This window comes from Arthrobacter sp. efr-133-TYG-118, from assembly GCF_030209755.1.
Taxonomy (GTDB): domain Bacteria; phylum Actinomycetota; class Actinomycetes; order Actinomycetales; family Micrococcaceae; genus Arthrobacter.
The window spans coordinates 1-57,671 of sequence record NZ_JARVRH010000019.1; the positions used below are offsets into that span (position 1 = coordinate 1).

The 57,671-nt window shown below is 64.2% G+C and carries 46 protein-coding genes, 1 pseudogene and 1 riboswitch (1 of these 48 running past the window's edge); of the genes and pseudogenes, 24 read left to right on the forward strand and 23 right to left on the reverse strand.

Annotated elements, in window-relative coordinates; translation table 11 throughout:
* Positions 1-111 precede the first annotated feature (111 nt).
* The 3 genes from QRN59_RS15730 to QRN59_RS15740 all read right to left on the reverse strand — a co-directional run bounded on the left by QRN59_RS15730 (position 112) and on the right by QRN59_RS15740 (position 5,692).
* Positions 112-1,788, reverse strand: coding sequence for a thiamine pyrophosphate-binding protein (locus QRN59_RS15730; protein ID WP_284983431.1), 1,677 nt, complete (start codon positions 1,786-1,788; stop codon positions 112-114).
* Positions 1,785-2,849 carry an agmatinase gene (gene speB, locus QRN59_RS15735; RefSeq protein ID WP_284983432.1) on the reverse strand — a complete coding sequence of 355 codons (1,065 nt, stop codon included), beginning with the start codon at positions 2,847-2,849 and terminating at the stop codon, positions 1,785-1,787. Before speB ends, QRN59_RS15730 begins: the two co-directional genes overlap by 4 nt.
* Positions 2,850-3,031: 182 nt before the next feature.
* A complete protein-coding gene (locus tag QRN59_RS15740; protein ID WP_284983433.1) occupies positions 3,032-5,692 on the reverse strand; it encodes an exo-alpha-sialidase in 2,661 nt (886 codons plus the stop codon).
* Positions 5,693-5,973: 281 nt separating this feature from the next.
* Between QRN59_RS15740 and QRN59_RS15745 the strand changes: the two genes are divergently transcribed.
* Positions 5,974-7,962, forward strand: a complete 1,989-nt coding sequence (locus QRN59_RS15745) for an APC family permease (RefSeq protein WP_284983434.1) — start codon at positions 5,974-5,976, stop codon at positions 7,960-7,962.
* A gap of 90 nt (positions 7,963-8,052) precedes the next feature.
* Here QRN59_RS15745 and QRN59_RS15750 read toward each other — a convergent pair whose 3' ends face one another.
* The 3 genes from QRN59_RS15750 to QRN59_RS15760 form a co-directional block, all read right to left on the reverse strand.
* Positions 8,053-8,394, reverse strand: coding sequence for a P-II family nitrogen regulator (locus tag QRN59_RS15750; RefSeq protein ID WP_284983435.1), 342 nt, complete (start codon positions 8,392-8,394; stop codon positions 8,053-8,055).
* Positions 8,391-9,806 (reverse strand): ammonium transporter, encoded by a 1,416-nt coding sequence (locus tag QRN59_RS15755; RefSeq protein ID WP_284983436.1) that lies wholly within the window; start codon positions 9,804-9,806, stop codon positions 8,391-8,393. The genes QRN59_RS15750 and QRN59_RS15755 overlap by 4 nt, the downstream gene beginning before the upstream one ends.
* 268 nt (positions 9,807-10,074) lie before the next feature.
* The gene (locus QRN59_RS15760; protein WP_059388136.1) at positions 10,075-10,650 is read right to left on the reverse strand and encodes a helix-turn-helix domain-containing protein; all 576 of its coding nucleotides are present in this window, start codon (positions 10,648-10,650) and stop codon (positions 10,075-10,077) included.
* A gap of 305 nt (positions 10,651-10,955) precedes the next feature.
* Between QRN59_RS15760 and QRN59_RS15765 the strand changes: the two genes are divergently transcribed.
* Both QRN59_RS15765 and QRN59_RS15770 read left to right on the forward strand, forming a co-directional pair.
* The gene (locus QRN59_RS15765) at positions 10,956-12,488 is read left to right on the forward strand and encodes a sodium:solute symporter family protein (protein WP_284983437.1); all 1,533 of its coding nucleotides are present in this window, start codon (positions 10,956-10,958) and stop codon (positions 12,486-12,488) included.
* An 83-nt stretch (positions 12,489-12,571) separates the two neighbouring features.
* A riboswitch (SAM riboswitch) is annotated at positions 12,572-12,691 on the forward strand.
* A gap of 13 nt (positions 12,692-12,704) precedes the next feature.
* Positions 12,705-13,025, forward strand: coding sequence for a hypothetical protein (locus tag QRN59_RS15770; RefSeq protein WP_284983438.1), 321 nt, complete (start codon positions 12,705-12,707; stop codon positions 13,023-13,025).
* Positions 13,026-13,091: 66 nt separating this feature from the next.
* Here the strand turns inward: QRN59_RS15770 and QRN59_RS15775 are convergent, their stop codons facing one another.
* On the reverse strand, positions 13,092-13,280 hold the full coding sequence (locus QRN59_RS15775) for a hypothetical protein (RefSeq protein ID WP_284983439.1): 189 nt from the start codon (positions 13,278-13,280) through the stop codon (positions 13,092-13,094).
* Positions 13,281-13,546: 266 nt separating this feature from the next.
* Here QRN59_RS15775 and QRN59_RS15780 point away from each other — a divergent pair, with 266 nt between their 5' ends.
* Both QRN59_RS15780 and QRN59_RS15785 read left to right on the forward strand, forming a co-directional pair.
* A complete protein-coding gene (locus QRN59_RS15780; RefSeq protein WP_284983440.1) occupies positions 13,547-14,710 on the forward strand; it encodes a VIT1/CCC1 transporter family protein in 1,164 nt (387 codons plus the stop codon).
* A gap of 46 nt (positions 14,711-14,756) precedes the next feature.
* On the forward strand, positions 14,757-15,677 hold the full coding sequence (locus QRN59_RS15785) for a matrixin family metalloprotease (RefSeq protein ID WP_502871065.1): 921 nt from the start codon (positions 14,757-14,759) through the stop codon (positions 15,675-15,677).
* 292 nt (positions 15,678-15,969) lie between these two features.
* On the opposite strand, the gene QRN59_RS15790 is transcribed toward QRN59_RS15785, so the two are convergent.
* Together QRN59_RS15790 and QRN59_RS15795 are read right to left on the reverse strand one after the other, a co-directional pair.
* Complete coding sequence (locus QRN59_RS15790) at positions 15,970-16,947, reverse strand: polysaccharide deacetylase family protein (RefSeq protein ID WP_284983441.1); 978 nt, start codon at positions 16,945-16,947, stop codon at positions 15,970-15,972.
* 11 nt (positions 16,948-16,958) lie between these two features.
* A complete protein-coding gene (locus QRN59_RS15795) occupies positions 16,959-18,506 on the reverse strand; it encodes a purine-cytosine permease family protein (protein WP_284983442.1) in 1,548 nt (515 codons plus the stop codon).
* 108 nt (positions 18,507-18,614) lie between these two features.
* On the opposite strand from QRN59_RS15795, the gene QRN59_RS15800 reads away from it, so the two are divergent.
* A complete protein-coding gene (locus tag QRN59_RS15800; RefSeq protein WP_284983443.1) occupies positions 18,615-20,120 on the forward strand; it encodes a PucR family transcriptional regulator in 1,506 nt (501 codons plus the stop codon).
* Positions 20,121-20,131: 11 nt separating this feature from the next.
* Here QRN59_RS15800 and QRN59_RS15805 read toward each other — a convergent pair whose 3' ends face one another.
* Positions 20,132-21,625, reverse strand: a complete 1,494-nt coding sequence (locus QRN59_RS15805; RefSeq protein WP_284983444.1) for an S-layer homology domain-containing protein — start codon at positions 21,623-21,625, stop codon at positions 20,132-20,134.
* A 217-nt stretch (positions 21,626-21,842) separates the two neighbouring features.
* On the opposite strand from QRN59_RS15805, the gene QRN59_RS15810 reads away from it, so the two are divergent.
* Positions 21,843-22,409, forward strand: coding sequence for a dihydrofolate reductase family protein (locus tag QRN59_RS15810; protein WP_284983445.1), 567 nt, complete (start codon positions 21,843-21,845; stop codon positions 22,407-22,409).
* Positions 22,410-22,440: 31 nt separating this feature from the next.
* Here the strand turns inward: QRN59_RS15810 and purU are convergent, their stop codons facing one another.
* From purU to glyA, 7 genes and pseudogenes are all read right to left on the reverse strand, one after another.
* Entirely contained in the window at positions 22,441-23,349 is a 909-nt protein-coding gene (purU, locus tag QRN59_RS15815) for a formyltetrahydrofolate deformylase (protein ID WP_284983446.1), read from the reverse strand.
* Between the two features lie 2 nt (positions 23,350-23,351).
* Positions 23,352-24,743, reverse strand: coding sequence for an L-serine ammonia-lyase (locus QRN59_RS15820; RefSeq protein ID WP_284983447.1), 1,392 nt, complete (start codon positions 24,741-24,743; stop codon positions 23,352-23,354).
* Positions 24,743-25,378: a sarcosine oxidase subunit gamma gene (locus QRN59_RS15825; RefSeq protein WP_284983448.1), complete on the reverse strand. Its 636-nt coding sequence runs from the start codon at positions 25,376-25,378 to the stop codon at positions 24,743-24,745. The genes QRN59_RS15820 and QRN59_RS15825 overlap by 1 nt, the downstream gene beginning before the upstream one ends.
* A complete protein-coding gene (locus tag QRN59_RS15830; RefSeq protein WP_284983449.1) occupies positions 25,371-28,316 on the reverse strand; it encodes an FAD-dependent oxidoreductase in 2,946 nt (981 codons plus the stop codon). Before QRN59_RS15830 ends, QRN59_RS15825 begins: the two co-directional genes overlap by 8 nt.
* Before the next feature lie 23 nt (positions 28,317-28,339).
* Positions 28,340-28,627: pseudogene (locus QRN59_RS15835) on the reverse strand (sarcosine oxidase subunit delta); the annotation flags it as partial.
* 24 nt (positions 28,628-28,651) lie between these two features.
* Positions 28,652-29,872 carry a sarcosine oxidase subunit beta family protein gene (locus tag QRN59_RS15840; RefSeq protein WP_284983451.1) on the reverse strand — a complete coding sequence of 407 codons (1,221 nt, stop codon included), beginning with the start codon at positions 29,870-29,872 and terminating at the stop codon, positions 28,652-28,654.
* A complete protein-coding gene (gene glyA / locus QRN59_RS15845) occupies positions 29,869-31,224 on the reverse strand; it encodes a serine hydroxymethyltransferase (protein WP_284983452.1) in 1,356 nt (451 codons plus the stop codon). Before glyA ends, QRN59_RS15840 begins: the two co-directional genes overlap by 4 nt.
* 153 nt (positions 31,225-31,377) lie before the next feature.
* On the opposite strand from glyA, the gene QRN59_RS15850 reads away from it, so the two are divergent.
* Positions 31,378-32,049, forward strand: a complete 672-nt coding sequence (locus QRN59_RS15850) for a GntR family transcriptional regulator (protein WP_284983453.1) — start codon at positions 31,378-31,380, stop codon at positions 32,047-32,049.
* Positions 32,050-32,320: 271 nt separating this feature from the next.
* Here QRN59_RS15850 and QRN59_RS15855 read toward each other — a convergent pair whose 3' ends face one another.
* The gene (locus tag QRN59_RS15855; RefSeq protein WP_284983454.1) at positions 32,321-33,058 is read right to left on the reverse strand and encodes a VOC family protein; all 738 of its coding nucleotides are present in this window, start codon (positions 33,056-33,058) and stop codon (positions 32,321-32,323) included.
* A 119-nt stretch (positions 33,059-33,177) separates the two neighbouring features.
* On the opposite strand from QRN59_RS15855, the gene QRN59_RS15860 reads away from it, so the two are divergent.
* Complete coding sequence (locus QRN59_RS15860; RefSeq protein ID WP_502871066.1) at positions 33,178-34,008, forward strand: IclR family transcriptional regulator; 831 nt, start codon at positions 33,178-33,180, stop codon at positions 34,006-34,008.
* A gap of 12 nt (positions 34,009-34,020) precedes the next feature.
* On the opposite strand, the gene QRN59_RS15865 is transcribed toward QRN59_RS15860, so the two are convergent.
* The 4 genes from QRN59_RS15865 to QRN59_RS15880 form a co-directional block, all read right to left on the reverse strand.
* Positions 34,021-34,647 (reverse strand): MBL fold metallo-hydrolase, encoded by a 627-nt coding sequence (locus QRN59_RS15865; RefSeq protein ID WP_284983456.1) that lies wholly within the window; start codon positions 34,645-34,647, stop codon positions 34,021-34,023.
* Positions 34,644-35,732: an S-(hydroxymethyl)mycothiol dehydrogenase gene (locus QRN59_RS15870; RefSeq protein ID WP_284983457.1), complete on the reverse strand. Its 1,089-nt coding sequence runs from the start codon at positions 35,730-35,732 to the stop codon at positions 34,644-34,646. The genes QRN59_RS15865 and QRN59_RS15870 overlap by 4 nt, the downstream gene beginning before the upstream one ends.
* A gap of 61 nt (positions 35,733-35,793) precedes the next feature.
* The gene (locus QRN59_RS15875; RefSeq protein WP_284983458.1) at positions 35,794-36,930 is read right to left on the reverse strand and encodes an aromatic ring-hydroxylating oxygenase subunit alpha; all 1,137 of its coding nucleotides are present in this window, start codon (positions 36,928-36,930) and stop codon (positions 35,794-35,796) included.
* Between the two features lie 44 nt (positions 36,931-36,974).
* Positions 36,975-38,171, reverse strand: coding sequence for an NAD(P)/FAD-dependent oxidoreductase (locus tag QRN59_RS15880; protein ID WP_284983459.1), 1,197 nt, complete (start codon positions 38,169-38,171; stop codon positions 36,975-36,977).
* A 232-nt stretch (positions 38,172-38,403) separates the two neighbouring features.
* Here QRN59_RS15880 and QRN59_RS15885 point away from each other — a divergent pair, with 232 nt between their 5' ends.
* From QRN59_RS15885 to QRN59_RS15930, 10 genes are all read left to right on the forward strand, one after another.
* Positions 38,404-38,754, forward strand: coding sequence for a bifunctional 3-phenylpropionate/cinnamic acid dioxygenase ferredoxin subunit (locus QRN59_RS15885; protein WP_284983496.1), 351 nt, complete (start codon positions 38,404-38,406; stop codon positions 38,752-38,754).
* A gap of 45 nt (positions 38,755-38,799) precedes the next feature.
* Complete coding sequence (locus QRN59_RS15890; RefSeq protein ID WP_284983460.1) at positions 38,800-41,307, forward strand: GcvT family protein; 2,508 nt, start codon at positions 38,800-38,802, stop codon at positions 41,305-41,307.
* Positions 41,308-41,363: 56 nt separating this feature from the next.
* A complete protein-coding gene (gene betA / locus QRN59_RS15895) occupies positions 41,364-43,112 on the forward strand; it encodes a choline dehydrogenase (RefSeq protein ID WP_284983461.1) in 1,749 nt (582 codons plus the stop codon).
* Positions 43,109-44,629, forward strand: coding sequence for an aldehyde dehydrogenase family protein (locus tag QRN59_RS15900; protein WP_284983462.1), 1,521 nt, complete (start codon positions 43,109-43,111; stop codon positions 44,627-44,629). Before betA ends, QRN59_RS15900 begins: the two co-directional genes overlap by 4 nt.
* On the forward strand, positions 44,626-45,660 hold the full coding sequence (locus QRN59_RS15905; RefSeq protein ID WP_284983463.1) for a quaternary amine ABC transporter ATP-binding protein: 1,035 nt from the start codon (positions 44,626-44,628) through the stop codon (positions 45,658-45,660). The genes QRN59_RS15900 and QRN59_RS15905 overlap by 4 nt, the downstream gene beginning before the upstream one ends.
* On the forward strand, positions 45,657-47,693 hold the full coding sequence (locus QRN59_RS15910; RefSeq protein WP_284983464.1) for an ABC transporter permease: 2,037 nt from the start codon (positions 45,657-45,659) through the stop codon (positions 47,691-47,693). The genes QRN59_RS15905 and QRN59_RS15910 overlap by 4 nt, the downstream gene beginning before the upstream one ends.
* A 39-nt stretch (positions 47,694-47,732) precedes the next feature.
* Positions 47,733-48,707: an ABC transporter substrate-binding protein gene (locus QRN59_RS15915; RefSeq protein ID WP_284983466.1), complete on the forward strand. Its 975-nt coding sequence runs from the start codon at positions 47,733-47,735 to the stop codon at positions 48,705-48,707.
* A gap of 304 nt (positions 48,708-49,011) precedes the next feature.
* Entirely contained in the window at positions 49,012-50,418 is a 1,407-nt protein-coding gene (locus tag QRN59_RS15920; protein ID WP_284983467.1) for an MFS transporter, read from the forward strand.
* A 31-nt stretch (positions 50,419-50,449) separates the two neighbouring features.
* Complete coding sequence (locus tag QRN59_RS15925) at positions 50,450-51,706, forward strand: aminopeptidase P family protein (RefSeq protein WP_284983468.1); 1,257 nt, start codon at positions 50,450-50,452, stop codon at positions 51,704-51,706.
* Positions 51,707-51,827: 121 nt separating this feature from the next.
* On the forward strand, positions 51,828-52,679 hold the full coding sequence (locus tag QRN59_RS15930; protein WP_284983469.1) for an IclR family transcriptional regulator: 852 nt from the start codon (positions 51,828-51,830) through the stop codon (positions 52,677-52,679).
* Between the two features lie 336 nt (positions 52,680-53,015).
* Here QRN59_RS15930 and QRN59_RS15935 read toward each other — a convergent pair whose 3' ends face one another.
* Positions 53,016-54,149: an LOG family protein gene (locus tag QRN59_RS15935; protein WP_284983470.1), complete on the reverse strand. Its 1,134-nt coding sequence runs from the start codon at positions 54,147-54,149 to the stop codon at positions 53,016-53,018.
* A gap of 63 nt (positions 54,150-54,212) precedes the next feature.
* Between QRN59_RS15935 and QRN59_RS15940 the strand changes: the two genes are divergently transcribed.
* From QRN59_RS15940 to iolB, 5 genes are all read left to right on the forward strand, one after another.
* Positions 54,213-54,992, forward strand: coding sequence for a gamma-glutamyl-gamma-aminobutyrate hydrolase family protein (locus QRN59_RS15940; protein ID WP_284983471.1), 780 nt, complete (start codon positions 54,213-54,215; stop codon positions 54,990-54,992).
* 127 nt (positions 54,993-55,119) lie between these two features.
* The gene (locus QRN59_RS15945; RefSeq protein WP_284983472.1) at positions 55,120-55,515 is read left to right on the forward strand and encodes a cupredoxin domain-containing protein; all 396 of its coding nucleotides are present in this window, start codon (positions 55,120-55,122) and stop codon (positions 55,513-55,515) included.
* Between the two features lie 10 nt (positions 55,516-55,525).
* Complete coding sequence (locus QRN59_RS15950) at positions 55,526-55,978, forward strand: hypothetical protein (RefSeq protein WP_284983473.1); 453 nt, start codon at positions 55,526-55,528, stop codon at positions 55,976-55,978.
* A gap of 254 nt (positions 55,979-56,232) precedes the next feature.
* Complete coding sequence (locus tag QRN59_RS15955; RefSeq protein WP_234753199.1) at positions 56,233-56,973, forward strand: GntR family transcriptional regulator; 741 nt, start codon at positions 56,233-56,235, stop codon at positions 56,971-56,973.
* A 17-nt stretch (positions 56,974-56,990) separates the two neighbouring features.
* Positions 56,991-57,671 carry the 5' portion of a 5-deoxy-glucuronate isomerase gene (gene iolB, locus QRN59_RS15960; protein ID WP_284983474.1) on the forward strand. 213 nt of this gene lie beyond the right edge of the window, so 681 of the gene's 894 nt are visible here — the first part of the coding sequence; the start codon lies at positions 56,991-56,993; its stop codon lies beyond the right edge, outside the window.

Here is a 57,671-nt window from a genome sequence, read left to right on the forward strand (position 1 = left end):
CAGCTGCTGCAGGCAGCCTAAACCCCCTGCGTTGCTACGACCAGTTGACTTTGCCTCGAAAAAGGGGTCACTATCTGCCAGCTCGCGCTGGGGTGTGAAGCGTCTGGAGTGTCAGTCGCCCAGGTGCGTTGGGCCGAACATCTTCAGGAGGGTTTCAACCACGACGACGTTGGGGCCGTCCGCGGCGAAGCTTTCCTTGAGCGCGTCCCCGACGTCGCCCGGGTCCACCCTGCGGGCCGGGACGCCGAAGGCCTCGGCGAGCTTGACGAAGTCCGGGCGGGCGAGCTCGGTGGCCGTGGCCTTGCCGAAGGCGCCCACCATGTATTCGCGCAGGATGCCGTAGCCGCCGTCGTCCACGATTAGCCACGTGACCGGGACGTTGTGCTGCTTGGCGGTGGCGAGCTCGGAGATCGAGTACATGGAGGAGCCATCGCCCGAAACTGCGAGCACGCGGCTGGGTTTGCCGACGGTTTCCAGCCCCACGGCACCGCCGATGGCCGCCGGGAAGCCGTAGCCGAGGCCGCCGGCACCCTGGGCCGAGTGGAACTGGCCTTCTCGGGCGTCCCAGCAGCTCCATCCCCAGTACGCGGAGATCGTCATGTCCCAGAAGGTCTGCATGTCCGCCGGAACGGCTTCGCGGATGTCGGCCATGAACTTCAGTTCCTTGCCGAGGTCCTGCGCTTCAAGGCGGGCCCTGACCTTGGCCAGGGACTCCTTGACGAGGTCCTCGGGGGTGGTACCGTGCCAGTCCGGGCCGGTTCCGCCGGGGTTGCGCACTGCAGACAGTGCCTCATCCAAGGCGGAGTCGAGGGCGGCAAGGGCCTGTCCGGCGTCGGCGCGGATGCCCAGGCCGGGCCGGTTGGACTCGAGGACCCGGGGTTCGGCGTCGATCTGGATGATGCGCCCGCGCGGTTCGAAGGTGAAGTAGTTGGACGTCACCTCGCCCAGGGAGGAACCGATGACGATGAGCACGTCGGCGTCCTCGAGGACATCGGTCATGTGGCGGTCCTCGATCCAGGACTGCAGGGACAGCTCGTGGGTCCACGGGAATGCCCCGTTGCCGCCGGGAGTGCAGATCACCGGGGCACGGAGTTTCTCGGCGATCGACAGGAGCGATTTCTCGGCGCGGCCGCGGCGGGTGCCGCCGCCGGCGATGATCGCCGGACGTTCCGCCGTCGAGAGCCATTTGACGGCTTCGCGGATCAGCTCCACGCGCGGCGGGTTGTCGGCCACCTCGGCGAGGGCGTCCTCCACCGGCGGGACCATGATGGGGTCCAGGAGCACGTTCTGCGGAATTTCGATCCACACCGGGCCCTGGGGCGAGGAAATTGCCTCGGTCCAGGCATCCTGGATGGCCGAGGGAATCCCGGACGCGTGCTGGATGAGGCGCTGGCTCTTGGTGACGTTCGCGGCCGAGGCCTTCTGGTCATCGAGCTGGTGCAGCATGCCCTTCCGGCGCGCCCCCAAACCCTCCAAGGGGATCTGGCTCGCCACGACCACCATCGGCACGCCGGTGGCGTACGCTTCCTGCAGGCCGGCCAAGGACGTCAACGCGCCGGGACCGGTGGACAGGAACAGCACCCCGACCTCGCCCGTGGCACGGGAATACCCGTCCGCTGCGAAAGCCGAGTTGTTCTCCACGCGGGAGGACACGAAGTGCAGATTGCCGCGGCCCATGGCGTCGAACAGGCCCAGGGCATGCTGGCCCGGGATCCCGAACACGGTCTTCGCGCCGAGCGCCTCTAGGGTCTCGACGACGAGGTCCCCGCCGTTGCGCTGGTCCGTCACTTCGTGACCACCGCGGCGAAACCTGCCGGGCGCCGGGATTCCTGGCCAAGGGCCTGGGCAGCGTAGCCGTTCGGGGCGCCGTGGCGGTTGCCTTCGACGGCGTTGTCCGCCATGAGGGTGACGAGTTCGTAGGCAACGTGGCTGGCCGCGACGCCGGTGATTTCAGCGTGGTCGTAGGCCGGGGCGACCTCGACAATGTCTGCGCCCACGAGGTTCATGCCTCGGAAGCCGCGGATGATTTCGAGGAGTTCGCGGCTGGTGATGCCGCCGGCTTCGGGCGTGCCGGTACCCGGGGCGTGGGCCGGATCCAGGACGTCGATGTCCACGGAAATGTACAGCGGGCGGTTGCCGATGCGGTCCCGGATCTTGGCCACGGTTTCCAGGACGCCCTGGTAGTAGACGTCCGCCGAGGTGACGATGCCGAAGCCGAAGCGGTGGTCGTCGTCGAGGTCCTTCTTGCCGTAAAGAGGGCCGCGGGTACCGACGTGGCTGATGGCCTCGGTGTCCAGGATGCCTTCTTCGACGGCACGGCGGAACGGGGTGCCGTGTGTGTACTCGGCACCGAAGTAGGTGTCCCAGGTGTCGAGGTGGGCGTCGAAGTGCAGCATGGCTACGGGCTCGCCGGCGCGTTCGGCAGCGGCGCGGAGCAGCGGCAGGGCGATGGTGTGGTCGCCACCAAGCGTCACGAGCTTGCTTCCGTTTGCGGTCAGATCCAGCGCGTTCTGCTGGATGGTCTCGATCGCCTCGTTGATGTTGAACGGGTTCACAGCCATGTCGCCGGCGTCGGCAACCTGAATGTTCTCAAAGGGGCTGACGTCCCAGGCCGGGTTGTACGGGCGCAGCAAACGGCTGGCTTCACGCACGTGGTTGGCCCCGAAACGGGCGCCGGGCCGGTAGGAAACTCCGGAGTCGAAGGGGACACCGACCACCGTGACATCGGCCTTGGACACCTGGTCAAGTCGGGGCAAGCGGGCGTAGGTGGCAGCACCGGCATAGCGCGGGATTCGGGCCGAATCAATAGGACCAAGGTTGCCGTTGGCCTCAATACGAAGCTCTTCCAAAATGCGCCACTCCTTTGTGAATAGGTGGATCGGACAGTGACTGTGACACCAATCATACACTCAAAGTTGCCTTATATGCATCACTTGTTTACGCCTACAAAAGGCGTGCGAGTCCGCATAACAAGACCGGGCCGGGCTCCCCAGCGCCCGGCCCAGCCTGTCACCTCATGCCCCCTCCCGGGCTATTTGCTCCCGGAGGGCGTCACCTGGAAGTCTCCGAATGACACTTGACGGCCTTGCGCATCCAGCACAACGAGGCTGTCCATGCCGTTTTTCACGTCGTTGGGCAGCACGAAGGAAAGGGTGTTTTGCCGGGTCGGGAAGAACCAACCCAGACGGTAGCTGCGCTTGTTCAAGTAGACGTAGTACCACTGGCCGTACTCCACGTTGTGGACCGTCACGGTCTGTCCGGTGCGGTATTTGTCCGCGCCGAGTCCCAAGTCCAGCGGCGGATTCGTCCCGATCAGCTCCTGGGAAGCCAGGGAGGGGTCCCAGCTTGGCTTTGCAGGCTTGACCTTCAGCGCAACCCCCTGCCTGGCCAACTGAAGGGACGCAATCTTTGCGCCGTTGTTCGCAGTGACCGGGATGGTCGTCGCCGGGAGCTGCTTGGCCGCGATGTCGGCGTCGCTCAGCGTGTAGGTGGAGGTGAGGTTGACCGACTCGCCCACGGCAAGGGTTGGCTTGGACAATCCAACGGCCGCAGCCGAAAGATCCGTCAACGCCACATTGCCGGTGTTGGTCACCGTGTAGTCGAAGGTCACCGTATCGCCGGGTCCGGCAAACCCATCCCCGTCAACGTCATTGAAGCTCGACACCACCGATCCGTTCACCTGGGGATTGCGGACCAGCAGGTCCACCTCGTCACCGGTGACGGTGTAGTTCTGGGTGGCAGACCCACTCCCCGTGACCTGCCAGACGGTGCTGGGAACGAAGAATCCCTGCGCCGCTTCGTCCGCCGTCACCGTGTGCTGCGGCGTGCCGCACAGGTAATTGCCCCACACGCCAAGGGCGCTGAACCGGCAGTTGCCCGAACCCGGCGGCAGGAACGGCTGGAAGTTGCCGGACTGCGGGACAACGGATTCCGTGATGTTGCCCGTGCTGTACACACGGAATTTGTAGGGCACGGTGCTGCCTGCGGCGTACGGGTGGGTTGCCAGGTCCCTGCCGGAGTCATTGCGGGCGCCGAAAATGTAGGCGCCCACCACGTTGCCGGCGAACCCACCCGTGACCGTCACAGACACCGGTGCGGTAATCGATGACCCGCCGACGTTCAACCTGGCGGTCAGCGGTACGGCACCTGCTTTAGCGTACGACGGCGCCGTGACAGTCAGCTGCACAGTAGCCGTGGCGCCCGGAGCGAGGGAGGCGAGCTGCGCCGTCGTCGACGTCCAATCCTGCATGGCGTCGAGGCCGACGGTCGACGCGGGAAGCGGCGAACTGTCATTGTTGGTGACGGTCACGCTGAGCTGGGTGCTGCCACCGTTCGTGACGGTGGCTGCGCCGGGGACAACGACGGCGGCAACCGGGTTCAGCCAGGCCGTGTCGAATTTCCCGAAGGTGATGGTGTTGTTGTCGCCTTCGTACAGGATCCCGAAAGTACCGTCCGACAGTGCGCTCAAGGTGGAGTAGGACATGCTTCCGGGCTTAAAAACGCGCGAAGAGCCCCACGTCTTGCCGTCGTCGGCCGAGTAGCGGATGGTGCCGTCCACCCGTGCGCCGCCGGCTGTTGGGGTGGGCGAGTTGGAGAACAGCAGCTTCTTGGCATCCGCCGATCCCGCAGCCGCGTCCGGATACATCCTCGTGATGGAGCCGTTGTTGCGCGGATCCGGGAGCTGCGTGTCGGCAACCGGCGTGCTGTAGGTGACACCGCCATCGGAGGAGTACGCCACTTTGCGGTAGTGCGGATTGGTGCCGGTGCTGTCCCTTGAGTTCAACATCACTCGGCCGTCGGAGAGTTCCACCGTCTTGTTCTCATCCATGCCTGTTCCGGTAGGCGTACCCATGCTCCACGTCTTGCCGTGGTCATCGGAGTAGACGCTGTAGGCCTGGATCTGGCGGCTCCCGTCGGGCTGGACAATGGTTCCGGCAAACTGCTGGATGAGCCTTCCGGCGTGCGCTCCATACTTGAGCTGAGTGCCCTCGCCGGACGAAGCGAACATGCTGACCACGCCGCCAACATTGGGGACGCCGTTGATGGTGCTGCCATTTGGCTTGACGGTACTGGTGACCAGCGGACCCGCGAACCCGGCGTAGGCCGAACCCGCCGGGTAGCTGGACGGAACGGGCAGGGTGGGCTGATTGACCGGATCCGTGGACCATGTGAGTCCGCGGTCGGTGGAGACGGACACTTGCGAACTGATCACATTGGCGTCGGAATCGTCATTGCCGAGCACGCTGCCCGCGAATCCTTGATTCTTGGAGTAGACGTGGAAGTTGAACACCGTCCCGGTGACTTTGTCGACGACGTAGCTCGGGTCGCTGAACCCGTATTTCTGTACGCCTGCTGAGCCCATCTGTCCCCGCGCGATGAAGGTGGGACTGCCCCACGTCTTTCCGCCGTCGGTGCTTCGCCGCTGGACGATGGAGTTGGCCGAGGGAGAATCGCCCCCGTCGGGACGGCCATCGTAGGAAGCCAGGAGGACGCCGTCGCCCAAATCCGCGAGCGCGACGATCCGGTAGTACTTGCCCAGCACGGGGTCGATGGCGTTGTCACCGTTGGACGCGAGGACCTGCTCGACGTAGTTTCCCGGCGGGCTGGAGGGAACGTTGGGACTCGGGAACGGATCCAACGCGGCATAGGCGGGCAAAACGGTTGACGTCACGAGAACTGCTGCGGCTGCCATGGAGACGGCCAGTCTTCCCTGAGTCCATCGCGGCCGCCTCCTGACCCTGTCACTGAGTAGCGGGTTATTCATGGGTAGCCCTTTCGTATTTGGTCACATCCAACATAGGACGTTCTATATGCTACGTGATGGTGCTCACATACCAAACGCCTTGAATATGTCTTATTGGGAAGTGACCCCCCTCACAGTCGGCGTAAAGATTCCATAAAGACGGGCATCCCCTCCCCTGCCCGCCCGTACGCTCCATCTGGAGCAGCTTCCAGGCTGCGCGAAAGGACCATGTGACAACGCTGACCAGGCCGCCGGCCGAACCCTCCGACCGGCGCAAACCCGCGGGCGAACTCAAACAGGGGCAATTCAAACGCTGGTTGCTCGACGGAATGCCTGAGACGTCGGGGAAGCGCCAAGGTCCACACGGCAAACCGGACGGGGACCACACGCCCCAGGCCTGGTGGAAAGTCATGTGCCTCACGGGCGTCGACTACTTCTCCACCCTCGGCTACCAGCCCGCCATTGCGGCGCTCGCGGCCGGTATCGTTTCGCCGCTGGCCACGATCGTCCTAGTCGCTGTCACCTTGCTCGGCGCCCTGCCGGTCTACCGCCGGGTCGCCGCCGAAAGCGCTCGCGGCGAAGGCTCCATCGCGATGCTCGAGCGGCTCCTCCCCCGCTGGGGCGGCAAACTCTTCGTGCTCGCCCTGCTGGGATTCGCCGCCACGGACTTCATGATCACCATGACTCTCTCCGCCGCCGACGCGAGCGCCCACGCTATCGAAAACCCCTTTGCCCCGGAATGGCTCCACGGGCAGGAAATCACCATCACCCTGGCGCTCATCGCCGGGCTTGGGGTGGTGTTCCTCAGGGGATTCAAGGAGGCCATCAACGTCGCCGTCGTGCTGGTGGGCGTCTATCTGGTGCTGAACGCCGTCGTCGTCGCGGTCGGCCTGGTGCACGTGGTGACCGAAGCACATGTGGTGACCGACTGGTGGGCCGCACTGAACCAGCAGCACGGAAACCCGTTGATCATGGTGGGCATCGCCCTCCTGGTCTTCCCGAAACTTGCCCTAGGCCTCTCAGGATTCGAGACCGGCGTCGCGGTCATGCCACAGATCAAGGGCAGCCCCAGCGACACGGAAGAAAATCCCGCGGGACGCATCCGCGGCACCCACAAACTGCTCACGACGGCGGCCCTCATCATGAGTGCCTTCCTGGTGGCCTCGAGCTTCATCACGACATTCCTCATTCCGGCCGCTGAATTCCAGCCGGGAGGGAAAGCAGACGGACGAGCCCTCGCGTTCCTTGCGCACCAATTCCTGGGCGACGGCTTCGGCACGGTCTATGACATCAGCACCATCGCCATCCTGTGGTTCGCCGGCGCCTCCGCCATGGCGGGCTTGCTGAACCTCGTGCCGCGATACTTGCCGCGCTTCGGCATGGCCCCGGCGTGGACCAAAGCCGTCCGCCCGCTGGTCCTCGTCTTCACCGCCGTTGGTTTCATCATCACGTTGGTCTTCGAGGCGAACGTCGAGGCCCAGGGCGGCGCCTACGCCACCGGCGTCCTGGTCCTCATGACCTCGGCCTCGATCGCCGTCACCCTGTCCGCGCGCCGGAAGAGGCAGAAGGGCAAGACCATCGCTTTCGGTGCGGTGGCAGTCGTCTTCGCTTACACCACTGTGGCCAACGTGGTTGAACGCCCGGACGGCATCAGGATCGCGGGCCTTTTCATCCTCGGCATTGTCCTGGTGAGCTTCGCGTCGCGCGTACGCCGGTCCTTCGAACTGCGGGCTACGCACATCAAAATGGACCAGATGGCACTCGAGTTCACGGCCTCCAACGAGGAAGGCCCCATCCGGATCATCGCGCACGAGCCCAAGCGGCTGAGTGCCGACCGCTACCAGTTGAAGCTGCAGCATGCCCAGCAAGCCAACCACTTGCCGGTAGACAGCCACGCGATCTTCATCGAGATCATCGTGGACGACAGCTCCGATTTCGAGCAGGAACTCCTTGTGGAAGGCAAGGTCCGGCACGGCTTCAAGATCCTGGAGATCCACAGCAACAACGTGCCCAACACGCTCGCCGCGGTGCTCCTCCACATCCGCGACGTCACGGGACTCATGCCGCATATCTATTTCCGCTGGACCGAAGGCAACCCCATCGCCAACCTGAGCAAGTTCCTCTTCTTCGGCGAGGGCGAGATCGCCCCGGTAACCCGCGAAGTGCTCCGCGAAGCCGAACCGGACATCACGCGCAGGCCGTGGGTGCACGTGGGCTGAACATGGCAGTGTTGGTGCCGCTCCCCGCGGAGCGGCACCAACACATTGGATCGGCACCAACACAGTGGATCGGCACCAACACAGTCTTTTCTAGCTGATCGCGGAGGCCCCGCGCTCCCCTGTCCGGACTCGCACCGCCTGGGAAACGTCGATCGTCCAGATCTTGCCGTCCCCAAATTGGCCGGTACTGGCGCCGGAGATGATAGCGTCCACGATTCCGTCCGCCAGCTCGTCGGTGGCCAAGACCTCCACCCGGATCTTGGGAAGGAGATCGGAGTTGTATTCCGCGCCTCGATACACCTCTACGTGGCCCCGTTGTTGGCCATATCCGTTCGCTTGGCTCACGGTCATCCCGTTGACTCCAAAGCGTTCCAGGGCTTCCCGGACCTCGTCGATCCGCTCCGGCCTCACGATGGCCGTCACCAGCTTCACGTCGACGCCTTGCTGCGCATCCGATCTGTTTTCCCGTTAGAGCTGGTTTCTGGTTCACCGCTGGAACTCGACGGGGTTTTGCCGTTCTGTGGTTCGCCGGGATTGAAGGACCCGCCAACCATGGCCAGCTCGTAGGCGGTTTCCGCGTGCTCAGTGATGTCGATGCCCGCCAGTTCTTCGTGCTCCTTGACGCGCATGCCCACTGTCTTGTGGATGGCCAGCCCGATGAGCGTCGTCATGATCGCCGTCCACGCTGTGACCACCAGGGCCGTTAATATTTGGGGCCAGAATTGGCTCAGGCCACCGCCGTAGAAAAGGCCGCCTTCAGTCTTTGCCGAGGGTACGGCGAAGAATCCGAGGGACAGGGTCCCCCACAGGCCGCCGACGAAGTGGACAGCAACAACGTCCAAGGAGTCGTCCAGGCCGATCTTGAACTTCAGCCCGATGGCCAGTGCGCAGACGGCACCCGCGATGACACCGATGACGATCGCGCCGATCGGATCCACGAATCCACACGCCGGGGTGACTGCCACCAAGCCCGCGACGGCGCCGGATGCGGCACCGAGGGACGTCGCGTGGCCGTCGCGGAGCCTTTCGACAAGCAGCCAGCCGAGGAGCGCTGCGCTTGTGGCCAGGAGGGTGTTTGTCCAGGCGAGTGCGGCGATTCCATCAGCGGCCAGTTCCGAACCGGCGTTGAAGCCGAACCACCCGAACCACAGCAGGCCCGCCCCGAGCATCACGAAGGGGAGGTTGTGCGGCCGGATGTTGGGGTCTTTCATGAATCCGAGCCGTTTGCCGAGCACTACGGCGAGCATCAGCCCGGCCATGCCCGCGTTCATGTGGACGACGGTGCCACCGGCAAAGTCGAGGGCTGAGATCTTGCTGCCGATGATCCCGGTGGATCCGAAGAGGCCGCCACCCCAGACCCAGTGGGCAATGGGCGCGTAGACGATGGTGACCCAGAGGCCGGCAAACAGCAGCCACGGGCCAAACCTGACACGTTCGGCCACTGCGCCGCTGATCAGTGCGACCGTGATGATGGCGAAGGTGGCTTGGAATCCTATGAAGACCATGTCCGGCAACCCCGGGGCTTTCCCGCCGATGACGCTGGCTAGCCCGCTGAGTCCGAAGTTCGCGAAGGGATCGCCGATGAAGCCGCCCAGGGTATCCGGGCCGAACGCGAGTCCGTAGCCCCACAGGGCCCAGACCACCGCGACCACGCCAATGGCGCCAAAGCTCATCATCATGATGTTGAGGACGGACTTCATTCTGACAAGGCCGCCATAGAAGAACGCCAAACCCGGCGTCATGAGAAGGACGAGGGCGGAAGCTGCAAGCATCCAGGCTGTTGCGCCGGGATCGAGGGTCTGAGGGTTCACATCGAGCCCTACGCTGAAGAATACTGGGTTCATTTCGGGAGCCTTCCTGCATATACGGCGCTCCATGGCGCCCGCACGGCGAGACCATTTTTAAAACGAACAGGTCCTGGTACCCCACGGGATACCGACCTTGACGAGTTGCCTTGACTCGAAGGTACAGTCGTCCTGTTTCAGCATTCGGCACGGATCATTTCATGCACGTAACACCGCAGGCGCCGGGGTTAAATCCAGAAGTCAGTCATGTTTCAGGCGTGTTACGCCGCGTGTCGACCTTGTACGCCGGGTGTACGGAGTGCCAGCGTCAGCGGCTGGCTGCCGGCACCAGGATCCAGAGCACCTCAACGGGCTCATCCGTCGGGTTGACCCAGGTGTGGGGTTCGCGTCCCGGGAAGGAGAGCGTGTCTCCCTCTTCGAGTTCGTACTCCTCGTTGGTGAGGATCAATTTGATGCGGCCCTTGACGACGTGCAGGACGTCGACGTCGCAATCGACGGCATAAAGCTCGGCTTCGCCCCTGCCGCGGGGCTCGATGGAGGCCTGCAGGATCTGCAGCCGCCGTTCTGATCGGGCGGTCAGGAGCCGTTCAACGATTCCCTGGCCGCCGAGCGAGATCCGCGGCCCATCGTCACGCCGGGTCAGATGGGTCTCCGGTGCGGCGAAAAGGTCCCCGATGGACACCGAAAGAACTTGGCAAAGCGTCACAAGGGAAGCGACCGACGGCGATGTCAGATCACGCTCCACACGGCTCAGGAACCCTTTGGTCAGGCCGGTGGCGTCGGCAACCTGCTCGATGGTGAGCCGCTGCGATTGGCGGGCGGCACGGATTCTGGAACCGATGGCAACGGGTACGTTGCTCGGTTCAACGGGGAGAGCCTTCATTCACGAACCTTTCAGGCCGTTTTTGCGGCCCTGTCATTGCAGCAATAGTAGCCGGATCGCCCCCGCGGCAGGGCCTTTGGCTAGCTGGAGGGCCGACAATGAGTCCTCTGCGCAAGGCAGCGTCTTGACCGTTACTCGCATCACTACGTATCCTCATAGGCAACAAGTGTTGTTTGTGAGGCATACATCACAGACTACTCTCCCCAATCACCAGCGCAGAGACCTTCCGCAACCCGCAACAAGACCCCCAGCGGACCGTCGTCGGAATCCCCAAGAACTCTGCGCATCACTTTCAGGAGCCAACCGTGGACTCTTCGTTCATCAATATTGCGATCGTGGTGGTGTATTTGCTCGCCATGCTGGCCTTCGGCTGGTGGGGCAAGTCGCGCACCAAGAACAACAGCGACTTCCTGGTGGCAGGACGCCGCCTTGGTCCGATGCTCTACACCGGCACCATGGCCGCCGTCGTCCTCGGCGGTGCATCGACGGTTGGCGGCGTCGGCCTCGGCTATAAGTTCGGCATCTCCGGCATGTGGCTGGTAGTCGCCATCGGTTCGGGCGTCCTCCTCCTGAGCCTGCTTTTTGCCGGCACCATCCAGAGGCTGAAGATCTACACGGTCTCCCAGATGCTGAGCCTGCGTTACGGCCAGCGCGCCACGCAGACCTCCGGCATCGTCATGCTCGCCTACACCCTCATGCTGTGTGCCACGTCCACTGGCGCCTACGCCACCATCTTCGTTGTCCTCTTCGGCTGGGAGCGCTGGCTTGCCATCGCCGTCGGCGGCGCCATCGTCCTGGTCTACTCCACGATCGGCGGCATGTGGTCCATCACCCTTGCCGACCAGGTGCAGTTCATCATCAAGACAGTGGGCATCTTCTTCCTCATGCTCCCGTTCGTCCTCAACGCCGCCGGCGGCTTCGACGGCATCCGTGCCCGCGTTGACGCCAGCTTCTTCCAGTTGGACGGCATCGGAGCGCAGACCATCATCACGTACTTCGTGGTTTACACCCTGGGCCTGCTGATCGGCCAGGACATCTGGCAGCGCGTCTTCACGGCCAAGACCCCCAAGGTGGCCCGTTGGGGCGGCGCCACTGCCGGCATCTACTGCGTCCTGTATGGCGTCGCGGGCGCTTTGATCGGCCTTGCCGCCCGTGTGGCCCTGCCCAACATCGACGTCAAGGCCCTCGGCAAGGACGTTGTCTACGCCGAGGTTGCCACCCACATCCTGCCGATCGGGATCGGCGGCCTCGTCATGGCCGCAGCAGTCGCGGCCATGATGTCCACCGCTTCCGGAGCCCTCATCGCCGCAGCCACCGTTGCCCGCGCCGACGTGGTCCCGTTCGTGGCCAGCTGGTTCGGCAAGACGATCAACACCAACGACACCGAGAACCCCGAGCACGACGTCAAGGCCAACCGCTACTGGGTCCTGGGACTGGGCATCGTGGCCGTACTGATCTCCATGGCGGCGCAAGACGTCGTGGTGGCCCTGACCATCGCCTACGACATCCTGGTGGGTGGCTTGCTGGTTGCCATCCTGGGCGGCTTGGTCTGGAAGCGCGGCACCGGTATCGCCGCAGCGTGGTCCATGGCAGTGGGATCGGTCCTGACCTTGGCCCTGCTGATCGCCTACGCCACAGGGATCATTCCCAGCGAAGACGGCGTCTACGCCAACGATCCCATCTACTGGGGCCTCGGCGCTTCGCTGGTCATCTACATCGTGGTTTCCCTCTTGACGCGGCCCACCTCCCCCGAGGTCCGGGCAGCCTGGGACCGTCGCGTTGCCGGAGCGGTCGCCGAGGAACTCCCCTTGGAGGTCCACCCGGTGGCCAGCCACTAAGCTTCACCAAGTAAAGGACGACGGCGGCGCCGCACCTTCTCCTCGAGGGTGCGGCGCTGCGCCTGCATGTACAGTAGGAACAGCTTCAAGAGATGTGGCGCCAAGCTCCGACTTGCCACACGCCAACCCCATGTTCACGGGTGGTTCGGATGAAGAAGCGGCCCGGCTCGGACCAGAGACAACCGAACGGGCAAGAGCAACTCCCAGGAGAAGGCCATGCCTTTCGAAAACGGCGCCAATGCCACAGCCGACCGCACCACCCAGTCCGGCACCCTATTGTTGCCCCGCCCCCGGCGGGTGGACGAGTTCGTCCGGGTGATTCCCGGCGTCGACCTCTCCCAAGGCTCCATCACGTTCGTGGTGGACGGAAACCTCGAACGCTATTGGCATCATGAGCCTCGGCTCATCACCGAAGCGCTCTCAAAAGCCGTCCAGCCCGCCCGCTGGTTCCCCGCGACACGGAAACTCACCCTGACGGTGGCCGCAACCGGGCACCGGGCAGGCGTGCAGAGGCACTTCATCCTGAGCGCGTTTTAGCAAGTCGGGTTTAGCAAGTCGGGTTTAGCAAGTCGGGTTTAGCAAGTCGGGTTCAGCGAGCCGGGCCTATTCGATCTCTTCAGCCTCACGGTGTTCGTCGGCATCGAGCGCAACCGGCCGCTCGTCCTCGTCAAGAACCTCGGATTGGTCCTCCCAGTCCTCGTCCACCGCCAGGTCCTCGTTGTAGTCGTAGGCGGGATCGGCCTCGACCGTGGGACGGTCGGGGTGGCGAGCGTGGGTCTCGGTGCTGTCCATGGTGCAACCTCCGTTCGACGTGCCGCTGAGCCCATCGCACAGGCATATGAGGCAGCCGGTCCAACGCTACCCCGCCAGTTCGTGGACCCTGTCCATCCATCCCAGCACTGCCCCCTGCTTCGGTCAAGGCCTCCCTGGAGCCTCCCGTTTTTGAGGCGCGCCTAAAACGTCCAGTGAGGATTACCGGCCGAAAAACCACGGAAATTGGCGATAAAGTGGAGCTGCAATGAGGCGATGAAGCCCGCCCCAGCAACCCAGGAGTCCCGGTGCAACCGCACACAGAACCCTCGCATTCAGACAATCCTTCGGACTCAAGCAGTCCATCGCAAGACGCAGCAGCCACCAAGACTCCCCCGTCGTCGTCGGACATCAAGCGCTGGCGGCAGTACCTGGCGGACGAGCGGGCCGAGGCCGCCGTATACCGCCAATTGGCGCAGCGCCGCGACGGCGAGGAACGCGAAATCCTTTTGGCCCTCGCAGAAGCCGAGGGCCGCCATGAGGCACACTGGCTCAGGCTCCTCGGCGAACATGCCGGCATGCCGAAGGCGGCCTCGGTCCGGAGCCAAATGCTCGGCTTCCTGGCCCGGAACTTTGGATCTGTATTCGTGTTGGCCCTCGCCCAACGGGCTGAAGGCCGCTCGCCCTACGCGAAGGATCCGGCAGCGACCCGCGCCATGGCGGCCGACGAACAGATCCACGAAGAAGTAGTCCGCGGCCTGGCGACGCGCGGCCGCAACAGGTTGTCCGGCACCTTCCGCGCGGCCGTATTCGGCGCCAACGATGGCCTGGTCAGCAACCTTTCCCTCGTGATGGGCATGGCTGCCACCGGCGTTCCCGCCACCGTGGTCCTGTTCAGCGGCATCGCCGGCCTGCTGGCGGGCGCGCTCTCCATGGGTGCCGGCGAGTATGTCTCGGTCCGCTCCCAGCTCGAGCTCCTCAATGCCACGCGCCCCACCCAGGCCACGCTGACCGCGGCACCGGCCCTGGACATCGAGCACAATGAGCTGGTCCTCGTATATCTGGCCCGGGGCATGTCCCGCGAAGCCGCCGAACACCGGGCCGCGGAGCGCATGGGCCTCTACACCTGCGATTGCGATCCCAGCCTCTCGCTCCACCCCGAAGTCGAAGAAACCGTCAATGAGCACGAGGCCGTGGGCTCCGCCTGGGGCGCCGCGATCTCGAGCTTCTGCTTCTTCGCCTCGGGAGCCATCGTGCCCATCCTGCCGTTCATCTTCGGCATGACGGGCTTCGCGGCGCTTGCTGTGGCCGGTACGCTGGTGGGCATCGCGCTTCTGTCGACTGGCGCCGTCGTCGGCTTGTTGTCCGGAACCTCGCCGCTGACCCGCGGCCTCCGGCAACTCGCCATCGGGCTCGGTGCGGCCGCGGCCACGTATGGGCTGGGACTCGTCTTCGGCGCTGTCATCGGTTAGAAGCGCCGGCGCAACGAGGTGCCGGTGCAAGGACTTGGGGGAAGACTTGTATTCAAACTACGGGTACGACGGCGGCCCGCCGCCCAAGCGCGCCAGTACCGTCCTGGCCCTGTTCCGAAACCTGATGGTGGTGGCGGCCGTCGCTGCCGTAGCCGTGCTTGTCAGTGGATTCCTCCGGGGCGACCCCGGCATCACCGGCTTGCTTCCGAACCTGGCTCCTTCCGCCCATGCCACGGCAAGCAGCCCCGGGCAGGACCCGGCTTCCGGGCAAGGGCCGCAAAAGGCCGCCCGTGCGCCGGATACCCCGCCGCCTGGCCTGGAAGAAGCCGGGCACCCGCTCGGCTCCCCAGCCAAGCCTGCCGTGGCCAGCAACTCCTACAAGTTCCTGGCCACCAACGCCGACGGCACGCCGGTGGGCTACTCTCCGTGCCGGCCATTGCACTACGTGGTCAACGCCGCCCTCGCCCCGGCCGGATCCGAAGGGCTCATCGCCGACGCCATCGCCAAGATCGCCGCCGCCACAGGCCTCAAATTCGTTGACGACGGCACCACCAAGGAAAACCCCTCCGAGAAGCGCAAGCCATACCAGCCCGCGCTCTACGGAGATCGTTGGGCACCCCTCCTGATTTCCTGGACCACTCCCGAAGCGGCTCCGGCGTTGACCGGATCCGTCATCGGCACCGGCGGCAGCACCATGTACAGCTTCGGCACCGGACCCAAGAGCTACGTCTCGGGAAGCCTGGACCTGGACGCCCCGCAAATCACGGAGCTGCTGGGCGTCTCCGGCGGCGCCCATTACGTCTCCGCGGTGATTCAACACGAACTTGGCCACGTGGTGGGCCTTGACCACGTAGAAGATCCAATCCAGCTCATGTACCCGGAGATCGGTGCCCCCGATGGTTTGGCGGCCGGAGACCTGAACGGACTCTTCAAACTCCACACCGCCCCGTGCCGGAGCGATCTGTAGCGCGGTTCAGCTCCTCCCCCAGCTCTGGCCCACGCTTAAACTCTGGCCCACGCTTAACCCCGCCCGCCCACCACTGGACATGCCCACCGTTCAGCCTAAGCAGTGGACATATGAGCACTATGTCCACTGCTCCTGGCCAAGGCTGGGCATGCTCAACGGGCTATGAGTGCTATGTCCACTGCTCCTGGCAAGGGCTGGGCATGCTCAACGGGCTTATGAGTACTATGTCCACTACTCCAGGCCAAGGCTGGGCATGCTCAAGGGGAATGCGCGTGGATTGGTGGACATGTCCCTACCTTGGAGTGGTTTCCAGCAGCCGGGCGGGCTTGAAACTGGCTCCTGCGCCTGGGTAGGACGGGACCTCGATCCGGGCGTGGCTGTGGATCTCGTTGACGGTGGCCTTGGTGTGTTCGGCGATCCCTTCCAAGGTGGTCACCCACATTCCATCCATTGCTTTGACGCGTTCGATCAGCTGCTCCAAGGCAACGGCCTTGGATGGACGGCCGGAGATGAACGGGTGGTTGGTCAAGACGAAGCAACTGCCTTGGGCGTAATGGGCCTCGGCTTCCAAGGTCCACATCTCCAAGACCTTGGAAGGACTCTCGATGACACCGCTTCCTGTTACTCCCGGGTAAAACGCGTATTGCTCCCAATCGTCCAGGGCCCAATCCACCGGGATCTCCACAATGTCCCGTGAATCGCCGTCCCGTGAATCGATGTCCCGTGAATCGCCCGGGGCAACCGCCATGCGGTAGGGGGCATCGCCGTCGAGCAGGCTTGAATCGTAGAGAAAACCACGGTCCGCGAGCAGCGCCGGCGAATGCCAGTTCAGCTCCCACCACGGTGCCCTGTAGCCGACCGGCCTGACCCCGGCTACCTTTGCGAGGGCTTCGAGCCCGCGGTCCAGGTAGCTGGCCTCGGTGGCGGCGTCGATTCCCTGCATGGGTTCGTGCAGGTAGCCGTGGTGGGCGACTTCATGGCCCCCGTCGACGATCCGCCGCACCACGTCCGGGTAGCTTTCCGCCGTGAACCCAGGGATAAAGAAGGTCCCCTGGATCTCTTGGCGCTCGAGGATCTTCAGGAGGCGCGGCACAGCGACCCTCGGGCCGTACGACTGGTGGCTCATGAGGGACATGCGCCGGGTGCTCGTGGGATCGTGCGCGATCGTGCACGATTCGGCGTCGACGTCGAACGTGAAGGATGCCGCAGCCTTGAAATGTTCCGGCCACGTGATCGGGTGTGCCTCGTCGGGAAAAGCGTTGGTGGTCATCGGGGTTCCTCTCAGTCGTTGACCAGATTGGCGACGGCGTCTCCCGCAAGGGGTTGCGCCGACCCATCGGCGGAAGGCACTGCATCGGCGGAAGGCACTGCGACGGCGGAAGGCAGCGGAAGGTATCGGGCATGAACCCGCGGGCCAAGCGCGCCGTATACTGCTGCGGCAACAAGTCCGCCTGCCAGCCAGGACAAGTCGATTCCGCCCATGGCCGTGGCGATGGGGCCTTGCATGATCGGCAGGACGCCGTACATGAACAGCCACGTGGCAAAGATGCCCACCAAGAGCGCGGTGATCCCGGCCCAGTTGAATGCCGGGAGCCGACGGGTGCCCACGGGGTCGAAGAGCCGGTCCACTGCCACGGGGCTACGCTTGTCCACCCAGAAGTAGTGCACCAGCATGATGCCGCCCCACGCGGCTACCCACGCCACGAGCCCGCCGAGCCAAGTGCTCAGGGTTGAGGCGAAGTCCGACTGCAGGATGAAGAACACGACGCCGACGAGTGCCAGGATCCCGACGAACAGGTTCAAGGAACGGCGCTTGGCCTTGATGTCCAACGCCTGGGCAGCCACCGAGAAGGTGTAGATGTTCAAGATGTTCGTCGCGATGGGACCGTGCAGGACCAGGAAGAGCACCGGGATCGCAAGGACGCCGAAGTTGTCGACGATGAGGTGGCCAGGGTCGGCCGTGCCGCTCTTCGTTGCCAGGCTGGCGCCGAGGATGCCGAGCCACACCACCGGGAGGAACTGGCCGAAAACCGAGGCGAGGTAAACCTTATGCTTCGGGACGGACTTGCTGACGAAGCGTGAATAGTCCGCCGCGTAGGTGAACCAGGTGATCCCCCAGCCGATCCCGATGACCGTCATCACGGTGGTCATGGCCGCGATTCGTGCGCCGCCTTCAAGGACAGCACCGGGAGGGCCCGCGTAGCCCCAATCGATGTTCATGCCGAACCAAGCTACGGCGGACATGGCGATCAGCACCACGATGGTGGGAGGGACGGTCCACTTCTCGAAAGCCGCGATCGCCTTGTAGCCGAACCAGGCGATGGTGACCTGGGCGGACATGATCAGTAAGGCCACCAGGATCTTGGGGCCAACGTTGGGTTGCTCCGGATCGACCATGCCGAGCTTGCCGAGGAGTGCCATCACCAGGTCCAGGATGATCCAGGTGTTGACGGCGCACCAACCGATTCCGAGGAGTGCCTGGATGGCGCTCGGGAGATAGTTGCCGCGGCGGCCGAAGACGGCCCGGGCCAGGACCATGCCTGTGGCACCGGTTCGTTGCCCCAGGAGGACAAACAGGCCAAAGAGTGCCATGCCGATCAGGTTTCCCACCACCAGGACGGTGACGGTATCGGCAAAGCCCAGTCCAAGCTGGACGCCGAGGGCACCGAGGACCCAGTTGATGGGGGCGAGGTTTGCGCCTGCCCAGATCCAGAATTGGCCCGCTACGCTGCGGGTACGCGCTGATTCGGGAATGGACTGCAGGTTCTGTTCGACGTCGGTCTGCGCCGTTGCAGCCCCAGGCGTCGCAGTGGATAAGTTCTCGTGCATTGGGGGATCCTCCGTGTAGGAAAGGGACTCCTTCAATGTATGTGCCCCAGATCACAGCAACAAGATACGATATGTATGATAGATCCCCGAAATTAGTTACGGAGTGTCATGTCCCTGCTTCTTGCCGACGCTTTCGAACACGAAAGCCTGAAGGCCGCTGAACCAGTCCTGCGGACGGATGTGCCCGAGGCCCTCTCGCGGCAGCTCCGCTGGGTCCATTCGAGCGAAGTGCTGGACATCGCTCCGCTGCTGCGGGGCGGAGAACTGCTTCTGAGCGGCGGGCAGGCTCTCGCCACTGCTTCGGACGAGCGGCGCGTGGACTACGTCCGCCAACTCGCGGCCCGCGGCATCACCGCTTTGGCCATCGAAACAGGCCCCGAGCTCCCTGCAATACCGGAGTCCATGCTCGACGCCGGCCAGGACGCCGGGCTGCCTATCATCGAGCTGTGCAAAGTGGCACCCTTCGTCGGCATCATGCAAGCCATCAACTCGCTGCTGGTCAGCGAATCGGTGGCGCAATTGCAGTTCGGCGACGAAACGAGCCATGCCATGGCGGCGGAACTCGCACACGGAGGCGGACTGGATCAGCTCCTCGCCGTGCTGGCCACTCGGACGGGTGCCGGCGCGAGGCTCGTCTCGCCGTCGGGCCTCACCTTGGGAAGCGCGACGGCCGCTGCCCGGCCCGGTCCGAGCAATGTCACCACAGTCGATGTGCCCGTCCGCGGCGTCCTGGCGGCCCGTCTGGAGTTGGAAGTGCCCGACGACGGCGACGCCAACCTTGCGCGGGTGGCCGGCGAGCGGTGCGTCGATATCCTCGGCTTGGCATTGCTGCAACGCATGCCACCCGGGCTCAAGGAACTGGCCGGCATCGAGCTCATGCGGGCCATCAGTTCGGGCACCCAGTCATGGCGACTCCAGCAATTGGGACCCGCCTCAGGATTCCCGGCCAGCGGTCCGGTGGCCGCCGTCGTGGTGCGTTCCTCAGCGGCGGGACAGCTCCGGACGCAACTCGACGGCATCCTGGGCCACGCGGTTCCGCAAAGTGCGAGTTATGCGGACAATGCCGAATTGATCGCCTTGGCCGCGCTCCCCCACACGACGGCAGTGGCTTCGCGCATCGCGCTCATCCAAACACTTGGGGCCTTGGAGGTCCCCGACGGATCGGTCATGGCCGTGGGTCCGCTGGCGCTGGGAATCGGCGAGGCGCCCTGGTCGCTGGCAGAGGCGCGCCGGACGCTTGAGCTTATCCCTGGTGCGGGAAGCGGCTCGGGTGTGGGGCCGGGAGGCGGGAACCGTGTGGTGGATGCCGAGGACTTCGCCGTCGAGCGCCTGGCGCAGGGAAGCCTCGACGCGGCCACCCGCGAGGCATTCGTACGGCGGCAGCTCGGCGCCGTCGTCGAGCATGACGAGCAGCGGCGCTCGGAGCTAATGCGGACCTTGGCGGTATGGCTGGATACCGGGTGCAATACTGCGCAAGCGGCACGGGAACTGCACCTGGAAAGGCAGTCGATGCACCACCGGCTCCAGCGGATTTTCGAGCTGTGCGGCGGGGATCCCCGGGGAACGGGCCGGCTGGTCGCCCTTCACTTAGCGACCCGCCTGGCCCGGCTCTAGGCGGGAGTTTGCTACTGGGTGCCCAGGTACCACCCGGTCTGCCAGCGGTAGAGGAACGCGGCCATGGCGTCACGGTTGACTGCGTTCAACGGCCGGAAGGTTCCATCCGTATAACCCGTGCTGACCCTGGCCGCAGCCAGCCAGGTGATCTCGTTGTAGAACCGCGAGTTCGGGGTGATGTCGTTGAACGGTGACGCTCCCGGGGCGGTCCAACTGGGTGATCCGCTGAAGCGGTAGAGGAAGGCTGCCATGGCATCCCGGTTGATGTTGTCGCCTGGGCGGAAGCTCCGGTGCCCGGTGGTGGGGTCCACCCAGCCCGTGGTGATGCCGTAGTACGCCAGCCACGTGACTTCCTTGTAGAACGCGGAATTGGGTGCCATGTCCACGAATGGCGAGTTTGCGGGCGGCGTCCAGGAGGGCGAGCCGGCCTGGCGATAGAGGAAGGCGGCCATGGCGTCCCGGTGCACGGCGAGAGTCGCCCCGTAGCTTCCGTCCGGATAGCCCGTGGTGATGCCCTGGCTCGCGAGCCACTGGATCTCGCGGTAAAACCCGCTGTTCGTGGGGACGTCGGAGAAACGCTGGGTACACTGCGGGGTTCCCAGGGCGACCTTGGCGAGGGCGTACCGCGCCGCGTCGATCGCACCATCTGCGACACCCATGACGAAATATTCCGGGTGTGTGGAGCACACCTGCGGGATGGAGCCGGTAGGCACCGTGGCGATCGCCTTGCTTCCGTCGGCGCTGTAGCTCACCTGGGCGTCGATACTGGTTCCGGGAGTGCCCGTCTTCCAGAAGTAGCCGTAGGGGAAGGCGTTGGTCCAGGTCTTGTCCGGGCCGGAGGTGAAATACCCCGGCACGCTGCGGAAGATCAGCTTGTCCGTGTAGGAAGCCAGGGAGGTGGTGGAGTCCTTCTGGATGAAGAAGGTCAGTGGCAGGGCCTGCGAAAGGCCAAGGTCAATCGAAACAGACGGGGACCCGGCCGGCCCCCCGGCCGTCAGCCCGCTCTGGACGAAGATCCCGCCGTTTCCCGGCGCAATGGGGGTCCCCGTGACCACCACTACGAAGCCCGAATAGTCCTGAGGCGGGACAGTGCTGGCGCTGCAGTTCCCCGTGGCGTCATGACAGTACTGCATGGATCCCGGAGTCAGGCCCCCCAAGCCCTGCGGGATCGGGATAGACACGTGGAGGGTTGAGGAGTCTGCCACGGCGTCACCCGCGAAAAGCGGTGTGGCCGTGTTGTCCTCACGGTTGTAAACGCCGTAATGGAGTGTGCTGTTCACGCTCTTGCCGAGCACCGCTGAAGCGTCCGACGGGAGCTTGAGGTCCAGGGACGTCGCCGACGACGAGAGCTGCACTGGTGGGTTGTTGGCGTAGATCTGCGCCCATGCGGGGGTCGGATCGATGGTGATGACTGGATCAACGGCCAGAGCAGGGACAGCTGTCGCTGCGACTGCCGTGACGGCAAAAATGCAAGCGGCTATTATGCCGCCTTTTCGACGGACCACGAATGTACGCGCCTTTCTAAATGGCGAGTACCTCGCCCCCCAATATTTTGCCGGGTGACCGGCAAGTGCAACCATATGCGAGGAAGAACCGGCCCGCAACGGGACGATCCGCATAGGCTGCCAGCCCTATCACGGCCTGTTCCACCGGATCCCGGGGTGTTTCACTGGTAGTACGACGGCGGCCGCGTCGCCTTTCGCGTCAACGGGAGGTACTCGAATGCGCAAGATCATCCTGATGATGTCGGTATCTTTGGATGGATTCTTCGAGACTCTCGACCGGGACATCAGCTGGCACCACGTCGATGACGAACTCATCGGTTTCTTGAACGAGCAGTTCCGAGGGATGGGGGCCTTCATGTTCGGGCGCATCACTTACGGTGTGATGGCCGGTTTCTGGAACACGGCCGAGCAGAATGCCGACCTCTCGACGCCCATGCTCGAGTTCGCCGGGATCTGGCGCGAGATGCCCAAGATTGTGTTTTCGCGGAACCTCACGCAGGCAGGCTCGAACACCACGGTGATTCACGACGTCGTGCCCGAAAAAATAGCGGAACTGAAGGCGCAGCCCGGCGGCGACATCGTCCTGAGCGGCGCCAATGTGGCTTCCGCGCTAATGCGGCACGGCTTGATCGACGAATTCCGAATTCGCGTAAATCCCATAGTCCTCGGGCAGGGCCGGCCGCTGTTCGAGGATCCTGGAGTCCGGATGGACCTCAGGCTCGAGGGGACGCGCACCTTCGGCAACGGGGTGGTTTTGCTTCACTACTCACGAAACGGCGCCTGAACGGCCCACCGTCTGGTGGGCCGTTCAAACCCTACTTGAGCACCACCGTCCTGCTGCCTTGCAGGATCACGCGCCCTTCGCAATGCCAGCGGACAGCGTTGCTGAGCGCCTTGCACTCGGTGTCGCGCCCGGCCGCGACCAGGTCGTCCGGACCGAAGGTGTGATCCACTTCCACCACTTGCTGGGCGATGATCGGCCCCTCGTCCAGCTCGCCGTTGACGTAGTGCGCAGTGGCACCCACGGTCTTGACGCCTCGCGCGTAGGCCTGGTGGTACGGCTTGGCACCTTTGAAGCTGGGGAGGAACGAGTGGTGGATGTTGATTGCCCGGCCGTCCAACTTTCGGGCAAGATCGTCGCTGAGGACCTGCATGTAGCGGGCCAGGACCACCAATTCGACGTCCAGGCGATCGATGAGATCGAGGAGCTGTCCTTCAGCCGCCGCCTTGGTGTCCGGCGTGACGGGCACGTGGAAGAACGGAATGCCGTGCCATTCGACGGTTCGCCGGTGGTCCGGGTGGTTGGAGACTACCCCGACAATGTCGATGGGCAGTTCCCCTATGCGGGCCCGGAAGAGGAGGTCGTTGAGGCAGTGCTCGAACTTCGAGACCATGATCAACACCCGGCGCTTGGCACCGTGGCGTTGAAGCTGCCAGCGCATGCCGAACTTTTCGGCAACAGGCGCGAAGGATTCCCGCAGCGAATCGATGGTCGACTGATCCCCATCCGATGCGAAGTGGATCCGCATGAAGAAATGGTGATCCAGTTGGGAGTCGAATTGCTTATTGTCGATGATGTCGCAACCGTGTTCCAGGAGGAATCCGGAGACGGCGTGCACGATCCCCCGCGTTTCCGGGCAATCGAGAGTCAGGACATGCTCAACGGTGGTAGCCGGCAGCCCCGCTTCACGTCGCTGGGCGGGTTCATTCTGTGTGACTGTCATGGCTAGCACTCCACTACGTTGACGGCGAGGCCTCCGCGGGAGGTCTCCTTGTACTTGCTTTTCATGTCCGCTCCTGTCTCTCGCATGGTTTTGATGGCTTTATCCAGGGATACTTTGTGGCTGCCGTCGCCGTGCAGGGCAAGGCGGGCGGCGTTGATGGCCTTGACGCTGGCGATTGCGTTGCGTTCGATGCAGGGGATCTGCACCAGCCCGCCTACGGGATCGCACGTGAGTCCGAGGTTGTGTTCGATGCCCACCTCCGCGGCGTTCTCCACTTGCTCGGGAGTGCCTCCGAGGACCTCGCACAGGCCCGCGGCTGCCATGGAACAGGCGGAGCCCACTTCACCTTGGCAGCCGACTTCGGCGCCGGAAATGGACGCGTTGATCTTGAACAGGATCCCGACGGCGGCCGCCGCGAGCAAGAAGCGGACCACGCCGTCGTCGTCGGCTCCCTGCACGAACTTCGTGTAGTAGTGCAGCACCGCCGGCACAATGCCGGCCGCACCGTTGGTGGGTGCAGTGACGATGCGGCCGCCGGCCGCGTTTTCCTCGTTCACGGCCAGCGCGAACAGGTTCACCCATTCCATGGCGAGCAGCGGGTCTGCCGAGCTTGAGCCCTGCAATTCGGCGTCGGTGTCCCTGAGCGTCTTGAACAACGACGGCGCCCGTCGCCTCACGTTCAAGCCTCCCGGCAGGACTCCTTCCGCCGAGCAGCCATTGTCCACGCATTCGCGCATGACTGCCCAGATCTGTAGCAGCCGCTCGCGAAGCTCTGCCTCGCTGCGCCACACGAGCTCGTTGGCCAGCATGACATCGGAAATGGACATGTCCTCCCGTGAGCAGATCGCCAGGAGCTCGTCCGCGGTGCTGAAGGGATAAGGCAGCACGGTGTCGTCAGCAACGACTTTGTCGCTTCCGGACGCATCACCGTCCACCACGAAACCGCCGCCGATCGAGTAGTAGCTGCGTTCGCACAGCACTTCCCCGGTGTGGTCGAGGGCCCGGAAAGTCATGCCGTTGGGGTGGGCGGGCAGGGATTTGCGTCGGTGCAGGACCACGTCTTCGTCCCAGTTGAAGTCCACGCGGTGGTGTCCGGCTATCCGCAATTCAGCGTCGAGGGCGGCCGCGGCAACCTGGTCGTCGGCGGTGGAAGTGTCCACCGTTTCCGGCGATTGGCCCTGCAGTCCCAGCACCACGGCTTTGTCCGAGCCGTGGCCGCGGCCGGTGGCGCCCAGCGAGCCGAAAAGCTCTGCCTGGACGCGCACCGTTGCCGCGAGTTGCCCGGAGGATTCCAGGCCGTCGGTGAACTGCTTTGCCGCCCGCATCGGGCCGACCGTGTGCGACGACGACGGCCCGATGCCAATGGAAAACAGATCAAGCACGCTCAGTGCCATCAGGGGACCTCAGGAGAGGCGTATTCCCTCATGCCGTCAAGGAGCCAGCGGCCCAGGAAGTCGGCGAACGAAGCCCGTGGGAAGATCCGGAAGCTGTCCTCGCCGGTCTTGAACAGCATCGCCGGGATGTTGCCGATTTCCGTGGCGAGGGCCGTCCCGGTGCGGAAGGCACGGGGGTGCAAGTCCAGGGAGCAGCCCTTTTCAAGGACGTCCCGGGCACGGACGCCGGACAGTTCGAAGGTGGTGCGGTTGGCGGACAAGTCCACCACTTGGCCCGGGTCGTCGCCCAGGGCCTCCACCAGGGCGCGTACGAGGTCTCCGCCCAGGGAATCGTGGGCCGATTCCGGTGCGACCACCAGGAATTCTTCCGGCCCAAGCCACAGGGTGGTAGCCCTCTCATCCCCACTGATCTCACCACAGGCGGCCGGCAGGCCGCCGGTCACGGACGCGAGGCGGGCTCCGGCGTCGGAATCCCTGTCGACCCGGATCCCCACCATGGTCTGGAACGGGATTTCCTTCAACGCCACGGTTCCGGCTACGGAACCGGACTCGAAGGTCGGTGCAAGGTGCGACGCCGGGCTGCGGCGTGCCGCACGGAGCGTCTCGGGGTTTGCGGGTGTTGCTGTTTCAGCCATCTTTACGGGTCCCTTCAGCGTCGAAAAGTACGGTTTCTCCCACAACGACGTCCAGCAACTGGTCGCCGACGGAGGCCACCAGAATCTCGCCGATCCGGTTGCGGCCGTTGGTGATCAGTGCCAGGCCGAAAGAGCGGCCCAAAGCGGCACTGTGGTAGCTCGAGGTCACGAAGCCCTGCATCGGCACAGGACCGTATGCCGGGTTGACCGGAATCCCCTTTTCCACGAGCTGGGTGCCTTCCGGAAGACGGAACGAACCGTCAGCCGGGAGGACGCTGACCAAGTGCTTGCGGTCCGTGCGGACCGCGTCCTCGCGGCTGTAAGAACGCTTGCCGATGAAGTCCTTTGCCTTGGAAACGATCCATTCCATCCCAGCGTCCTGCGGGGTGACGGTGCCGTCCGTGTCCTGCCCGACGATCGGGTAGCCCTTCTCGGCACGCAGCACGTGCATGGTCTCGGTGCCGTACGGAGTGATGTTGAACTCGGCCCCTGCAGCGGCAACGGCTTCCCAGGTGTTGAGCCCGTACCAGGACGGAACATTGATTTCGTAGGCAAGCTCACCCGAGAACGAAATCCGGCAAACCCGTGCCTGGACTCCGGAGGCCAGCGTGGTCTCGCGGAATGTCATGAACGGGAACGCTTCGGCGTCCAGCCCGCCGTCGGCCGCCAGTTGGGGCGCAACTTTGGCGATCACCGCACGGGATTTGGGCCCGACGACGGCAATCGTCGTCCACTGTTCAGTCACCGACGTGCAGACAACGTCGAGTTCCGGCCACTCGGTCTGGTGCCATTCCTCGAGCCAGTCGAGGACCTTGGCGGCGCCGCCGGTGGTAGTGGTCATGAAGTAGCGGCCCTCGTCGAGGCGCAGGGTCACGCCGTCGTCGAAGATCATGCCGTCAGGAGTGCACATGACGCCGTAGCGGGCGGAACCGGGGGCAAGCTTCTTGAACGCGTTGGTGTAGATGCGGTTCAGGAACTCACCGGCATCCTTGCCACGGATCTCGATCTTGCCCAGGGTGGTGGCGTCCATGAAGCCCACGGAATCGCGGACTGCCGCGCATTCACGGAGCACAGCGGAGTCCATGTCCTCGCCCGCTTGCGGGTAGTACCACGGGCGCTTCCACTGGCCGACGTCCTCGAAGAGCGCTCCCTGGGCAACGTGCCAAGGGTGGATGGAGGTCACGCGGGCGGGATCGAACAGCTCGCCGCGCTGGCGTCCGGCCAGCGCCGCGAAGGCCACCGGAGTGAACGGTGCCCGGTACGTCGTGGTTCCGATGTCGCCGATCCCACGGGATGCTTCGCCGGCCTGCTTGAGTGCCGCGGCGATAACGCCGATGGCGTTGACGCCGGACGTCTTGCCTTGGTCGTTGGCGGTGCTGATGGAGGTGTACCGCTTGATGTGTTCCACCGAGCGCATGCCTGCCCCGGTGGAACGGAGCACGTCGGCCACGGACTGGTCGCGCTGGAAGTCAACGAAGTGGTGGTGCCACTCCCCCGCGTTTCCGCTCTGGCCCGGCACCAGCCACAGCTGGCGGGTAGGGGCGGAGGCCACGGGCGCCTTCGGCTCGGCGGGCACTGTCTCGGTGCTGAAGCCTGCGGCGATTGCGGCCGCGGCACCCGCGGATACGCCTTCGCCGAGGCAGTCAGCGAGCCCGTAGCTGCCGCGGCCTGCGCCGACAACCTGCTGGTCCTTGACCACGGAGCTCGGCACGAAGCCGGCCAGCTCGTCGTCCCAACGCAACTTGCCCTGGCGCTGGCTGTGGAGGTGGACCACGGGACTCCAGCCACCGGAAACCGCCAGCAGATCGCAAGCGATCCGTTCGACGCCCGAGGTGACTTCGCCGTCGTCGTTGAGGCTGCGGATGGTGACGCCGTCGATCCGGCCGTTCTCCCCAGTGCCGGAGGTATCGGCGACGGCACTGCCGACGAGGACGCGGATGCCGCTTTCGACGGCGGTTGCCGCTTTGTCGCTGAGCTTGGGGCGGGCGTCGACGACCGCGGCGACCTTGACACCAGCGGCCAGTAGATCCGCGGCCAACAGGTAGGCCGAATCGTTCGTGGTGCCGATGACGACCCGCCGTCCAGCGGCGACTGCGTAGCGGTTGAGGTAGCTACGGACAGCCGAGGCCAGCATGATGCCGGGCCGGTCGTTGTTCTCGAAGACGAGCGGACGCTCATGGGCGCCGGGCGCCAGGACCACCTGCTTGGCACGGATGTGCCAAATACGCTGGCGGGAGACGCCGTCCGCGGCCGGGCTGCCGAGGTGGTCCGTACGGTTCTGCGCCGCGATCACATAGTTCGCGTCGTAGGAGCCGAACGCCGAAGTGCGGTTGAGGACGGTACATTCGGCGGCGGAAACGAGCTCGGCCTCCACGTCGGCGATCCACTCCAGTGCCGGCTTGCCTTCGATCACTTCGGCGAGTTCCGGGGCAGTGGAGCCGGAAAGCAGCGAGCCGCCGAGTTCGGGCTGGTCATCGATCAGGATGACGCGGGCGCCGGTCCGGACAGCCTCACGGGCTGCCGCGAGGCCGGAAACGCCGCCGCCAACCACCAGGACGTCGGTGTGGACGTATTTCTTGTCGTACTCGGCGCGGTCCTCGTTGGGGTCCAGCTTGCCGAGACCGTTCAGGAACTCGACGCTGAGCCCGTCCACAAGGGACACGGTGGTCGCGGGAAGCATCGACTCTGCGACATGGCCGGGGAAGCGGGCAGCCACCTTGACGAGGGCATTGGACTCTTCCACGCCGGCGGACATGATGCCGCGGGGCCGATCCTCATAGAGCGAGTTGCCGACGTTGATGCGGCCGTTGGCCAGCAGTGCGGAAGCAACAGTGTCGCCAGGGTGACCGGTGAATTCCTGGCCGTCCACGGTGAACCGCCAGGAGATGTTGCGGTCGATGCGGCCGCCGGTGGCGAGGCGGGCGTTCTGCGGGGTCACTTCGTTGCTCCTTCCGGAGTGGTGGCTGCTGAGGTGTTCACATCAGGGCGCGGTTCGCCCATCTTGTAGATGGCCTGGATGTCATAGCTGACGGTGTCACGGAGCATGTTGAACCATTGGCGGCAACCCGTGCTGTGCACCCAGCGTTCGGCGAAGGCGCCTTTCGTGTTGTCGCGGTAGAACAAATACTCGGCCCACTGACGGTCGGTCAGCGCGTCCGGGTTTTCCGGATAGGCCACGTGGGCCTGGCCGCCGTAGTGGAATTCGGTTTCGTCTCGTGGCCCGCAATTGGGGCAGCTGATGAGCAGCATGGTTGGTCTCCTAAAAGGCTGCGGCTAGTGGGCGACGGCGGCGGCGCCGTGTTCGTCGATCAGGGCACCGGTCTCGAAGCGTTCCAGCGAAAACGGCTTGTTGAGCTCGTGCGGCGTACCCGTGGCGATGGTGTGGGCGAAGGTCAGGCCGGCAGCCGGAGTGCCTTTGAAGCCACCCGTGCCCCAGCCACAGTTGACGAACATGTTCTCAACCGGCGAGAGTCCGACGATCGGCGAGGCATCCATGGTGGTGTCCACGATTCCGCCCCAGGTCCGGAGCACATGGGCCCGGGCGAAGATCGGGAAGAGTTCGACGGCGGCAGCCATCTGGTGCTCGATCACGTGGAAGGAGCCGCGCTGGCCGTAGCCGTTGTAGGAGTCGACCCCGGCGCCCATGACCAGTTCGCCCTTGTGTGCTTGGGAAACGTAGACATGCACGTGGTTGGACATGACCACCGTTGGGTGGACGGGTTCATGCAGCTCCGACACCAACGCCTGGAGGGGGTGGGACTGGATCGGGAGGCGGAAGCCGGCCATTTCGGCGAGGACGGAGCTGTGGCCGGCGGCGGCGAGGCCAACCTTTTCAGTGTGGATGGTTCCTTGGTTGGTCTTGACGCCCACCACGCGGTTGCCGTCCTTGAGGAAGCCGGTCACTTCGCAGTTCTGGATGATGTCCACGCCGAGTTCATCGCACTTGCGGGCAAAGGCCCAGGCGACGTGGTCGTGCTTCGCGATGCCTGCGCGAGGCTGGTAGGTGGCGCCCATGACCGGGTAGCGGATGTTGTCGCTGATGTTCAGGATGGGGCAGAGTTCCTTGACTTGCTGCGGGTCCAGCCATTCGGCGTCGACCCCGTTGAGCTTGTTCGCCCCGACGCGGCGGATGCTTTCGCGGACGTCGCCGAGGGTGTGGGCGAGGTTCATGACGCCGCGCTGGCTAAAGAGGAAATCGTACTCAAGTTCCTCGGGCAGGATCTCCCAGAGCTTCAGGGCGTGCTCGTAGATGGCAGCGCTCTCGTCCCACAGGTAGTTGGAACGGATGATGGTGGTGTTGCGGGCCATGTTGCCGCCGGCAAGCCAGCCCTTTTCCAGGACGGCGATGTTGGTCATGCCATGGTTCTTGGCCAGGAAGTACGCGGTGGCCAGTCCGTGGCCGCCACCGCCCACGATCACGGCGTCATAGGAAGCTTTGGGCTCCGGGTTCCGCCACAGGAAATCCGGGTGTTCGGGGAGGTGGTCTGCGCTCACTTGGCTGCTCCAATCATTTCTGCCTCAAGTTCGGTGACAGCCGCATCGGTGCCGCTGCCGGCCTGGGAAAGATGCGGGTAAAGCGGGAATTGTTCGGCGAGCCCGGTAACCCTCGCGCGGAGTTCGACGGCGGCGTGGTCACCCAGGGCGCCGCTGCTTGCCGCGGCGATCAGCGCCGTTGCGATGATGTCCGCGACCTCCGCGAATTCCTTGGCCCCGAAGCCGCGGGCGGCGAGTGCCGGGGTGCCGATGCGGAGTCCGGAGGAAACCATCGGAGGACGCGGGTCGAACGGGACGGCGTTGCGGTTCACCGTGATGCCGATGCGGTGCAAGGTGTCCTCGGCCTGCTGGCCGTCGAGTTCCGAGTGGCGCAGGTCGACGAGGACCAGGTGGACGTCGGTGCCTCCGTTGACCACCGAGATTCCTGCTGCGGCCACGTCTTCCTTCAGGAGCCGTTCGGCAAGGAGCTTGGCGCCTTCCAGCACCCGCACTTGGCGTTCCTGGAATTCGGGCTCTGCCGCCATTTTGAACGCCACGGCCTTGGCCGCTATGACGTGCTCCAGCGGTCCGCCTTGTTGGCCGGGGAAGACCGCGCTGTTGATCTTGCGTGCGTATTTTTCCTTCGACAGGATCACCCCGCCGCGCGGACCGCCGAGGGTCTTGTGGGTCGTGGTGGTCACGACGTCGGCATACGGCACGGGGTTGGGGTGCAGTCCCGCCGCGACGAGGCCGGCGAAGTGGGCCATGTCCACCATGAGGTAGGCACCCACGAGGTCGGCGATGCGGCGGAATTCGGCGAAATCCAAGTGGCGCGAGTACGCGGACCAGCCGGCAACGATCAGCTTCGGGCGGTGTTCCAGGGCCAGGGCTTCGACTTCCGCCATGTCCACCCGGAGGTCGGATTCGCTGACGTGGTACGGGATGACGTTGTACAGCTTGCCGGAGAAATTGATGCGCATGCCGTGGGTCAGGTGGCCACCGTGTGCGAGGTCGAGGCCCATGATGGTGTCCCCCGGCTCGAGGAGCGCGAACATGGCGGCGGCGTTAGCCTGGGCGCCGGAGTGCGGCTGGACATTTGCCGCTTCGGCGCCGAAGAGAGCCTTGACGCGATCGATGGCCAGCTGCTCGATGACGTCCACATGCTCGCAGCCGCCGTAGTAGCGCTTGCCGGGGTAGCCTTCCGCGTACTTGTTGGTCAGGACCGAGCCCTGTGCCTGCATGACGGCTGCAGGAGCGAAGTTTTCGGAGGCGATCATTTCCAGCGTGGACTGCTGGCGGATGAGTTCCTGGGCGATCGCCTGTTCAACCTCCGGGTCCGCCTGGGCGAGTGGGCGGATCAGCGGTTCAACCATCGTGTTCTCCTTTTGAGATACTTATATTTGCTGACTAATCAGCAACTGATATATTAGAACTGATGCCATAGTATGTTGAAGATCACACAACCGTCAACAGCCCGGTGGCAATTGAACCGCCAGACTTGGAATTGTGGCAAACGGGAGAGGCACATGAGCACTGCACTGGAAGCACTGGACACCGGCACGCAGGGAACGTCCTTGGCGGAAAACGCCTACCTGCTCCTGCGCGACCGGCTCATCATGCTGGACATCAAACCCGGAGACCCTATCAACGACGGGCAGATTGCCGCGGAGCTCGGCATCGGACGCACACCCGTGCGCGAGGCCATCAAGCGGCTGGAAAGCGACCACCTTGTCGTGTCATATCCCCGCCGCGGAACCTTCGCCACCGGCGTCGACATCACCCAATTGGCGGACGTCTCCGAAATCCGGGAGCTGCTTGAGCCCTTGGCGTCACGGCGGGCTGCCCGCATGGCCAGCCCGAAGCTGCGGGAAGAACTGCGCGAGGTCGCCGCAGCCATCAGCGGCCTGGAGGCACACGACGCCGGCCAGCAGGAACTCATGCGCTACGACATCGAGGTACACCGGCTCATCTACAGGGCCGCGGCCAATCCGCACCTCGAAGACGTACTGGTCCGGTACGACAACCTGGCAACCCGCATCTGGTGCCACATGCTGGACAAGATGCCCTCGGTGACCGGCCACGTCGCTGAGCACGCTGAGCTCCTCACCGCAATCGCCGACGGCGATGAGGACCGGGCAGCCGCGCTCGCCCTGCGCCACGTGGCGAGTTTCGAAGAGACGATCCGCAAGGTGCTCTAGGTTCTGCGCATACCCTCGCGCCTAGCCGTTTCTCTTCCAACGCTTGGGCCACTTCACGTTCAACAGCAGCAACCCCAGCAAGAGCGCATCAACCGTCATAACCCCCGCCATGAAGTAAGCCCAACCGATAATCATGGCTCGATCACCACCAGTCGGCGGCCCGAGGTGCGGGGTTGCATCAGAACACTCATACCAATCTCCTGACCCGGATCCCCCAGTCAATCGATAGTCCACCAAGTGTGGCACGACTGCGCCCAAGAAGGAACGGCTTTTAGCCGGGCGTGAGGACGCAGAACTCGTTGCCCTCCGTGTCAGCGAGGCACACCCACGGCACATCGCCTTGGCCGACGTCGGCGTCCGTGGCGCCCAGGGCCCGCAGCCGAGCCACCTCTGCCGCTTGGTCATCGCCGCGATACGGCCGCAGGTCGAGATGGACACGGCCGGACACGGCATTCGCGGCGGGTGTGCGGACGAACTCCAGATAGGGCCCGACACCCTTGGCCGAACGCAGCCTCGCAAAATCGTCGGTCACCTCGTGCAAGGTCCAGTCCATCGCCCCGCTCCAGAACCGGGCCATGGCCCGCGGATCCGCACAGTTGACCACCACCGCGGCGATCGGCCCGGTGTCCCGATAGATCGGCCGAGGCTCGAGCACGCAGAACAGGTTGCCCTCCGGGTCTGCCAAGACCGTCCAAGGCACATCGCCCCGGCCAACGTCGGCCGGCGTCGCGCCGAGCTTCACCAGGCGCGCCACCAGCTCCGCCTGATGGGCCGCAGAGGTGGTGGCGAGATCCAGGTGGGCGCGGTACCTCACCGTCTCGGGGTCCGGGACCGTGACGACATCGACACACACGGCGGCAGGGTCCGGCCAGGTGAAGCCCACGGGTTCAACATTGGTGACTCCGGGTCCCTCGCTGGAAATGTCCCAGCCGAGCGCCTCCGCCCAAAACCGGCCGAGCGCCGAGTCATCCCGGGCCTTGAAATTCACCTGAACAAGTCGCAGTGCCATACCGCCCGATCCTATATCCCCGGCAAGACCGGACAGGCGGCAGCATCCCAGGACACGCAGCCCAAGACACGCAGCCCGGAGAGGCCGCGCATTTGACCGTGTTTGAGACGATGAACCACATGGACGCCGACGTTGATGCAAGCCTTTCCAACGACCACGACACCGATCCCGCCGGCGCGCACCACGCCGGTGTGCAGTCCGTGGACCGGGCCATCACCGTGCTCGAAATCATCGCCCGCAACGGAGACGCCGGCGTGAGTGAGATCGCGGAAGAAATGGGCGTCCACAAGTCAACAGCGTCGCGACTGTTGAGCGCCCTGGACGCCCGTGGCATGGTGCAGCAGAACAACGAGCGCGGAAAATACCAGCTCGGTTTCAACATCCTGCGCTTGGCCAGTGCCATACCGGCCCGTCTCAGCTTGGTAAGGGAGGCCCGGGAAGATCTCGAGGCCCTGGCGGAGACGTTCGCTGAGACTGCCAACCTGGCCGTGCTGCGGTCAAATTTCGCGGTCAATGTGGACCAGGCCATTGGCCCCAGCACGCTTGGCACGCAGGACTGGATCGGTGGGCTCACCCCGCTCCACGCCACGTCCAGCGGCAAGGTCATGCTTGCCGCCCTGCCGCTTGAGACGCGTGACCGCGTTCTCCGGGAAACCGGCCAGGCGCAATACACGCCACACACCGTCACCGACCGTCACGAGCTGGAGCAGCAAATGCCGGTCATTGCGGAGGCCGGGTACGCCGCCACGTATGAAGAACTCGAACGCGGACTCAACGCCGTCGCTGTTCCGATCCGCAACCACAGCGGCACGGTGATCGGAGCAATAAGCCTTTCAGGCCCGGCCTTCCGTTTCGAGCCGGAAAAAATACCCGGCCTGCTTGATGCGCTCAAGCAGGCCGGGTATTCAATCAGCGTCAAAATGGGTTACACCCCATCCAGCGGCGCCTAGCGTCCGTCGAAGCTAGCGATCCCGCGCAGCCTGAGCGAGGTTTTCCTCCTCGGCTTTGATGGTGGTGTCCCCGCCGTGGCCGGTCCGGACCACGGTGTCCGCCGGAAGCGTCAGGAGGCGTTCCCGGATCGAGGCCAGGATGGTCGGATAGTCGCTGTAGGACCTGCCGGTCGCACCCGGGCCGCCGTTGAAGAGGGTGTCGCCCGTGAACACCGTTCCTTCGCTTTCCAGGTAGAAGCACGTGGAACCCGGTGAGTGGCCCGGCGTATGGATGGCCCGCAGGGCCGTGCCCGCCACGTCGAAGATGTCGCCGTCTGCAATGTGATGGTCCGGCCGGGCATCCGGATACACATGCTCCCACAGAACCATGTCTCCGGAGTGCAGGTAGATGGGCGCGTTCACGGCCTTCGCCACGTCGAGCGCCGCTCCGATGTGGTCATTGTGCGCATGGGTGAGCAAGATGGCGCGCACCTTCCGCCCGCGGACCTGGTCGATGATTGCCTTGGCATCGTGCGGGGAGTCGATGATCACGCATTCGTCGTCGTTGCCGACGATCCAGACGTTGTTGTCCACGTCCCACGTGCCGCCGTCGAGCGAAAACGTGCCCGAGGTGACGAGGTTTTCGATGGTGACGCTCATGCGATTTCCACCACCGAACGGAGCACTTTGCCCTCGTGCATCTTGGCGAAAGCCTCTTCCACCTGGTCGATGGTGATCCGTTCGGACACGAACGCGTCCAGGTCCAGGTTGCCTTGCTTGTAATGCGCCACGAGCATCGGGAAGTCGCGGGAAGGCAGGCAGTCTCCGTACCAGGAGGACTTGAGCGAACCGCCGCGGCCGAAGACGTCGAGCAGGGGCAACTCGAGCAACATGCCCGGCGTCGGGACGCCCACCAGCACGACGCGGCCGGCGAGGTCGCGCGCGTAGAAGGCCTGCTTGTAGGTCTCCGGGCGTCCGACGGCGTCGATCACCACATCGGCGCCGTTGCCGCCGGTCAGTGCCCGGATGGCCTCGACGGGGTCCTCCTGGCTGGAGTTGACACCGTGAGTGGCTCCCAGCGACATGGCCATCCCGATTTTGTTGGCGTCGATGTCCACGGCGATGATCGTCGTGGCGCCGGCGAGCTTTGCCCCGGCAATGGCGGCGATGCCGACGCCGCCGCAGCCGATGACGGCCACGGACTCGCCCCGCTTGACCTCACCGGTGTTGATCGCGGCGCCGATGCCTGCCATCACACCGCAGCCGAGCAGCCCGACGGCGGCGGGATCGACGTCGTCGTCTACTTTGGTGCACTGCCCGGCGGCCACGAGGGTCTTCTCGGCGAAGGCGCCGATCCCGAGGGCCGGAGAAAGTTCCGTGCCGTCCTCCAAGGTCATCTTCTGGGTGGCATTGTGCGTGTTGAAGCAGTACTGCGGCTGGCCCTTGGCGCACGCCCGGCATTCCCCGCACACTGCCCGCCAGTTCAGGATCACCCGGTCCCCTGGCGCCACGTCAGTGACGTCCGGGCCGACCGCACTGACCACGCCTGTGGCCTCGTGGCCTAGCAGGATGGGGAAATCATCGGTGATGCCGCCCTGCTTGTAGTGCAGGTCGGTGTGGCAGACGCCGCAGGTGAGGATGTCCACCAGCGCCTCGCCCGGACCGGGGTCCGGCACCAGGATGGTCTCCACCGAGACCGGGGCGTTCTTTTCCTTGGCGATGACTGCCCTTACTTTGTGAACCATTAGCTTGCGTTCCTTTTCCTAAGTTCCCGGTTACTCGTTACAACGACGGACATTCCTCAGGCTAGCTTTCCGCGGGGACGTCCGCGATCTTGCTGGTGACCCAGCTGTGGAACGCCTCAATGTGGTGCTCACTGGGAACGAGCACGCCGCCCTTGGCGTAGATCTTGGAGCCCATGGCCGGCTGGCACCGTTCGCAGGCGTCGAAGTCCTGCTCGTTGACCCGGTGGAAAAGCTCCACCGAAGCGCTCACGTCCTTGCCGGATTCCACAACGCTGGGCAGGTACAGCCAATCGCATTCGACGATGGTGCGGTCCGCGGCCAGCGGGAACATGCGGTGGATGATGACGTGGTCCGGAACCAGGTTCACGAAGACGTTCGGCTTGATGGTCACTGCGTAATACCGGCGGTCATGGTCATCCCCGACTCCGGGAATTCGATCCAGGCCCTCGGAACCGTCGATCGTGAAGCCCTTGATGTCCTCACCGAACTCGGCGCCGTGGCCCACGAAGTACTGGGCTGCCAGGCCATCGGCGAACTCGGGCAGGACTTCGGTGAGTTCGGGGTGGATGGTGGCGCAGTGGTAGCACTCCATGAAGTTCTCGATGATGAGCTTCCAGTTGGCCTTCACGTCGTACTTGATGCGCCGGCCGAGGCTAAGGTTCGCGATGTCGTAGTCATCAACAGCCCGCAGGTCCCCAAGGCGCTCCTCGATCGCCCCCATGACGTCTTCCTCGAACGACGGCGGCTCATCCGCGAGGCATACCCAGACGTAGCCCATGTACTCGCGGGCGTGGACCTTGACGAGACCGTATTCATTGCGGTCGATATCCGGCATCTTGGTGAGGTTGGGGGCGGCGATGAGCTTTCCCTCGAGATCGTAGGTCCAGGCGTGGTACGGGCACTGGAACGAGCGGTTGGCCTCACCGGACTCCTCCATGCACAGCTTCACGCCGCGGTGCCGGCAGATGTTGTAGAACGCGCGGATTTCCCCTTTGCGGGTGCGGTTGATGAGCACGCTCTCGCGGCCGATCTGTACCGTTTTGAACGAGCCGGCCTTTTCCAGGTCCGCGGTCCGCACTGCGCAGAACCACATTTGTTCGAAGATGCATTCTTGCTCGGCACGGAAGATGTCTTCACTGACATAAGTGTGGCCGGGGAGAGTGGGGATCAGGCTGGGGGAAACAACTTCAGTGGTCATGCTGACTCCTATTCAGTAATGAACCTAGTTGAGGCTTGGAATGTCTATGGGGTTGCCAGGACAGGCTGGGAGTTGCGGGTGTTGAGTTGCCGGCGCCAGCGGGTGAACAGGCGCGGCTGGTTCACGCCAAGGACGCCCACCGGCTCCTCGCCTTGGTAATACACGGCCAGGAAGCTGTGTGTCTCAAGCTGCCCTGCCTCGATTTCGACGCGCTCGGCGTCCCGCGCATGACCCGAGAACTGCAGCGTTACTCCGTACTGGTCCGACCAGAAGTACGGCAGGTTGAGCGGTTGGGGTGCGGCTGAGTGATCCAAGAGCCCTGTCACGGCAAGGGCGGCACGTTCCTGGGCACCGCTCCAATGCTCCACGCGACGGTGCTGCCCGCTGCGTTCGTCGAACCATGCCGCACAGTCCCCAACGGCAACCACGCCGGGGACGTTGGTCCGTCCCATCGAATCGCACGTGACGCCGTCGTCGATCGCCAGGCCCGAACCGGCCAGCCACCCGACGTTGGGGACCGCGCCGATTCCGAGAAGTACGACGTCGGCGGAACGGTACTGTCCGTCGCTGAGCCGGACACCGGTCACATTTCCTTCGTAGCTGTAATACGAGTCGATTCCTGTGTCACAAATCAGCTCCACCCCATTGATCCCGTGGAGCGTGGCCATGACGGCTGCCATCTCCGGACCGAGCGGAGCGCTCAGCGGGATCGGGCTATTGCAGACGATGGTCACATCCATTCCCAGGCCCTTGGCCGTTGACGCCACCTCCGCGCCGATGAAGCCTGCGCCGACCACCAGCAGGCGGCCGCCCGGAACGAGTTCCGGAGCCAGATCCTGCGCATCCTCGAGCGTCCGCAGCGTAAAGACATTGGATAGGCCCGCAAGTTCGGGCAATGTGCGGGCCGAAGCTCCGGTGGCAATCACGACGCCGTCGGCCACCACCGTGCGTCCGTCGCCGAGCGTGATGGTCCTGGTAGCGGCGTCAAAGCTCCGCGCAGGCGAACCCAGCAGCCATTCAGCCTGCAAGGGATCTTCCATTCCCGGCTCTTCCGCCTCCAACATCAAGTGCTTGATGCCGATCTTTCCTGCCAGGAACTCCTTGGACAGGGGCGGACGGTCATAGGGCCGCTGCTGCTCATCTCCAATGATGAGCAGCCGGCCACCAAAGCCTTGCGCCCGGGCAGCGCGGGCGGCGGATAGTCCCGCCAAAGATGCGCCCACGATCGCCAGTATCTCCATGGCTTCCTCCTCGTCGAGCAGTTCGAAATCTATTGCGCATTACGCAACCAACTTCATTATGCGAAACAGCGTGGCGGACTTCACATCGCGTGTCAAGGAATCACCGAAGTAATTTCAACCCCTTGACAAGTGCCTGTGAGATCCATCACTCTGTTGCGTATTGCGATCGGCGTTGATCATGAAACAACCGCCCAGCAGGTTTTTGACCCACCCGGTGAAAGAGGTTCTTGAGATGCACAGTGCTTGCCCGCTCAGCTCGTTGGCTCCGGGGGAGGCCATTCGACTCGAGACGTCCCCGCCCATTGCCGTATTTCACACCGAAGAAGGCGAGCTCTTCGCCCTCGACGACACCTGCACGCACCAAGACGCCTCCCTCGCCGACGGCTGGGTGGAGGACTGCTGGGTGGAGTGCCCCCTCCATGCTTCCAAGTTCAATCTCCGCACGGGAGCCGCCGATGCGCCTCCCGCGAAACTGCCTGTCAGGGTCCACGAAGTGCTGGTGGTGGACGGCCAGATCATGGTCAAGGAATCCGAAGAGGCTCCCAACCTGCCGCCAGGGTTGACCATCGACGGCCACGTCTAGCGTCGGCCCCAAACTTCCACACGACATAATCCAGGAGCAACACGCATGTCCACAACACCCCGCGTCGTCATCATCGGAGCCGGCATCGTCGGCGCCAATCTCGCGGATGAGCTGTCCACCCGCGGCTGGACCAACATCACCGTGGTCGAGCAGGGCCCGTTGACGTTGGCGGGCGGCTCAACCTCGCACGCCCCCGGCCTCGTGTTCCAGACCAATGCCTCCAAGGCCATGACCGAATTCGCGTCCTACACCGTGGACAAGCTGCTCTCGCTCAGCGATTCCGGCGTCTCCTGCTTCAACCAGGTGGGCGGCCTCGAAGTGGCCACTACACCTGAGCGCCTGGAGGACCTCAAGCGCAAGCTGGGCTACGCGGCGTCGTGGGGCGTGGAAGGCCGGCTCATCGATCCGGACGAGTGCGCCAAGCACTACCCGCTGCTCGACCAGGAAAAGGTGCTCGGCGGACTCTACGTCCCCTCCGACGGCTTGGCTTCCGCAGCCCGCGCCGTCGGCCTGCTCATCGCCAAGGCGAGCGCCGCAGGGGTCACGTTCCGGGGTTCCACGCCCGTCACCGGCATTGAACAGGCGGGCGGCAAGGTCACCGGTGTCGAAACGCCCGACGGCGTGATCCCGGCCGACATCGTGGTCTCCTGCGCCGGGTTCTGGGGACCCAGGATCGGCGCCATGGTGGGCATGTCCGTGCCGCTCCTTCCCTTGGCCCACCAGTACGTCAAGACCACCTCCGTACCCGGGCTCGTGGGCCGGAACGATGCCTCGCGGCTGCTTGACCCGGGCAACGGCGCCTGGATGCCCATCCTTCGCCACCAGGACAAGGACCTCTACTACCGCGAGCACGGGGACCGGATGGGCATTGGCTCCTACGCCCACAAGCCCATGCCGGTGGACCTCCGGGAATTGCCCGAGGTTGCAGCCGCTGACATGTCCGAGCACCGCATGCCGTCCCGCCTGGCGTTCACCGAGGAGGACTTCCTGCCAAGTTGGGAGGACTCCAAGGAACTCCTTCCGGCACTTGCCGGCGCGGGGATTGCGGATGGCTTCAACGGCATCTTCTCCTTCACTCCCGACGGCGGTCCCTTGGTGGGCGAGTCCAAGGAGGTTGACGGGTTCTTCGTTGCCGAGGCCGTGTGGGTGACGCACTCCGCCGGCGTGGCCAAGGCAGTGGCCGAACTCCTGATCGAGGGCCAGTCCCGCACGCCGCTCCACGAATGCGAAGTCTCCCGCTTCGAAGAGATCCAGACTGCGGAGAGCTACGTCAGCGAAACCTCCCAGCAGAACTTCGTGGAGATCTACGATGTCCTGCACCCGCTGCAACCGCGCGTCTCCCCTCGCGAACTGCGCGTGAGCCCGTTCAATGCGCGGCAGAAGGAGCTCGGGGCGTTTTTCCTCGAATCCCACGGTTGGGAGCGCCCGCACTGGTTCGAGGCCAACCGCGGCCTGCTGGAAGTGCTCCCGGAAGAATGGCGCGCACCTGAACGCGAACCGTGGGCGGCTATGTTCCACTCCCCCATTTCCGCCGCCGAAGCGTGGAAGACGCGCACCGCCGTCGCGCTCTATGACATGACGCCGCTCAAGCGCCTGGAGGTTTCCGGCCCGGGCGCCGAAGCCCTGTTGCAGCGCCTCAGCGCCGGGAAGGTCGACAAGAAGCCGGGTGCGGTGACGTACTGCCTGCTCCTCAACGGCGACGGCGGCATCCGCAGCGACATTACGGTGGCCCGCCTCGACGAAACCACCTTCCAAGTCGGCGCCAACGGCAACATCGACTTCGCCTACCTCACCACCGAAGCCCGCAAACAGACCGCTGAGGACGTCACCCAGTGGGTCCAGGTCCGGGACACCACGGGCTCCACGTGTTGCGTGGGACTTTGGGGACCGCTCGCCCGCGAGGTCATCGCCACGGTGAGCGACGACGATTTCAGCAACGACGGATTGAAGTACTTCCGCACCAAGAAGGTCCGAATCGGCGGGATCCCTGTCACCGCGATGCGGCTCTCCTACGTAGGCGAGTTGGGCTGGGAGCTGTACACGACGGCGGAAAACGGCCAAAGGCTCTGGGACCTGCTGTTCGAGGCCGGCCAGGAGCAAGGAATCATTGCGGCCGGCCGCGGCGCGTTCAACAGCCTCCGCCTCGAGAAGGGCTACCGGCTTTGGGGTACCGACATGACCCCGGAGCACGAGCCCTTCCAAGCGGGCCTTGGCTTCTCCGTCGGCAAGGACAAGGAAGGATACATCGGCGCCGAGGCCCTCAAAGCCCGCCGCGACCTGCCCGTCACCCGCCGCCTGCGTTGCCTGACCGTCGACGACGGCACGTCTGTGGTGTTGGGCAAGGAACCTGTCTATTTCAAGGGAGAGCCTTCCGGCTACGTCACCAGCGCCGCCTACGGCTACACCGTCCGGAAGCCGATCGCCTACGCGTGGCTGCCCGCCGAAACGGGCGAGGGTGACGCCGTCGAAATCGAATACTTCGGCAAGCGGATCCCCGCCACCATCTCCGCCGATCCCCTCGTGGATCCGACCATGGAAAAGCTACGGGGCTGACGCCCCTCCTGGCTACTCGACACCGCAATGGGGATCACTTCAAAGGAGTTCAACTAATGGCCAACGAAAACTTCGACTACATCATTGTGGGTGGGGGCAGCGCCGGATCGGTGCTGGCGGACAGGCTCAGCGCAGACCCCACCAAGACCGTCCTGGTCCTGGAGGCCGGCCGGAGCGACTACCCCTGGGACCTGTTCATCCAGATGCCCGCGGCGCTCACCTTCCCCAGCGGGAACAGGTTCTACGACTGGCGCTACCAATCCGACCCCGAGCCGCACATGCACGGACGCCGGATCGCCCACACCCGCGGCAAGGTCCTGGGCGGCTCCAGTTCCATCAACGGCATGATCTTCCAGCGTGGCAACCCCTTGGACTACGAACGCTGGGGAGCCGACGCCGGGATGGAGACCTGGGACTTCGCGCACTGCCTCCCCTACTTCAACCGCATGGAGACCGCGCTCGCCGCGGAACCGGACGATGAACTGCGCGGACACAACGGACCTTTGGTCCTGGAACGCGGTCCCGCGCGCAATCCCCTCTTCCAAGCCTTCTTCCGCGCAGCCCAACAAGCCGGTTTCGCGCGCACCAACGATGTGAACGGTTACCGGCAGGAGGGCTTCGGCCCCTTCGACCGCAATGTGCACAAGGGCCAGCGGCTCTCTGCCTCCCGGGCCTACTTGCGGCCGAACCTCAACAGGCCAAACCTCACGGTCAGGACCCGGGCGCTCGTCTCGACAATCAACTTCGAGACCACTGGTACTTCCGGAGTCAGGGCCACGGGCGTCAGCTACCGACGGAACGGCAAGACCCACAGCGTCGATGCCCAGGAAGTCGTCCTGTGCGGAGGAGCCATCAACACCCCGCAGCTGCTGCAGTTGTCCGGCGTCGGGGACTCTGCGCACCTCAAGTCCCTCGGCATCAAACCCGTAGTTGACCTGCCCGGCGTAGGCGAAAACCTGCAGGACCACCTGGAGGTCTACATCCAGCACGCCTGCACCCAGCCGGTGTCCATGCAGCCGAGCCTGAGCCTGTGGCGCTATCCGTGGATTGGCCTGCAGTGGCTGTTCGGGCGCAAGGGACCTGCGGCCACCAACCACTTCGAAGGCGGCGGCTTTGTGCGCTCCAACGAAGACGTGGCCTACCCCAACCTGATGTTCCACTTCTTGCCGGTAGCCGTCCGCTATGACGGCCAGAAGGCCGATGCCAAGCATGGCTACCAAGTGCACATCGGGCCCATGTACTCCGATGCGCGGGGCAGCCTGAAGATCACTTCCACGGATCCAACCGTCCACCCGTCCATGAAGTTCAACTACCTTTCCACGGAGCAGGACCGGCGCGAATGGGTCGAAGCCATCCGGATTTCCCGGCAGATTCTGGAGCAGTCGGCCATGGCGCCTTTCGATGGCGGTGAGCTCTCCCCCGGTCCAGCCGTCCAGACAGACGAGGAAATCCTCGACTGGGTAGCCCGCGACGCCGAAACCGCCCTGCACCCTTCCTGCACAGCCAAGATGGGCCCGGCCACCGATCCCATGGCCGTGGTGGACCCGCTCAGCATGAGGGTGCACGGCACCTCGGGCCTGCGGGTGGCCGACGCTTCGGCAATGCCCTACGTGACCAACGGCAACATCTACGCGCCGGTCATGATGCTGGCCGAGAAAGCTGCGGACTTGATCCAGGGCCGCGAACCCCTCGCTCCGATCGCCGCCGAGTTCTACCGGCACGGCAGCAGCCCGGCTCCGGACAGCCTGGAAGGCCCGTACAGCCAGCCCCAGGTCACTCCGGCAAGGAACCAAGGAGCGGCATGAACAGCCCACAACTTTCCCAGACCCACACGGTGCGCGGCAGCTACGTTGACGGCGGCTGGCGGCAGTCCGCCGGAGGAATCCGCAGCATCAGCTGCCCGGCGGACGGCACGCATGTTGCCGACGTCGCCGAGTGCACCTCGGCCGACGCCGAGGCAGCGGTGGCTAGCGCCCGGAAAGCGTTCGACGACGGCCGGTGGCCGGGCACGCCGGAACTGGAACGCGGTGCGATCCTGCTCCGCGTGGCCGAGCTGCTCCAGCGGGACAAAGCCGACTACGCCGCGGCCGAAGCCCTCGACACCGGCAAGCGACTGGTCGAGGCCGAATACGACATCGACGACGTCATCGCCTGCTTCCGCTACTACGGCAGCGTGGCAGGCACGGACGCGGGCCGCGTGATCGATACCGGCCGGCCCGGAGCCATCAGCCGAGTCGTCCATGCACCCGTGGGCGTCTGCGGCCTCATCACTCCGTGGAACTATCCGCTCCTGCAGGCTTCGTGGAAGGTTGCACCAGCGCTGTTGGCCGGGAACACCTTTGTCCTCAAGCCCAGTGAGCTGACGCCTTCGACGTCCATTCTGCTCATGGACACCCTGCGGGAAGCAGGCGTGCCCGACGGCGTCGCGAACCTCGTGACGGGAACGGGACCCGAAGTGGGGGCCGTACTTAGCTCGGATCCGCGGGTCGATCTGGTCTCCTTCACGGGCGGACTGGAAACCGGCAAGCGGATCATGGTGGCTGCGGCGGAGACGGTCAAGCGCGTGGCCCTCGAGCTCGGCGGCAAGAACCCGAATGTGGTCTTTGCCGACGCTGACCGGGAGGCCGCGATCGACAACGCCTTGACTGCCGTCTTCCTGAACTCGGGCCAGGTCTGCTCGGCCGGGGCGCGGCTCATTGTCGAAGAGTCCATTCACGAGGAGTTCGTGGCCGAGGTGGTTCGCCGTGCACGCCAGATCCGGTTGGGCGGCCCCTTCGACCAGGAGGCCCAGACCGGACCGCTGATCTCCACGGCCCACCGGGACAAGGTCCACGCCTACGTGCAGGCCGGGGTGGCGGAGGGCGCCCGGTTGCTGTGCGGTGGCTTCATTCCGGACACCCCGGAACTGGGCCGTGGCAGTTTCTACCCGCCCACCGTATTGGACGGGTGCAAGACCTCGATGCGCGTGGTCCAGGAGGAATCCTTTGGCCCCGTCATGACGGTGGAAACATTCACCACCGAGGAAGAGGCCGTCCGGCTGGCCAACGACACCGTCTACGGACTGGCCGGTGCTGTGTGGACGGCAGACGCCTCGAAGGCCCAGCGGGTCTCCGAAGCGCTGCGCCACGGGACGGTCTGGATCAACGACTACCACCCATACGTTCCGCAAGCCGAGTGGGGCGGCTTCGGACAGTCAGGCAATGGCCGCGAATTGGGGCTCGCAGGCTTGGCCGAATACCGAGAAACCAAACACATCTGGCAAAACATCAGCCCCGGGCCCAGCCATTGGTTCGAGTCGCCACAGGCAGGAGTACAGCAATGAGCAGTCCCGACATATCAGTGCGCAACCTCTGGAAGGTCTTCGGACCCGGAGGTGAGAAAATCCCCAAGAATCCCGAACTGTCCAGTTTGGCCTCCGCTGAATTGCTTGAACGCACCGGCTGCAATGCTGCCGTGCGGGACATGAACTTCGACGTCGCCAAGGGCGAGGTGTTCGTCGTCATGGGCCTGTCCGGATCAGGAAAGTCCACCCTGATCCGGTGCCTCACCCGGCTGATCGAACCGACGTCGGGAAGCGTCCTGGTGGACGGAAAAGACGTGTTGGATGCGGGAACCACCGAACTTCGGGAACTGCGCCGCAGGAAGATGTCCATGGTCTTCCAGCACTTCGGCCTCCTCCCGCACCGCACCGTGCTGGACAACGTGTCCTACGGGTTGCAGATCCGCGGGGCGTCAAAAAATGAGCGTTACGCCAAATCCCGCGAAATCATCGAACTGGTAGGCCTCAAGGGCTACGAGCAGCATTTCCCCGATCAGCTTTCCGGCGGGATGCAGCAGCGTGTCGGGCTTGGCCGCGCCTTGGCGGGCGACCCGGACACCATCCTCTTCGACGAGCCGTTTTCCGCCTTGGACCCGCTCATCCGGCGCGACATGCAGGCGGAGGTTATCCGGCTGCACAAAGAGATGGGCAAGACGATGGTGTTCGTTACCCACGACCTATCCGAAGCGCTCAAACTCGGGGACCGCATCCTGATCATGCGGAACGGCGAGACAGTCCAGTGCGGCACCGGCGATGACCTTGTCGGATCGCCGGCGGACAAGTACATTGCCGATTTCGTCTCCGAAGTACCCCGCGCGGACGTCCTGACGCTCAAATGGATCACCGATCCCGTAGGGTCCGGCACTCCCGGGGACGCGCCCGTCTTGAGCGCCGGCACGATCATCCGCGACGCCATTCCCACGGTCATGAACTCATCGTGTCCTGTGCTCGTGGAAGACTCCGGCAAGATCACCGGCCAGATCGACCGCGACAGCATCTTGTCGGTCATCCGCAGCACGGAAGTAGCGGCATGATGTCCACGCTCGTTCGCGACCGGGCCCCGGTTCAGACCAGCGCCAACACCCTCCGCCCGCCGCGCAAGCGGCTGAGTCGCCGAGTATTACTCCTGGGTGCCGCCGGCGTCCTCTGGCTCCTAGGGTTCTTGTTCCTGCACGGCACATCGACCCTCACGCTGCCGGCGTCGGAATTGACTGACCTGCACCGTTCGCTCAACCAATTCAACGCCTGGGTCGCATCGAACCGAGCAGACAATCCCGTCTTCCAGTACGTCTTCACTCCCTTCCGCTCCGCCGTCGATTCAGTCGCAAATCTGTTCACCGGCACTTTTGCCGCCAGCTCTACCGGGCTTCGCCTACCGGAAATCGGCTGGCTGGGAACTGTCGGCCTGCTCAGCTGGATCGCCTTTGCGGTCGGCAATGCCCGGGTGGGATTGCTGACGGCAGCCGCATTCACGTTCTTCGGCCTCCAGGGTCTGTTTACGGAAGCGGCTTACACCTTCGCCCTCGTCCTCACAGCCGTGCTGTTCAGCCTCCTGATCGGCATCCCGCTCGGAGTCTTGTCCGGGATCTCGGGCCGGGTTTCCCAAGTGATCACTCCGGTGCTCGACTTCATGCAAATCCTTCCCACGTTCGTCTATCTGGCTCCTTTGGCCCTCATATTCCTGATCGGTCCCGCCTCCGCGGTAATCGCCACGGTGATCTACGCGGTGCCTCCGCTCATCCGACTGACGGCACACGGAATCCGGAACATCCCGGAGAACACCAGGGAAGCCTCCGACTCCCTGGGCACCACAGGGTTGCAGCGGCTTCTGACCCTGCAACTCCCCCTGGCACGGCGCACCATCGTGATGGGGGTCAACCAAAGCACCATGGCTGCTTTGTCCATGGTCACCATCGCAGCGCTGATTGCGGCGCCGGGGCTGGGACAAGTGGTTGTCCGTGCCCTGCAATCCCTCGACGTCGGGACGGCGGTCAACGCCGGCCTGTCGATCGTCCTCTTGGCCATTGTGCTGGACCGGGTCACCACGGCTGCCAGCCGCCGGGCCGAGCCCGGGGCAGCCCGCAAGCGCCGGATATCGCGGAGAAGCAGGTACATCCTGCTCGCTGTCAGCCTCGTTGTTGTCCTTGTCATGGTCCAGCTTTCCCGGACGATGCTCTGGGCCGCAGCCTTTCCGAAGAACCTCAACTTTGGCCCGGACATCGTCAGCGGAGTCGGCGCTGCCAGCGAATGGCTGCAGACAAATCTCTCCCTGTTTACTGTGTCCTTCCGCGAGGCCCTGACCAACGGGATCCTCAACCCGTTCCAATCCCTTCTGACCGAGACCCCCTTCTACCTCCTAGTCGCGGTTGTCCTCGTGGCGGCTTACGCACTCGGTGGTTGGAAGCTGGCGCTGGTCACCGCCTCATGCCTGGCCGCGATCATTTACCTCGGCCTCTGGAGCGATGCCATGGTCACCCTGGCGAGCACCCTTGTTGCCACGGCCGTGGTCATGGTGCTGGGCATCATCTTCGGCGTGGCGATGGGCAGGTCCAACAAAGTGGACCAGATCATGCGGCCAATGCTGGATGCGGGCCAGACCATGCCTGCCTTCGTCTACTTGGTTCCATTCCTAGGCCTCTTCGGCGCAACGAGATTCACGGCCATCGTCGCCGGAATTATCTACGCAGCGCCTGTGGCCATCAAGATTACGGCCGACGGCATCGCAGCGATCTCCCCCACCGTCATGGAGGCTGCGGTATCCAGCGGGTCAACCCCGTGGCAGGTCATCACCAAGGTCCAGCTCCCCATGGCAAGGAAATCCCTGGCCCTCGCCGCAAACCAAGGCTTGATCTACGTCTTGGCCATGGTGGTCGTCGGAGCATTGGTCGGTGCAGGCGGCCTGGGGTACGACGTCGTCGCTGGCTTTGTCCAGAGCTCGCTGTTCGGCAAGGGCCTTGCCGCCGGCCTGGCCATCGTCTTCCTCGGCATCCTGCTGGACCGCATGACCCAGGCTGCGGCAGCCGACCCCGTCCGTAAAATCCGCTCAGCAAAGTCGAGCGCGCACTAGTTCCTCCCCGTTCACCGCCCCAACAAGGAGATCCCAACCATGCGTAGAACCAGACAGCTTTTGAAACGAACAATTCCCGTACTTGCCGGAACCGCTGCTGCAGCCCTCTTGCTAGCCGGCTGCGGAGGCGCTTCCGTGAACCAAGCCGCAGCCGCAGGCTCCTCGGATACGCCCTGCGGAACCGTCAATGTCGCCCTCAACGCGTGGGTCGGCTACACGGCAAACGCGGCCGTCTACAGCTATGTAGCCCAAAACAAGCTCGGTTGCACGGTAGTCCAGAAGGACCTGTCGGAGCAGATCTCCTGGCAGGGCTTTGGTTCCGGTGAAGTCGATGTCATCCTCGAGAACTGGGGTCATGCGGACCTCACGAAGCAGTACATCACGGACCAGAAAGTGGCTGTAGACGCCGGCCCGACGGGCAACGAAGGGCACATCGGCTGGTACGTGCCACCATGGATGGTCCAGAAGTACCCGGACATCCTGGACAGCAAGAACCTGAACAAGTACGCCTCACTCTTTGCTACCTCCGAATCAGGCGGCAAAGGCCAGGTCCTGGACGGCGACCCCGCCTTCGTGACCAACGACGAAGCCTTGGTCAAGAACCTCGGCCTCGACTACAAAGTGGTCTTCTCGGGCTCGGAAGCGGCTCTGATCCAGTCGTTCCGTACGGCCGAAAAGAACAAGACACCGCTGCTGGGCTACTTCTACGAACCGCAATGGTTCCTCTCCGAGGTCCCCCTCAAGAAGGTCAGCCTGCCCGCCTACACGCCGGGCTGCGATGCCGATGCCGAAAAGGTGGCCTGCGACTACCCCGATTACAAGCTGAACAAAGTGATGGCCAAGAAGTTCGCGGACAGCGGTTCTCCCGCAGCGAAACTGCTCAAGGCCTTCTCGTGGACCAACGCTGACCAGAACTCGGTCGCAACGGACATCCAAGGCGGCATGAAGCCAGACGCCGCCGCAAAGAAATGGGTGGATGCCCACCCCGATGTAGTGGCCGCCTGGCTCAAATAGTCCCTGAACCCCTCTCCCCTGAAGCTCCCCGGATCCATGGATCCGGGGAGCTTCTTTTTTGCTTTCTGGACGGAATGTTACTCATCTTCCGCAACCGTGTTGCAGTGATTGCGCCACCCAACCCAACTAGCTCACACCCATCCTCCCAGCTGGCTCGCATTCGTTGTCGTTTAGCGCCCTCAAAACGACAACAAGTGCGAGTCAGTCGCGCGGCAACCAAACACCCTTGACGGTGACGGGGAACACATCTATTCTGATGCAACAGCGTTGCGTTGAATGCAACCCCAAAATTCTTGGTGGATTCATGAAAAACGAAACATCCTCCGTGGCAGCAATCCCGGGAAGCGCTCATGCCGGATCCAAAGGCGGATCCGGCGAGCTTCCCGACGCAACAGCCACCCCGGGCGGCCCGTCAAAGCCCGCCACCAACCACACGGTCAGCAAGGACACCCGCCGCCGCGTCATCACTGCAAGCTTCATCGGCAACTTCGTCGAATGGTTCGACTACGCCGTCTACGGCTACCTTGCCGGGATTATCTCGACCGTCTTCTTCCCCGCATCGGACCGGCAGACCGCCCTGCTCGCCACGTTCGGCGTCTTTGCCGTCTCCTTCTTCGTCCGCCCACTGGGTGGATTCATCTGGGGCCACATCGGTGACCGGCTCGGACGCAAACAGGCACTCTCCCTGTCGATCGTGCTCATGTCCGTGGCAACGTTCTGCATCGCCCTGATCCCCGGCTACAACACCATCGGCGTCATGGCACCGGTCCTCCTGCTGCTCGTCCGCGTTGTCCAGGGCTTCTCGGCAGCAGGCGAATACGCAGGGGCCTCAGCCTTCCTGGTGGAATACGCACCGGCCAATCGGCGCGGACTCTATGCCGCCGTCGTACCTGCCAGTACAGCGGCGGGCCTGCTGCTCGGTTCCCTGCTGGCGGCACTGCTCAGCTCGGTGCTGAGCGCCGAGCAGCTCGGCGAATGGGGCTGGCGCCTGCCCTTCCTCCTGGCCGCCCCGATGGGCCTGATCGGCCGCTACATCCGCACCAAGCTTGAGGACACCCCGGCATTCCGCGAAATGGCCGCGAAAGACACGGCGGTTAAGGCTCCGGCCTTCGCGATGTTCAAGACGTACCGCAAGCAGTTGATCATCGCGACGGGCGCAGTGCTGCTCAACGCCGTCGGCTTCTACGTAATCCTCAGCTACATGCCGACGTACCTCTCCGAGGAGCTTCACTTCGGTGCGGCCGAATCGTTCATGGCCACGACCATTGCCCTCCTCAGCTACATCGGATTCATCTTCCTGACGGGGATCGCATCGGACAGGTTCGGCCGCAAACGCATGCTCATCACGGCTTCCGTACTGTTCGTGGTGCTGACCGTTCCGGCGTTCATGCTCCTCGACACCGGCAACTTCCTGGTCATTGTCCTGGTCCAGATCCTGCTGGGCGGCATGCTCACGCTCAACGACGGCACCCTGCCCAGCTTCCTTGCCGAGCTCTTCCCCACCAGGGTCCGCTACAGCGGGTTCGCCGTCAGCTTCAATCTTTCCAACGCCTTGTTCGGCGGCACCGCCCCGTTCATGGCAACCCTCCTCATCGGCCTGACCCACAACCAACTGGCTCCCGGCTGGTACCTCGTGGCGGCCGCCGTCATCTCCCTCATCGCGGTCCTCTTCGCTGTGGAGACTTCCAAGAAGCCCCTGCAGCAGGACTGAAACAACCCACCCATTGAAAGGAACACCACACATGACCATCACCGAGAATGAAGCCGTAAGCGACGTCACCAAGCTTGAGCGCCTCAAGGTCCTCAACAACGGAGAGAAGGTCTCCCTGACCTTCTCCGACGCAGAATTTGAGCGGCGCCTTGCCGGTCTTCGCCGGATCATGGCCGAGAAGGAACTGGACGCCGTTGTCCTGACCAGCTACCACTCCATCAAGTACTACTCCGACTTCCTGTTCACCTACTTCGGCCGTTCCTACGCCATGGTGGTCACGGCCGACGACACCGTCACGGTCACCGCCAACATCGACGCAGGAATGCCGTGGCGCCGCAGCTATGGAGACAACCTGGTCTACACGGACTGGCGCCGGGACAACTACATCTTCGGCATCCAGGAAGTACTGCGCACCCGCGGGATCAACGTCCGGCGCCTGGGTGTTGAGGACGACTCCCTTCCACTGGACAACCGCAACAAGATCCAGGCCGCCTTCTCCGGCGCGACGCTTGTGGACATTGCCCAGGCCGCCATGCGCCAGCGCATGATCAAGTCTGCCGAAGAGATCGAGGTCATCAAGCACGGTGCCCGGATCGGCGACCTTGGCGGCGAGGCGATCCGCAACGCCATCACGGCCGGAATCACCGAGTACGAGGTGGCCCTGATCGGCACCGAAGCCATGGTCCACGAGATCGCCCGGACGTTCCCGGATTCCGAGATCCGCGATACCTGGGTGTGGTTCCAGTCCGGCATCAACACGGACGGCGCCCACAACTGGGCAACCACCCGCAAGATCCAGGAACACGACATCCTGTCGCTGAACTGCTTCCCCATGACCTCGGGCTACTACACGGCCCTGGAGCGCACCCTGTTCTACGGCGAACCCGATGCCCGTTCCCTGGAACTGTGGAACATCAACGTGGACGTGCACAAGCGCGGCCTTGAGCTCATCAAGCCCGGCGCCGTCTGCAAGGACATCGCCGCGGAACTCAACGAGATCTATGTTTCGCATGGACTGCTCGCCAACCGAACCTTCGGCTACGGACACTCCTTCGGAGTCCTCTCGCACTACTACGGCCGCGAAGCCGGACTGGAGCTGCGCGAGGACATCGACACGGTCCTGGAGCCAGGAATGGTGGTTTCCATGGAACCGATGATCACGGTCCTCGACGGCCAGCCGGGTGCCGGCGGATACCGGGAACACGACATCTTGGTGGTCGGTGAAGACGGTGCCGAGAACATCACCAAGTTCCCGTTCGGCCCGGAGTACAACATCATCGGCGCCTAACACCCGCCTCCAATGGACATGCCCAGCCTTGCGCCCGAGCAGTGGACATATGACTCATATGCTCATTGCTCTAGGCCAAGGCTGGGCATGTCCCAATAAAAAGAGCCATATAGTGACCATCATGACCCCAGCAGAACCGCGTGCAGAACCGCGTGCAGAACCGCGTGCAGAACCGCGTGTAATCACGAGTGACACCCCGGCCAACGGCGATTCCAAAGGCGCTTCGGTACTTGAGAACGCCATTGCCGTGCTCCGCAGCTTCACCGCCGAGGAACCCTTGCTGGGAGTCACCGAGATCGCCGGCAGGATCGGATTGCACAAGAGCACTGTGTCCCGGATCCTGGCAACCTTCGAACAAGAACACTTGGTGGAGCGCGACCCCGAGTCCCGACGCTTCCGGCTGGGCCTGGGGATGATCGCCCTTGCCGGCCCGCTCCTTGCCGAACTGGAAGAGCGCCGGGTGGCCTATCCCGTGCTGCGCGAACTGAGCGAACGGACGGGCGAGACGAGCGCGCTCATGGTGTGGAACGGGAACGAATCCATGTGCGTTGAGCAAATCGCCAGCCGTCACCAGGTCAAGCATCTCGCCCCGTTGGGTGCCCGCTACAACGAGGCGCTCAGCTCCTCGGTGCAGGTCTTCCTTGCCGCCGAAGACGCCGACCGCGTGCGCAAGCTCCTGCGGAGCGGCTCGATCACCTTGCCCGGTCTCGACGAAGAAGCACTCGAGGCCTACCTCCTCCGGCTCCAGGAGTCCGTGAAGCGTGGCTGGGCCTTCAATTTCGGCGAAACATCCATCGAAGAAGTCGGCGTTGCCTCCCCCGTCTTTGACCACCGCGGAGACATCGTGGCCTCCGTCCTGATCCCCGCGCCCAAGTTCCGGGTCTCGCAGGACACGCTCGCCAGCCTCGGCGAGGCATGCCAAGACGCAGCCCGCAAAATCACCACGCGCCTAGGCGGCCGCGCCCCGCACTAGCCCGACATCACCCTTCGCCACACGGGGACATACCCAGTTCTGGACCCCAGAAATGGACATGCCCACTCGTGATCCACAGGACATGCCCAACCCCAAGCCCCAGCATCGGACATAACGCTCTCACTCCAAGGGACATGCCCAACCCCAAGCCCCTGCATCGGACATAACGCTCTCAATCCAAGGGACATGTCCAGCCTTGGAGTCCAGAAATGGACATATTCGCAATATGTCCAGTGCTCAGAGCCAAGGCAGGGCATGTCCTAAGTGCCGGGGGCGGGCGGGCCGGGGCGGGACGGGTTGGGAACCAAGGCCGCGGCGACCGAACGCAGTCAGCAACTAGTCCGCGACGACGGCGAGCGCTTCCTCGACGCTGTCGACCAGGAAGATCCGCCGATCCATCACTTTCCCGGCGGCGAGGCTCTGCAACATAGGCCACGCGGGATACTTGTTCTCCCAATGGTCGCGCCCCACGAGCACCATGGGCGTGACGGTTTCCGGGGCGCCGTAGAAGTTCTCGCACGCGTCCATGAAGATTTCCTGCACGGTGCCGGCGGAGCCTGGAAGGAACACGATCCCGCCGTTGCATAGCTCCAGCAAGATCGCTTCGCGCATGGAGTTGGCGAAATACTTGGCGATGTGGGTGGCGAAGAGGTTGGGCGGCTCGTGCCCGTAAAACCAGGTGGGGATGCCCAGCGACGTCGTCCCGCTCGGATAGTGCCCGACGACGGCGGCCGCCGCCCGTGCCCAGGCCGTCACCGAGGGACGGAAACCCGGCACCGAGGCGAGCGATTGCAGCGCGACGGCGAAGTCGGCGTCGGGCAGGCCGCTTAAGTAGGCACCCAAATTGGCGGCTTCCATGGCACCCGGTCCTCCCCCGGTGGCCACCGTGAAGCCGGACAGGGCCAAGAGCCTGCCCAGGCGCGCCGCGTCGTCAAAGTCCGTCGTTCCGCGTTGCGCGGCGTGCCCGCCCATGACGCCTACGATCTTGTTCCCGGCGAAGTCCCCGTTGCCCAGGAGCTCGTCCAGGGCGTCCCCGATGGCGTGGTCGTGCAGCGCGGCGGCAAGGGTGGCGTCCAGGCTGGTCCGCTGCCCCGGCATGATGCTCCATTGGTAGACCTGGGCGTCGAGTGTGGCTTCGTATTCCGTGGAGTCAATGTCCTCGTACAGTTCGGCGGCGCTGTAGAGGCTGCCCCGGTACGGGTTGAACGGCACGCCGCGCAGCTTGGGAAAGATGAGTGCGCCGCGGCTGCGCAGCGAGTCCTCCACGCCGTCGTCGAAGGTACAGCCCAGGAAGATGGCGCCTTGGGGATCCATCCTCTGCAGGTCCGCGCGTCGGCCTCGCAGGTCCAGCGACTGGGCGTGCCATCCGTGCATCGTTGCGGCACCGGAGCCCAGAAGCCGGTCGAAATGGGCCACGCTCTCAATGTCGAGCGTGCGGGGACTGGGAGTCAGTGCGCGGGACGGATTCATGGCATCAGCGTAAGCCCGCGATTCCCGTTGCGCAGGAGCCGGCCGGCCAGTGCATCATGGAGCATGCAGACTTCCGAACAGCAAAGCAGCTTAAGGCCCCGGATCGGCATACCTGTCCGCCTCAGCAGCTCCGAAAGCGCGGATGCCCGCGTCGGAGAGGCGAATGAACTTTTCGACTTCATCGTCGAACTAGTGCGCGACGCCGGTGCGGAGCCTGTACTGCTCGACGCCTCCTTCACAGACGAAGCCGGCCGGCTGGCCAACGAGCTCCGTTCCCTCAACGGGGTCCTGCTGCCCGGCGGCGGAGACCTGGATCCGCGACTCTACGGTGAAGAAGCGACTGAAGCCTGCTACGACGTCAACCCTGACCAGGATCGCTTGGACTTGGCAGTCGCCCGTGGATCGCTCGACGCCGGTTTGCCCACCCTCGGCATCTGCCGCGGCCACCAACTCCTCAACGTGGTCTACGGCGGGACGCTCATCCAGGACATGCACCCATCGTTGGTGGAGCACAACGGCCTGACCCCGGCGGAAGGTGAGCTCAGCGCCTGGGCGTGGCACGACGTCGAACTTTCACCGGGATCCAAAGTGGCCGGGCTCTATGGCTCACGGAACTCGGTGCGGATTGCTTCGGGACATCACCAGGCCGTGGCACGGGTAGGCGATGGCTTGGCGGTGACGGCGGTCGCGGAGGACGGGACCGTGGAAGCCCTCGAGGACCCACAAAGATGGGTGGCATCGGTGCAATGGCATCCCGAGGCCTCGCAGCTGCCCGACGAAGAACGGCTCGCCCCGTTCAAGGCTTTCGTGGAGGTCTGCAGGACGCTGCGTCCCGTGGGGTGATTGTGCGGCACCTATCGGGACGCCAACGGCAATTGCCCGCTCCGGTGAACCTGACGGCTTCGGAATTCGTCTCATCAATGTGGCAAGCACATTGCGGCCACCGGACACGAGAAGCGGGGAACCAATCATGAGGAACCACCCCAAGGCCATGATGGTCATCGTTGCGGCGGCTGCCCTGATCGCCGTGAGCGGTTGCGGGTCGTCCGGAACCGGCGGTTATGGCACGTCATCGAGCCCACCTTCCGCCGCGTCCTCCGGCGCTCCGCAATCCCCATCGCTCACCATCACCATCAAGGACTTCGGCTATCAAGGACCCGTCTCGGTCAGCCCGGGCGCCAAAATCACCGTGAAGAACGAGGACACACAGGCCCACACGGTCACCTCAGACGATGGCAAGGCCTTCGACGCCGCCGTCGACGGCGGGGGCGGAACAACCCAGTTCACGGCGCCCAAAACACCGGGCAGCTACCCCTACCACTGCGCGTACCACTCCAATATGCACGGAAGCCTGGTCGTGAAATGAGCACAGCGAAATGAGCACGCGTGAAGCGGCCCGCCGCAAGCCGATGAACCGCAGACCCAAGGACATCCTGCTGCGACTGCTCGTGGCGGCAGCCCTCGTCATCGACGCTGTGGTGCACTTCGATCTTGCCGCCGGCTACCAGCTGGGTGCCCCTGGCGGAATCGGAGAAGGCAACCTGTTCCGTCTTGAGGCCGCGGCCGCAATCCTCGTCGCCTTGTATGTCCTGGTCCGAGGCAGTCGGCCGGCTTACGCCGCTGCGGTGGTGATCGCTGGAAGCGCCTTCATAGCGGTCCTCCTCTACCGATATGTGGACATACCGGCCATAGGTCCGATCCCTTCCATGTACGAGCCCGTATGGTTTTTCGAGAAGTCCCTCAGCGCAGTTGCCGAGGGAGTGGGTGCCGTCCTGGCGGCCGTCGGTTACCTCAGGCAACGCGGCCGCGCCCGCCGACCCCGCCGCTGAAGGCACGCCGCCGCTGAAGGCACGCTGAAGGCGCCCGACGCCGGAAACCCGGCCCCGCCGCTGAGGCATATGGTTCTGATGTCTGGACATGTCCCAAACAAGGGCTCTGAAACGGCACAATAAACACGCCTCCGGCACCCTTGACCCGTGCATTGCTCCTGCTATCATCAGTAAAGCAGTATGTCCTATCAAGCGAACATGAACGGACATGCTTGCAACTTCCGGGACAGTCCCGGAATGCGAGGGAGCATGCAATGGCGAATCAACTTGGCCTCACAATCGACCGTTCTTCCCCTGTGCCTTTGTATCACCAGGTGGTCCAGGGCATCGAGGCCGCCATCCACAGCGGAGTGCTGGAGCCCGGCAGCCGTTTGGACAACGAAATCGACCTCGCCGCCCAGCTCAACCTGTCCCGGCCCACCATGCGCAAGGCCATGGACGAACTCGTCCGCTCGGGCCTGCTGGTCCGGAAACGCGGCGTCGGCACCCAGGTAGTGTCGAGCCAGGTCCGCCGGCCCCTGGAGCTCTCCAGCCTCTATGACGACCTGACCAACAACGGCAAGAAGCCCACAACGCAGGTCCTCAGCTTCTCGCACATGGAAGCCGACGCAGCCACGCTGACCGCCCTCCAGCTTCCGGCCGGTTCAAAGGTCTATCACTTCACCCGCCTGCGCAAAGTGGGCGGTAAGCCGCTGGCGCTCATGGAGAACTGGGTCCGCGACGACATCACCACCATGGACGAGTCCATGCTCCAGGCAGAGGGCCTCTACGCCATCCTCCGCCGCGGCGGAGTCAACTTCCGCCTCGCCTCGCAGCGGATCGGCGCCATGATCGCCAACGACTACCAGGCACCGCTCTTGGAGGCAGAAGTCGGCTCGGCTTTGGTCACCATGGAGCGCACCGCCGTCGACGACACCGGACGCATGGTCGAGACCGGCCACCACGTGTACCGGGCCGATTCCTACAGCTTCGAAATGACACTCGTACAGCGCTAACGCAAGGACATAACTTCATGGCCAACTGGGTCTATCCATTGGGAACCGCCAACGACGGCGATTGGGACATCTCGCTCGGAACCTCCGATTCCGCGTTGACTGTGGATGGTTGGGCCCACACGGGCCTCAAGGTCGCCACGCTCGCCGCGGGCGCCGCCGTCGAGCTCCCCGCCGCAGCTGAAGAGCGGATCATTGTGCCGCTCAACGGCGCCTTTACAGTGACGGTCGACGACGTCGAGTATCCCCTTGCGGGGCGGGCGTCGGTTTTCCATGGCCCCAGCGATGTCCTGTATTCCGGCACGAATGTTGCAGTCACCATCAGTTCGCCCGACGGCGGCCGCGTCGCCGTCGCGACTGCGCCGGCCAACGCGTCGCACCCCACCAGGCTAGTGACCGCGGCGGAAACCCCGGTTGAGCTGCGCGGAGCGGGCAATTGCTCGCGCCAGGTCCACAACTTCGGCACTCCTGCCGCCCTCGAGGCCGACCGTTTCATCGTCTGCGAAGTACTCACCCCCGCGGGCAACTGGTCCTCCTATCCCCCGCACAAGCATGACGAGGAAAAGGACGGCGAAACGCAGCTCGAGGAGATCTACTACTTCGAGACCCGGGTGGCCGAAGGCTCCGGTGCCCCTGCTGACACCGATGCTATCGGCTACCAGCGTGTCTACGCTTCCGATGACCGTCCGATCGATGTGGCC

Coding starts and splice junctions, on each gene's coding strand:
- QRN59_RS15740 (WP_284983433.1), bottom strand. CDS start 5,692: ATGGCAGCCGCAGCAGTTCTCGTGACGTCAACCGTTTTGCCCGCCTAT.
- QRN59_RS15755 (WP_284983436.1), bottom strand. CDS start 9,806: ATGAACCCAGTATTCTTCAGCGTAGGGCTCGATGTGAACCCTCAGACC.
- QRN59_RS15760 (WP_059388136.1), bottom strand. CDS start 10,650: ATGAAGGCTCTCCCCGTTGAACCGAGCAACGTACCCGTTGCCATCGGT.
- QRN59_RS15770 (WP_284983438.1), top strand. CDS start 12,705: ATGCCTTTCGAAAACGGCGCCAATGCCACAGCCGACCGCACCACCCAG.
- QRN59_RS15775 (WP_284983439.1), bottom strand. CDS start 13,280: ATGGACAGCACCGAGACCCACGCTCGCCACCCCGACCGTCCCACGGTC.
- QRN59_RS15790 (WP_284983441.1), bottom strand. CDS start 16,947: ATGACCACCAACGCTTTTCCCGACGAGGCACACCCGATCACGTGGCCG.
- QRN59_RS15795 (WP_284983442.1), bottom strand. CDS start 18,506: ATGCACGAGAACTTATCCACTGCGACGCCTGGGGCTGCAACGGCGCAG.
- QRN59_RS15800 (WP_284983443.1), top strand. CDS start 18,615: ATGTCCCTGCTTCTTGCCGACGCTTTCGAACACGAAAGCCTGAAGGCC.
- QRN59_RS15810 (WP_284983445.1), top strand. CDS start 21,843: ATGCGCAAGATCATCCTGATGATGTCGGTATCTTTGGATGGATTCTTC.
- purU (WP_284983446.1), bottom strand. CDS start 23,349: ATGACAGTCACACAGAATGAACCCGCCCAGCGACGTGAAGCGGGGCTG.
- QRN59_RS15820 (WP_284983447.1), bottom strand. CDS start 24,743: ATGGCACTGAGCGTGCTTGATCTGTTTTCCATTGGCATCGGGCCGTCG.
- QRN59_RS15825 (WP_284983448.1), bottom strand. CDS start 25,378: ATGGCTGAAACAGCAACACCCGCAAACCCCGAGACGCTCCGTGCGGCA.
- glyA (WP_284983452.1), bottom strand. CDS start 31,224: ATGGTTGAACCGCTGATCCGCCCACTCGCCCAGGCGGACCCGGAGGTT.
- QRN59_RS15850 (WP_284983453.1), top strand. CDS start 31,378: ATGAGCACTGCACTGGAAGCACTGGACACCGGCACGCAGGGAACGTCC.
- QRN59_RS15855 (WP_284983454.1), bottom strand. CDS start 33,058: ATGGCACTGCGACTTGTTCAGGTGAATTTCAAGGCCCGGGATGACTCG.
- QRN59_RS15860 (WP_502871066.1), top strand. CDS start 33,178: ATGGACGCCGACGTTGATGCAAGCCTTTCCAACGACCACGACACCGAT.
- QRN59_RS15865 (WP_284983456.1), bottom strand. CDS start 34,647: ATGAGCGTCACCATCGAAAACCTCGTCACCTCGGGCACGTTTTCGCTC.
- QRN59_RS15870 (WP_284983457.1), bottom strand. CDS start 35,732: ATGGTTCACAAAGTAAGGGCAGTCATCGCCAAGGAAAAGAACGCCCCG.
- QRN59_RS15875 (WP_284983458.1), bottom strand. CDS start 36,930: ATGACCACTGAAGTTGTTTCCCCCAGCCTGATCCCCACTCTCCCCGGC.
- QRN59_RS15880 (WP_284983459.1), bottom strand. CDS start 38,171: ATGGAGATACTGGCGATCGTGGGCGCATCTTTGGCGGGACTATCCGCC.
- QRN59_RS15885 (WP_284983496.1), top strand. CDS start 38,404: ATGCACAGTGCTTGCCCGCTCAGCTCGTTGGCTCCGGGGGAGGCCATT.
- QRN59_RS15890 (WP_284983460.1), top strand. CDS start 38,800: ATGTCCACAACACCCCGCGTCGTCATCATCGGAGCCGGCATCGTCGGC.
- betA (WP_284983461.1), top strand. CDS start 41,364: ATGGCCAACGAAAACTTCGACTACATCATTGTGGGTGGGGGCAGCGCC.
- QRN59_RS15900 (WP_284983462.1), top strand. CDS start 43,109: ATGAACAGCCCACAACTTTCCCAGACCCACACGGTGCGCGGCAGCTAC.
- QRN59_RS15905 (WP_284983463.1), top strand. CDS start 44,626: ATGAGCAGTCCCGACATATCAGTGCGCAACCTCTGGAAGGTCTTCGGA.
- QRN59_RS15910 (WP_284983464.1), top strand. CDS start 45,657: ATGATGTCCACGCTCGTTCGCGACCGGGCCCCGGTTCAGACCAGCGCC.
- QRN59_RS15915 (WP_284983466.1), top strand. CDS start 47,733: ATGCGTAGAACCAGACAGCTTTTGAAACGAACAATTCCCGTACTTGCC.
- QRN59_RS15920 (WP_284983467.1), top strand. CDS start 49,012: ATGAAAAACGAAACATCCTCCGTGGCAGCAATCCCGGGAAGCGCTCAT.
- QRN59_RS15925 (WP_284983468.1), top strand. CDS start 50,450: ATGACCATCACCGAGAATGAAGCCGTAAGCGACGTCACCAAGCTTGAG.
- QRN59_RS15930 (WP_284983469.1), top strand. CDS start 51,828: ATGACCCCAGCAGAACCGCGTGCAGAACCGCGTGCAGAACCGCGTGCA.
- QRN59_RS15935 (WP_284983470.1), bottom strand. CDS start 54,149: ATGAATCCGTCCCGCGCACTGACTCCCAGTCCCCGCACGCTCGACATT.
- QRN59_RS15940 (WP_284983471.1), top strand. CDS start 54,213: ATGCAGACTTCCGAACAGCAAAGCAGCTTAAGGCCCCGGATCGGCATA.
- QRN59_RS15945 (WP_284983472.1), top strand. CDS start 55,120: ATGAGGAACCACCCCAAGGCCATGATGGTCATCGTTGCGGCGGCTGCC.
- QRN59_RS15950 (WP_284983473.1), top strand. CDS start 55,526: ATGAGCACGCGTGAAGCGGCCCGCCGCAAGCCGATGAACCGCAGACCC.
- QRN59_RS15955 (WP_234753199.1), top strand. CDS start 56,233: ATGGCGAATCAACTTGGCCTCACAATCGACCGTTCTTCCCCTGTGCCT.